The sequence below is a fragment of the Vibrio sp. 811 genome (assembly GCF_033339195.1).
The window spans coordinates 113521-168324 of record NZ_JAWOUB010000009.1 but is presented as its reverse complement, the minus strand read 5'-3'; the positions used below and the strand labels follow the sequence as shown (position 1 = coordinate 168324).

The 54804-nt window shown below is 46.8% G+C and carries 47 protein-coding genes (1 of these 47 only partly in view); 22 read left to right on the top strand and 25 right to left on the bottom strand.

Going from position 1 to position 54804, the window contains the following annotated elements; all coding sequences use genetic code 11:
• Positions 1–107 precede the first annotated feature (107 nt).
• Positions 108–2858: a M16 family metallopeptidase gene (locus R7Q46_RS15305; RefSeq protein WP_151515257.1), complete on the bottom strand. Its 2751-nt coding sequence runs from the start codon at positions 2856–2858 to the stop codon at positions 108–110.
• 364 nt (positions 2859–3222) lie between these two features.
• Here R7Q46_RS15305 and R7Q46_RS15300 point away from each other — a divergent pair, with 364 nt between their 5' ends.
• Complete coding sequence (locus tag R7Q46_RS15300) at positions 3223–5109, top strand: methyl-accepting chemotaxis protein (protein WP_054576558.1); 1887 nt, start codon at positions 3223–3225, stop codon at positions 5107–5109.
• Between the two features lie 117 nt (positions 5110–5226).
• Here R7Q46_RS15300 and fecE read toward each other — a convergent pair whose 3' ends face one another.
• The 6 genes from fecE to R7Q46_RS15270 all read right to left on the bottom strand — a co-directional run bounded on the left by fecE (position 5227) and on the right by R7Q46_RS15270 (position 13316).
• Positions 5227–5991: a Fe(3+) dicitrate ABC transporter ATP-binding protein FecE gene (fecE, locus tag R7Q46_RS15295; RefSeq protein WP_054575393.1), complete on the bottom strand. Its 765-nt coding sequence runs from the start codon at positions 5989–5991 to the stop codon at positions 5227–5229.
• A 2-nt stretch (positions 5992–5993) separates the two neighbouring features.
• On the bottom strand, positions 5994–6965 hold the full coding sequence (locus tag R7Q46_RS15290; protein WP_005383459.1) for a FecCD family ABC transporter permease: 972 nt from the start codon (positions 6963–6965) through the stop codon (positions 5994–5996).
• On the bottom strand, positions 6962–7921 hold the full coding sequence (locus R7Q46_RS15285) for a FecCD family ABC transporter permease (protein WP_373417501.1): 960 nt from the start codon (positions 7919–7921) through the stop codon (positions 6962–6964). The genes R7Q46_RS15290 and R7Q46_RS15285 overlap by 4 nt, the downstream gene beginning before the upstream one ends.
• A 74-nt stretch (positions 7922–7995) precedes the next feature.
• On the bottom strand, positions 7996–8919 hold the full coding sequence (locus R7Q46_RS15280) for a Fe(3+) dicitrate ABC transporter substrate-binding protein FecB (RefSeq protein WP_262647315.1): 924 nt from the start codon (positions 8917–8919) through the stop codon (positions 7996–7998).
• 101 nt (positions 8920–9020) lie between these two features.
• Complete coding sequence (pvuA, locus tag R7Q46_RS15275) at positions 9021–11159, bottom strand: TonB-dependent siderophore vibrioferrin receptor PvuA (protein WP_053350165.1); 2139 nt, start codon at positions 11157–11159, stop codon at positions 9021–9023.
• Positions 11160–11279: 120 nt separating this feature from the next.
• Positions 11280–13316: a TonB-dependent receptor gene (locus R7Q46_RS15270; protein ID WP_025768678.1), complete on the bottom strand. Its 2037-nt coding sequence runs from the start codon at positions 13314–13316 to the stop codon at positions 11280–11282.
• 250 nt (positions 13317–13566) lie between these two features.
• On the opposite strand from R7Q46_RS15270, the gene R7Q46_RS15265 reads away from it, so the two are divergent.
• The 5 genes from R7Q46_RS15265 to R7Q46_RS15245 are packed head-to-tail and all read left to right on the top strand — an operon-like array spanning position 13567 to position 20815.
• A complete protein-coding gene (locus tag R7Q46_RS15265; RefSeq protein WP_062730892.1) occupies positions 13567–14778 on the top strand; it encodes an ATP-grasp domain-containing protein in 1212 nt (403 codons plus the stop codon).
• Entirely contained in the window at positions 14775–16607 is a 1833-nt protein-coding gene (locus tag R7Q46_RS15260) for an IucA/IucC family protein (protein ID WP_318077594.1), read from the top strand. The genes R7Q46_RS15265 and R7Q46_RS15260 overlap by 4 nt, the downstream gene beginning before the upstream one ends.
• 6 nt (positions 16608–16613) lie before the next feature.
• On the top strand, positions 16614–17819 hold the full coding sequence (locus tag R7Q46_RS15255) for an MFS transporter (protein ID WP_318077593.1): 1206 nt from the start codon (positions 16614–16616) through the stop codon (positions 17817–17819).
• A complete protein-coding gene (locus tag R7Q46_RS15250) occupies positions 17791–19620 on the top strand; it encodes an IucA/IucC family protein (RefSeq protein WP_318077592.1) in 1830 nt (609 codons plus the stop codon). Before R7Q46_RS15255 ends, R7Q46_RS15250 begins: the two co-directional genes overlap by 29 nt.
• Entirely contained in the window at positions 19613–20815 is a 1203-nt protein-coding gene (locus tag R7Q46_RS15245; RefSeq protein ID WP_318077591.1) for a type III PLP-dependent enzyme, read from the top strand. The genes R7Q46_RS15250 and R7Q46_RS15245 overlap by 8 nt, the downstream gene beginning before the upstream one ends.
• Before the next feature lie 73 nt (positions 20816–20888).
• Here R7Q46_RS15245 and R7Q46_RS15240 read toward each other — a convergent pair whose 3' ends face one another.
• Genes R7Q46_RS15240 through R7Q46_RS15230 form a run of 3 tightly spaced genes read right to left on the bottom strand, consistent with a single transcriptional unit; the run spans position 20889 to position 24263 of the window.
• A complete protein-coding gene (locus tag R7Q46_RS15240; protein WP_318077590.1) occupies positions 20889–22133 on the bottom strand; it encodes an ABC transporter substrate-binding protein in 1245 nt (414 codons plus the stop codon).
• A 2-nt stretch (positions 22134–22135) separates the two neighbouring features.
• Positions 22136–23566 carry a HAMP domain-containing sensor histidine kinase gene (locus tag R7Q46_RS15235; RefSeq protein ID WP_318077589.1) on the bottom strand — a complete coding sequence of 477 codons (1431 nt, stop codon included), beginning with the start codon at positions 23564–23566 and terminating at the stop codon, positions 22136–22138.
• Entirely contained in the window at positions 23556–24263 is a 708-nt protein-coding gene (locus tag R7Q46_RS15230) for a response regulator (protein ID WP_005383484.1), read from the bottom strand. The genes R7Q46_RS15235 and R7Q46_RS15230 overlap by 11 nt, the downstream gene beginning before the upstream one ends.
• A 265-nt stretch (positions 24264–24528) precedes the next feature.
• On the opposite strand from R7Q46_RS15230, the gene ptsG reads away from it, so the two are divergent.
• Positions 24529–25971, top strand: a complete 1443-nt coding sequence (ptsG, locus tag R7Q46_RS15225) for a glucose-specific PTS transporter subunit IIBC (protein WP_012842409.1) — start codon at positions 24529–24531, stop codon at positions 25969–25971.
• 96 nt (positions 25972–26067) lie between these two features.
• On the opposite strand, the gene R7Q46_RS15220 is transcribed toward ptsG, so the two are convergent.
• Positions 26068–26514 (bottom strand): DUF302 domain-containing protein, encoded by a 447-nt coding sequence (locus R7Q46_RS15220; RefSeq protein WP_005383492.1) that lies wholly within the window; start codon positions 26512–26514, stop codon positions 26068–26070.
• Between the two features lie 227 nt (positions 26515–26741).
• Between R7Q46_RS15220 and R7Q46_RS15215 the strand changes: the two genes are divergently transcribed.
• On the top strand, positions 26742–28733 hold the full coding sequence (locus tag R7Q46_RS15215; RefSeq protein ID WP_318077588.1) for a U32 family peptidase: 1992 nt from the start codon (positions 26742–26744) through the stop codon (positions 28731–28733).
• Between the two features lie 29 nt (positions 28734–28762).
• On the opposite strand, the gene R7Q46_RS15210 is transcribed toward R7Q46_RS15215, so the two are convergent.
• The 5 genes from R7Q46_RS15210 to R7Q46_RS15190 are packed head-to-tail and all read right to left on the bottom strand — an operon-like array spanning position 28763 to position 33634.
• Positions 28763–30412, bottom strand: coding sequence for a glycosyltransferase family 39 protein (locus tag R7Q46_RS15210; protein WP_213901546.1), 1650 nt, complete (start codon positions 30410–30412; stop codon positions 28763–28765).
• Positions 30409–31125 (bottom strand): class I SAM-dependent methyltransferase, encoded by a 717-nt coding sequence (locus R7Q46_RS15205; protein ID WP_005383495.1) that lies wholly within the window; start codon positions 31123–31125, stop codon positions 30409–30411. The genes R7Q46_RS15210 and R7Q46_RS15205 overlap by 4 nt, the downstream gene beginning before the upstream one ends.
• A gap of 13 nt (positions 31126–31138) precedes the next feature.
• Positions 31139–31516: a GtrA family protein gene (locus R7Q46_RS15200; RefSeq protein ID WP_025520528.1), complete on the bottom strand. Its 378-nt coding sequence runs from the start codon at positions 31514–31516 to the stop codon at positions 31139–31141.
• Positions 31503–32453 carry a glycosyltransferase family 2 protein gene (locus R7Q46_RS15195; protein ID WP_318077587.1) on the bottom strand — a complete coding sequence of 317 codons (951 nt, stop codon included), beginning with the start codon at positions 32451–32453 and terminating at the stop codon, positions 31503–31505. Before R7Q46_RS15195 ends, R7Q46_RS15200 begins: the two co-directional genes overlap by 14 nt.
• Before the next feature lie 8 nt (positions 32454–32461).
• On the bottom strand, positions 32462–33634 hold the full coding sequence (locus R7Q46_RS15190) for a glycosyltransferase (RefSeq protein WP_318077586.1): 1173 nt from the start codon (positions 33632–33634) through the stop codon (positions 32462–32464).
• Positions 33635–33900: 266 nt separating this feature from the next.
• Here R7Q46_RS15190 and R7Q46_RS15185 point away from each other — a divergent pair, with 266 nt between their 5' ends.
• The 5 genes from R7Q46_RS15185 to R7Q46_RS15165 all read left to right on the top strand — a co-directional run bounded on the left by R7Q46_RS15185 (position 33901) and on the right by R7Q46_RS15165 (position 39320).
• A complete protein-coding gene (locus tag R7Q46_RS15185) occupies positions 33901–34146 on the top strand; it encodes a DUF3297 family protein (protein ID WP_005374689.1) in 246 nt (81 codons plus the stop codon).
• A gap of 487 nt (positions 34147–34633) precedes the next feature.
• Positions 34634–35344, top strand: coding sequence for an ABC transporter ATP-binding protein (locus tag R7Q46_RS15180; RefSeq protein ID WP_167415811.1), 711 nt, complete (start codon positions 34634–34636; stop codon positions 35342–35344).
• Complete coding sequence (locus R7Q46_RS15175; RefSeq protein ID WP_318077585.1) at positions 35331–37841, top strand: ABC transporter permease; 2511 nt, start codon at positions 35331–35333, stop codon at positions 37839–37841. Before R7Q46_RS15180 ends, R7Q46_RS15175 begins: the two co-directional genes overlap by 14 nt.
• Positions 37841–38950, top strand: coding sequence for a lipocalin-like domain-containing protein (locus R7Q46_RS15170; RefSeq protein ID WP_318077584.1), 1110 nt, complete (start codon positions 37841–37843; stop codon positions 38948–38950). Before R7Q46_RS15175 ends, R7Q46_RS15170 begins: the two co-directional genes overlap by 1 nt.
• 103 nt (positions 38951–39053) lie before the next feature.
• Complete coding sequence (locus tag R7Q46_RS15165) at positions 39054–39320, top strand: DUF2999 family protein (RefSeq protein ID WP_004746427.1); 267 nt, start codon at positions 39054–39056, stop codon at positions 39318–39320.
• 95 nt (positions 39321–39415) lie between these two features.
• Here R7Q46_RS15165 and R7Q46_RS15160 read toward each other — a convergent pair whose 3' ends face one another.
• Together R7Q46_RS15160 and R7Q46_RS15155 are read right to left on the bottom strand one after the other, a co-directional pair.
• Positions 39416–40003, bottom strand: coding sequence for a GNAT family protein (locus R7Q46_RS15160; RefSeq protein ID WP_318077583.1), 588 nt, complete (start codon positions 40001–40003; stop codon positions 39416–39418).
• Between the two features lie 91 nt (positions 40004–40094).
• A complete protein-coding gene (locus tag R7Q46_RS15155; RefSeq protein ID WP_318077582.1) occupies positions 40095–40958 on the bottom strand; it encodes a helix-turn-helix transcriptional regulator in 864 nt (287 codons plus the stop codon).
• A gap of 184 nt (positions 40959–41142) precedes the next feature.
• Between R7Q46_RS15155 and R7Q46_RS15150 the strand changes: the two genes are divergently transcribed.
• Entirely contained in the window at positions 41143–42042 is a 900-nt protein-coding gene (locus tag R7Q46_RS15150; protein WP_020195560.1) for an AraC family transcriptional regulator, read from the top strand.
• A 56-nt stretch (positions 42043–42098) separates the two neighbouring features.
• Here R7Q46_RS15150 and R7Q46_RS15145 read toward each other — a convergent pair whose 3' ends face one another.
• The gene (locus R7Q46_RS15145; RefSeq protein ID WP_046875669.1) at positions 42099–42521 is read right to left on the bottom strand and encodes an organic hydroperoxide resistance protein; all 423 of its coding nucleotides are present in this window, start codon (positions 42519–42521) and stop codon (positions 42099–42101) included.
• A 137-nt stretch (positions 42522–42658) separates the two neighbouring features.
• Between R7Q46_RS15145 and R7Q46_RS15140 the strand changes: the two genes are divergently transcribed.
• The 3 genes from R7Q46_RS15140 to ahpF all read left to right on the top strand — a co-directional run bounded on the left by R7Q46_RS15140 (position 42659) and on the right by ahpF (position 45883).
• Complete coding sequence (locus R7Q46_RS15140) at positions 42659–43117, top strand: MarR family transcriptional regulator (protein ID WP_318077581.1); 459 nt, start codon at positions 42659–42661, stop codon at positions 43115–43117.
• 305 nt (positions 43118–43422) lie between these two features.
• Positions 43423–43980: an alkyl hydroperoxide reductase subunit C gene (gene ahpC / locus R7Q46_RS15135; RefSeq protein ID WP_005374632.1), complete on the top strand. Its 558-nt coding sequence runs from the start codon at positions 43423–43425 to the stop codon at positions 43978–43980.
• Positions 43981–44314: 334 nt separating this feature from the next.
• On the top strand, positions 44315–45883 hold the full coding sequence (ahpF, locus tag R7Q46_RS15130) for an alkyl hydroperoxide reductase subunit F (RefSeq protein ID WP_262647293.1): 1569 nt from the start codon (positions 44315–44317) through the stop codon (positions 45881–45883).
• 249 nt (positions 45884–46132) lie between these two features.
• Here the strand turns inward: ahpF and R7Q46_RS15125 are convergent, their stop codons facing one another.
• Entirely contained in the window at positions 46133–46702 is a 570-nt protein-coding gene (locus R7Q46_RS15125) for an imm11 family protein (RefSeq protein ID WP_053350147.1), read from the bottom strand.
• 229 nt (positions 46703–46931) lie between these two features.
• On the opposite strand from R7Q46_RS15125, the gene R7Q46_RS15120 reads away from it, so the two are divergent.
• A complete protein-coding gene (locus R7Q46_RS15120; protein WP_005374615.1) occupies positions 46932–47351 on the top strand; it encodes a VOC family protein in 420 nt (139 codons plus the stop codon).
• 77 nt (positions 47352–47428) lie between these two features.
• Here the strand turns inward: R7Q46_RS15120 and R7Q46_RS15115 are convergent, their stop codons facing one another.
• Both R7Q46_RS15115 and R7Q46_RS15110 read right to left on the bottom strand, forming a co-directional pair.
• A complete protein-coding gene (locus R7Q46_RS15115) occupies positions 47429–47968 on the bottom strand; it encodes a CAP domain-containing protein (RefSeq protein WP_318077580.1) in 540 nt (179 codons plus the stop codon).
• Positions 47969–48095: 127 nt separating this feature from the next.
• Positions 48096–49052, bottom strand: coding sequence for a LysR family transcriptional regulator (locus R7Q46_RS15110; protein ID WP_042522258.1), 957 nt, complete (start codon positions 49050–49052; stop codon positions 48096–48098).
• A gap of 126 nt (positions 49053–49178) precedes the next feature.
• Between R7Q46_RS15110 and R7Q46_RS15105 the strand changes: the two genes are divergently transcribed.
• The 3 genes from R7Q46_RS15105 to R7Q46_RS15095 all read left to right on the top strand — a co-directional run bounded on the left by R7Q46_RS15105 (position 49179) and on the right by R7Q46_RS15095 (position 51378).
• Positions 49179–49865 (top strand): DJ-1/PfpI family protein, encoded by a 687-nt coding sequence (locus tag R7Q46_RS15105; protein WP_005383525.1) that lies wholly within the window; start codon positions 49179–49181, stop codon positions 49863–49865.
• Between the two features lie 120 nt (positions 49866–49985).
• The gene (locus R7Q46_RS15100; RefSeq protein WP_262647350.1) at positions 49986–50516 is read left to right on the top strand and encodes a sigma-70 family RNA polymerase sigma factor; all 531 of its coding nucleotides are present in this window, start codon (positions 49986–49988) and stop codon (positions 50514–50516) included.
• 166 nt (positions 50517–50682) lie between these two features.
• Positions 50683–51378, top strand: coding sequence for a VC0807 family protein (locus R7Q46_RS15095; protein ID WP_262647292.1), 696 nt, complete (start codon positions 50683–50685; stop codon positions 51376–51378).
• Positions 51379–51451: 73 nt separating this feature from the next.
• On the opposite strand, the gene R7Q46_RS15090 is transcribed toward R7Q46_RS15095, so the two are convergent.
• Both R7Q46_RS15090 and R7Q46_RS15085 read right to left on the bottom strand, forming a co-directional pair.
• The gene (locus R7Q46_RS15090; protein ID WP_262647291.1) at positions 51452–52444 is read right to left on the bottom strand and encodes a zinc-dependent alcohol dehydrogenase family protein; all 993 of its coding nucleotides are present in this window, start codon (positions 52442–52444) and stop codon (positions 51452–51454) included.
• An 88-nt stretch (positions 52445–52532) separates the two neighbouring features.
• Positions 52533–53348 carry an AraC family transcriptional regulator gene (locus tag R7Q46_RS15085; RefSeq protein ID WP_025768697.1) on the bottom strand — a complete coding sequence of 272 codons (816 nt, stop codon included), beginning with the start codon at positions 53346–53348 and terminating at the stop codon, positions 52533–52535.
• A 111-nt stretch (positions 53349–53459) separates the two neighbouring features.
• Here R7Q46_RS15085 and R7Q46_RS15080 point away from each other — a divergent pair, with 111 nt between their 5' ends.
• Positions 53460–54152, top strand: a complete 693-nt coding sequence (locus R7Q46_RS15080) for an MOSC domain-containing protein (RefSeq protein ID WP_005383543.1) — start codon at positions 53460–53462, stop codon at positions 54150–54152.
• A 66-nt stretch (positions 54153–54218) separates the two neighbouring features.
• Here R7Q46_RS15080 and R7Q46_RS15075 read toward each other — a convergent pair whose 3' ends face one another.
• Positions 54219–54804: the end of a DEAD/DEAH box helicase gene (locus R7Q46_RS15075; RefSeq protein WP_031780833.1), read on the bottom strand. 653 nt of this gene lie beyond the right edge of the window; the window shows 586 of its 1239 coding nt (coding positions 654–1239); its start codon lies beyond the right edge, outside the window; it ends in the stop codon at positions 54219–54221.

Sequence of the window (54804 nt, the reverse complement as noted above, 5' to 3'; positions counted from 1 at the left end):
CTTTAAAATACAAAACGCCCGATGAAGTACATCGAGCGTTTTAGTTAAAAAGTGTCAACCCATATCAGGACGGGTCATTGCCACGATTTTCGTCAGAAACTACGTGATTATTCGGCCGGATTTAAAACCATCACCGAGCGTTTTGCTTGTGGACCAAAAGCTGATTTTGCATGCGCTTTCACTTCATCTAACGTCACACTCTTAGCCACTTTCTCAACGTCAAGCAACACATCGACGCCGTAATCATGCACCAAATAACGAGTATATGCCCATGATCTCTGTGCTGGGTTGTCATCCAATCCTTGCATCGCGACTGCCAGTTGTTTCGCGGCCGTATCCACTTCTTTTTGGGTAATATTTGACGCTAAACCATCAAACACTTTGCCCAGTTTACTCTCTAAAAGTGCCACGTCTTCGGGCTCAACTTGAGACTCCAAGAGCCAATCAGAGATGGGTTCGCGATCTTGTGTCATGGTGTAAATGCTCGGGCTGTAATCAAGGCTAGACTCTTCTCGCACAATATCCAAAACACGTGCATTACTAATACGTTGCAAAATATCTTCGATAACCGTGTCTCTTGCCGTACGTTGGTAATCGCTCGTATTAGTCAAACGCATTACATACAACGATGAAGGTTCATGCCCATCCGCAACCACAGTTCGCTCCGGCACTTCCGGGTTAAACGCAACGTGATAATCAATCGAACGACTCGGTTTCATTTCGATAGAGGCCACATACTTACGCAAAAGTGGTGTAATTTCTTCCGGCTCTACGTTTGCAACAATAACCATCTTAAAACCATCATTGGTTTTGAAAAGTTGCTCATGCACCGCTAGTACCTGCTCGGAAGTCACTTGTTCAACATCATCACTGGACACTATACGATGACGACTCCCCGGCAAATAAGAATTGCCGTTTGCTTTTTGAATCAGTTTTCCCATCGGTGATTCAAAAAAAGCGCCGCTCTGCTGTTTAAACTCTTGCTTCGCTGCTGCCATCTGGCGCTCGTCGACTTTAATCTCCGTCGCTAGGTTGTATAGTCCATTCAAAGCATCAGTTAGGTGCGTATTTGGCGCCGTAATTTGAGCTCCGTGACTGGTCGCATCAAGCATCGCGCCAAGCGCAATGTTGTTTTTGCGTAAGTAGCTATCTAGCTCTGAACCAGAAAATGCCCCTAACCCACTGCGTATTGCCGTTGTTGCTGCGATTTCATAAGCGGCATACAACGTCGGATCAACAGCGGCTTTACCACCTTGGCTCGCATAGTAAATATACGCTCGACCACCCGCTTTAGTATCTTTTTGGAACCACACTTCGATACCGTTTGATAACGTATAGACTTGAAAACCACCCGCTTCCTGACGCATGCTCGTGATGCTGCCTTCCTGGGTAGGCTTTAAGAATCCATCCACTTTGTCATACATCTCTAGCGGTTTTTCGCCAGTTTGAAGATAGGCACTGTTTAGAGCGGCAAATACACCGTTGAACTGCTCTGACGTTTCGCTTTTCCCCAAACCAATAAAAAAGCTTGGCTGCTGAGATAATAAAGCCGTCAATTGTGTGTTAATGCTCTCTAAATTCTCGTTGTTGATGAATTCTGCCAAACTCTGGGCGTAATTCTCTTTTGATTGGCTGACACTGTCTTGTCCAATTTGAAAAACACGTGCTTCTGCGTAACTGTTTGGCTTGCGCTGACTCCAATCTGAATCAATATTTGCAAGTTCACCTTGCCAATTTGACATAACGCTATCTAACTCGGATTGAGTCGCACCATAATCTCTTAACGACGCCAAGGTACGAATGAAAGTCTGGTGCATTTGTTCGCGGCGATCTGGTGCAAACGAAATACCTGCCGACATCATACGCTGATAGTTAGAGTAATAGGGCTCTGCATAAGCGTATTGAAAAGGTTCAGCGGCATCACTGAGTACACGGATCAAACGCTGTTGAATGAGTTGTGTTGCGACTTCATCGCGCCACACTTCATGTTGTTGCTCAATCGTCGCGCTGCCACTTAGACCACGCTCAATCACTAAATGAAGACTTGGTGATTCCATCGTGTTACTTGGCAAGATTCTGTTTTCGTTGTTCACTCGAATATCACGGCGCTTCTCTATTACCGTATCCGAGGTACTTTCCCAGTTCGAGAACTTGCTTTTGATAATCTTGGACAGTGAATCTACGTCGATATTACCAGTCACAATCAACTCGGCATTTTGTGGCTGGTACCATTTGTCGTAAAACGCCTTTAACTTACTTGAGGAAGCATTTTGAATCGCTTCGCGAGTACCAATTGGGTCATGCTCACCATACATAGTGCCTTCAATCGAGGCTTGGTAAGCATGCATAGAAAAGGACTTATCATCCGGATTGGCACGTCGCCATTCCCCGAGAATCACCCCTTTTTCTTTCTCTACTTGCTCAGGAGCAAACTCAAGTCCGTTACCGATATCTCTCATCCACTTCAGGGCATCTTCTAGCTTCGTATTATTCGCAAGGTCAAGTTGGTAAGACGTTTGCTGATAACTGGTAAAAGCGTTGATATCAGCGCCAAAGCTACCACCAGATTGCTCAAAAAGTTTGACAACGTCGTTACCGGTAAAATGCTCACTACCATTAAACGCCATATGCTCAACAAAGTGAGCGTAACCCTTTTGAGAAGATGTTTCTTGGAATGAGCCGATATTCATCACCAAACGGACCGAGACTTCTTGGTCTTCTGTTGGATAGAGATGGTATTTCATACCGTTCGATAACTGGTCCACGTGCCAGTTGGCGTCAGGTTGAATCGGCGTCGACTGTTGTATCAGAGCACACCCTGACACTAATAACGCGGGGACTAACAATATACTGCGCATAACGATTGCCCATAACAATGATTAAGCTAATCAATATATATCCGGTGCTATAACCTTCACATTTTTAATGGATTATCAGACACGCAAATGTGATAAAGATCACCATTTATTGAAATCAATTCTCATTTACAAAAATCGACAAATCCTTACTTTACAAATACATAAATAATATCGTTCCAAATCCTTTTGCTTATTTGGTGTAAAACTCAAATTCGCGACATGGAGTCAGCATTTATTTTGAGCAATAAAATATAATTATTGAACAGATTCGAATCTGACTTTCTGCTGCATATTCAACAGCGCAGAGAGCACTGATGAGAATAAAAACACAACAACTATCATTCAAAGATCTATTATTCGCTTTATGTTCAAAAATCTATCATTAAAAAACAAACTGGCAATCTCTGCCAGTGCCGCCATCATTCTAGGGGGAGTGCTGGTAGAGGGGCTGTCTTTTCGAGATTCATTAAATAGGCTCGATGTCGAAGTCGCACAGCGACTAGAAAGCACTAGCGCATCTTACAATCAATACGTAAAGGACTGGCTACTCTCTAAAGAGCGCGCACTAACTTCACTCTCTTCTGATTCAGAGAAACGTTCTCTGGTTACGCATTTGAAACAAGTCCGAGACTCTGGCGCGTTCGATAACGTTTTCCTCGCTTACCCGGACGGGTCACAAGACAACGCTAATGGGGTGGTTTTGCCACCAGGTAATAACGATCCTCGTAAGTGGGGCTGGTACACCAATGCAATCGCCAACCCATCGAAAGTCTTTATGGATAACCCGACCGTCGCAGCTGCCACGGGGGCTAACGTCGTGTCGCTCGGTAAAGCCCTGCAATTGCATGGTCAAACCGTCGTTCTGGGTGCTGACGTAGAGATCGGTGATATCCTGAACAGTCTCAACCAAGTGATCCTACCGGGTGAAGGTTATATGTTTATTGCCAATGAACAGGGCAATATTTTCACTCATAACAACGGTAAACTGCTGAATCAACCGGTTAGCAAGCTGGGCCTCAACAACAACGACATTACGTCTGCCGCACGTTCAGGTACAGAGCGTCGCGTCTCTATTAACGGCACCGAATATGTGATTTACGCGCGCCACATAGAGGGTACCAAACTCACAACGGTCACAGTGTTAGATCAAAACTCGTTGGTTGCCCCACTTTACGATGCAGTTTGGGATCAAATCATCGCAACCACTATCGTCGTCGTTATCTGTGTGGCTTTGTTTAACCTGCTATGTAACATCTTGTTCCGTCCGCTCTACAATGTTTCGAATGCGCTTGCGCAAATCGCCAACGGTAGCGGCGATCTGACTCAACGCATCAAAGTAGAAAACCGTGACGAAGTTGGTGAGCTGGCTGAAAACTTCAACCAGTTCGTTGAAAGTTTGCAGCAACTTATTGGTCACATTCGTCACCAAGCGGAAGAACTGAGCCAACAATCGGAGCTGAGCACGAATCGCGCGAATCAATCGGTTTCCGATCTGAACCATCAGCAACAAGAAATCACTATGGTGGCGACCGCTGTGACTGAAATGGCATCAGCAACGCAAGAGATTGCAGCACATGCAGAGCAGACGGCTAAAGCCGCTCAAGACTCTTCAGCAAGCACACAAAACGGTCATGAGTTGGTGATCAACTCCAAATCGTCCATCAATAATTTGTCTTCTGAAGTCAACCAAGCGAGCGTTGTCATCGGTGAGCTCAACCAGCACGCGCAAGACATCTCAACCGTGCTATCAACGATTCGAGACATCGCAGAGCAAACCAACTTACTGGCTCTGAATGCGGCGATTGAAGCGGCGCGTGCAGGTGAACAAGGTCGCGGTTTTGCCGTTGTTGCAGACGAGGTTCGCGTGCTATCACAACGCACACACACCTCAACCGAAGAGATTCGCTCGACGATCGAGACCTTGCAGCAAACCACACAACGCGCAGTGGCCATCATGGATACAAGCTCTCAGCTCGCGCAAGGTTCGGTGGAAGATGCTGATCGCGCAGCACTGGCTCTGGATGAAATCAACGCGGCCGTTGCGCTGATCAGCGATATGGCAACGCAAATCGCGACCGCCGCCGAAGAGCAAACGCACGTAACCAATGAAATCACGCAAAACGTCACGTCCATTAAAGATGTGACCGATCATTTGGTAGTTGGTGCCGAAGAATCGATGAATCAATCTGCTGAGCTGAAATCGCAAGCTGAGGATCTCAACTCGAAAGTAGCAACATTTAAACTGGCTTAAACGCCACATTAAGGACGCTCTTAAAAACAACAAACCCCGCTAGCGACTTTGTTACTAGCGGGGTTTGTTTTTATGGATCGACGTTTTTATTGCAGATAGCTTTCGAAAGACGTAAACCTACACCGCCACACACATCGGCGTGCCTGAGATTGGGTCGTTAAATACTCTCGCTTGTAAATCAAACACCGATGCCAACATACCTTCTGTCAGTACCTCTTGCGGTGTTCCCTGCGTGACTAACTGACCTTTTTCCAACACCACCAAATGATCGCAGTAACGGCACGCTTGGTTTAGATCGTGCAGCACTACGACCACTGTTTTGCCTTTGTCGTTCATCTGCCTCATGAGTTTCATCAGCTCAACTTGGTGAGAGAGATCCAAGTAAGTGGTTGGCTCATCAAGCATCACTACGTCGGTATCTTGCGCCATTACCATCGCAATCCACGCCCTTTGCCTTTGACCGCCAGACAGCGATTCAACTGGCTTGTCAGCAAACTCAATCACGCCAGTATCTTGCATTGCTTGCTCGACTAAGGTCTTGTCTTGTTGACTTAACCGGCCCCAATGAGAGAGATAAGGCGAGCGGCCATATTCGACCAGTTTTCTGACGGTAATACCTTCAGGACTGACAAGAATCTGCGGCAGCAAAGACAACGAACGCGCCAAGCGTTTATCACCGTAGCTGCTTAGTGGTTTGTCGTCATACAACACTTGGCCAGAAGCGGGTTTATTGATGCGTACCAAGGTTTTTAATAGTGTCGATTTACCGCAACCATTTGGACCAACTAGTGCGGTAATTTTACCTTGAGGAATCGACAAAGAGAGATCTGGAATGATGGTCTGTTTGCCGTACGCGACGGATAAGTTCTGCGTTCGTAACATGCTTACCAACCTCTATAACGATACAAAAGAAAAATGAAATATGGTGCGCCAATAACAGATGTCAGCACTCCCGCTGGTAGCTCAATTGGTGGCTGTAAGCCTCTCGCTAAACCATCGGCGCAAATCACCAACAAAGCGCCAAGGGTTGCAGCGGCTGGAATCAACAACTTGTGGTTGTGGCCAAACAGCAAACGCGCAAGATGCGGCGCAAGCAGGCCAACAAAGCTGATCGTGCCTGCCACAGACACACTGATACTCGCCAATAGCACGGCAGCAATCAACGCAAGAATTTGGATCTGTCTTGGTTTCGTGCCAAGTGTAGTGGCACTTTCTTCTCCCAGTCCCATAACATCTAGCCGCCAAGCCAGCCAAAACGCCAATGGTAGTAGCAGCAATAGAGCACTCCAAATAAACGGCACTTGTTGCCAATTTCGTCCCCACAAACTGCCGGTTAGCCATACCATCGCTGTGTTGATTTCGATAGGGTGCACAATCAGAAGAAAGTCGATACCGCTGGCTAAAAACGCGCTGACAGCAACGCCAATCAGCGCCAAGCGCGCAGGCGTTGGCTTCGACCAATAAGCCAACACTGCAATAAAGCCTGCGGCAAGCAAGCCTCCCGCCATAGCGACCATCGGCAACATTGCCACCGGCGCATTTGGATACAGCACCAAACAAGCGGTAGCCGCCAGTCCTGCTCCAGCGCTTATCCCCATTAAATCTGGTGAGGCAAGTGGATTACGGATGACGCCTTGCACTAAAACGCCTGACAGCCCCAACCCAGCGCCCACGCCAATGGCGAGCAACATTCTCGGCAATCGATATTGGTGAATCACAAAGTCCGAATCAGAGAAAGAAAACAGCAATGCAAAAACCTGTTGAGCCGACATGTTCGCCGCGCCAACAAACAGCGTGAGAGAAGACGCAATCAGCAACAATCCAACTAATGCAAACAGTTTGGTTTGATTCATCATGATGATTTCCTCATTGCAATCGCGATAAAGCAAGGTGTGCCCAACAGCGCAGTAATCACGCCCACTGGCGTTTCAGCCGGAAAGGCAATCGATCGTGATAAAGCATCTGACCACGTCACCAGTGCCGCGCCACACAAGGCGGAAACCGGAATGAGAATGTGATAGTTGTGACCAACAATCGGGCGTACCAAGTGCGGCACTAACAACCCGACAAAGCCAATTGGCCCTGCAATAGCTACGCTAGTACCTGCCAACTGCACAACCGCTAAACCACTGATTAATCGCGTAAGACGAATGTTACCACCTAGCCCAACAGCGACTTCGTCCCCCAACGCGAGTAAATTTAAGTTTCGCGCTAAGCCCATGGCGAGCACCAAACCTAAAGTCGCAAAAGGCCACAGTTGCTGCCACTGCTCAGAATCTACCGCAGAGAGTGAACCCGTTAACCAATGCAACACGCTGTAAGCCATGTCATCCGCCAAAATTACCGACGCACGAGTTAACCCTATCAGCAGTGCACTGATGGCAATGCCCGCTAGCACTAAACGCAATGGGTGAGAACGCGCGGAGAAAAAACCGCCCAACAACATGACCGCACCACCACTTAGTAGCGCGCCGAGTACTGCGTTGATGATTGGATTCAATTGACTAAAGAATGGTACGCCGATGGACGCCAAGGCCATAAAACAAGCCGCACCAGCATTAATGCCGAGAATGGATGGCGACGCCAAAGGGTTACGAGTTAATCCTTGCATCAGCACTCCGGATACCGCAAGCGAAGCGCCAATTAATAACCCAGCATAGGCACGAGGCGCACGCAGCGTCGCGAGGATTTGATGCAGCATATTGCCCTCATCAAACGCAAACCAATAGCTTGTCAGATCATTAACGCTCAAAGAAAAGTTGGACCAGCCAATCATTGAGGCTGCATAGCCTGAGAGCGTACACAACGCCATAGCACAGACAAACAAGCTCGCTTTCCAATGCGATTTGCTAACCGAAGACGCGCTTTCCGAGCTTATCGCCGCACTCATGAGCGCTCCAATAACGCTTCAAGATTGCGGGCAATTTCTTCCGCAGCCAACATGCCGCGATTTAACGACCACAGTTCAGGAGGAACCTCAACAAGTTGCTGTTTTTTCGCAGCAGTTAGCAACTTAAACAATGGATTTTTGCGCCACTCATCCACAATATTTGGTTGAGAGTAAAGTCCAACTAACAACCAATCAGGGTTGGTTTTTAGTAAAAGTTCGAAACTGGTTGGGATATACGCTTTTTGCTCAGATGGAGCCAGCGGGCTTTGGATGCCCAGCATACTCAAAACGCCCCCAGCGTAAGAAACCGGGCTATGCAACCACATCCCTTTGTCAGAAACCACACCAAACTGAATGGTTTCTTGTGTTGCAAAATGCTGTTTGAACTCCGCCATTGTCTGTTTGTGCTGCTCAATTCGTTGTGTCATTTTCGCTTGTTTGCCAATTGCCACGCCGATTTTGTGTGCGGATTCGAGATTTTCTTGATATGTCTCACCACGGCTTTTTAACAGCAAAGTTGGCGCAATTCGCTGCAAATCTTGATAAATCGCGCGATGACGTTCTGCATCAGCAATGATCAAATCCGGCTTGAGCACCGCAATCGCCTCTAAACTCGGTTGCGAGCGCATGCCGACCGATTGCCAAGGACCAACCTTGGCACGAACAGCAGGAATGACTCGTGTGACATCGTTGTCATCGGCGACGCCTACAGGTGAGACATCGACTGCCGCTAATGCATCGACAAACGAAAATTCTAAAACCACAATACGTTGAGGTATCGCTTCTAGCTCAAAAGTGCCTTGCTCATCTTGCACGCTGCGCGCCTGAGAAAATGCGCTAAATGACATCAAAGCTGAGCTCAACAGCATCAGCAAAACGGTTGAAAAGTGTTTGATCGTAAATTGTTTTTTATTTTTCATCTTGCTTTTTTCCAGTGCTAAGAGTTTTCCATTACCTAAGATCGGCAAAGTCGCCAAGGTAAATTGGCGACTTTTCTTTTCAAACTCGGTGAACGAAACGCTTAAAACTGATAGTTCAGATCCAGTGTGTAAGAGCGTCCCGGAGCTGGGTACCGACCAACTGGGCTTGTATCAATCCCGCGGAAGTAATACTCCTCGTCAAACAAGTTGTTCACCGCAACATTCATGCGTAACTTGCCTTTGTCGTCTTTGTATAAATCCGTCCCCAAGTTGAAGTTCCACACCATGTAAGATGGTACTTTACCCGTTGCGCCTGTTGCATCTTCGGCACTGGTGTTGGCGTTATCGGTATACGAATCACTGAAGTAGAAGCCCGATAGCGTGGTGTCCATGCCGTAAAATGCGTAAGTTGCATCCCAACCAAGCTGATGCTTAGAGGTGTAAGGCAGTTGATTACCTTTATTCGCGCCTTCTTCTTCAAGCGTAGCGTCTAGATAGTTGTAGCTTGCGCCTAAACTCAGTGCAGGTAGAACTTCAGGCACATAACGAGCAGAAAGCTCTATGCCTTGGTGAAGTGTTTTTCCGATGTTATCGAAAGTCTGCGTTGAGCTTTGCCATTGCAATTGATCTTCAAAGTCGATGCGATAAAGTGCAGCGTTAAAGCTGGTCGCATCTTGGGTGTAACGCGCGCCGACTTCGTAGTTCCAAGCCAGTTCGCTACCTTCTTCACCCAAGCCTCGGATGTAGGCAATTTGTGGCGCACGAAGTGATTTTTGCGCGTTCGCATACGTCACCCACTGATCAGTTAAGTTGTATGCCACCGTCAAACCTGGCAACCATTCCGTCACGGTGTTGTCTGCTGTTTGTTTTTTACCACGATCGGTAAACGTCATTCGAACCGACTCAACACGCAACCCAGGCGTTACCTTCAATGTATCATTGAACAAACCAATTTCGTTGCTAACGTATCCAGCAAACGCGTCCGTATCTAAATGCCAATCACGCGGAACGCTGGTTGCACCACCGGCGATTGGAGTCTGAGTGAGTTTGTAGTCGATGTCTTCGTTAACATAACGGGTACCCACGATCCAGTTTTGAGTAACGGATTTACCTTCGCCAAAGTACATCGCCATTTTTGGCTCTATACCATACACGGTAAATTCACGTGGAGAGGTACGAACGTCCGTCGCTGGCAAAGCCGGATCAGCCCAATGGCCACCCGCGCTGTTAAAGCCCCACTTGAAAAGACGCTCTGACTTATGGCCAAACGTTAGCACTTCTAGCTCGGCACTGTCGGCAAATGGCAAATCGTGGATGTACTTAACACTCCAGCGCGTCGACTTACCTTCATAATCATCGTAAGGACGTTTCGATTGGTGACGATCTTGCTCGTAATCTTGTGGCGAAAGTGCGCCCGGCATTTGCGTTTCAGCATCGTAACGTTGCAGGAATGCTTGAATCTCTTGAGTGTCACTCAGTAGCCACTGTGCTTTGGCTTGGAAGTTCTTCACGTCCGTATCGGAATGTTCACGGAAGCTTTCACCTTTTAGGAAGTTACCTTCCAACTGTAGTGCAAATGTGTCGCTTAACCAGCCGCCCGTGCGTAGGTAAAAATCATTCAGCGGCGCATCACCGCCATCAAACACGGTAAGGCGGTTACTGATTTCAGTTTGCCACGTGTGTGGAATCGGTTTGGTCACTAAGTTGATCACACCACCGACGTTGTTTGGGCCGTACTGTACTGCGGCACCACCGCGTACAATGTCAATACGATCAAGCATCGACAATGTTGCTGGGAAGATAGACTGACCAGTGTGACCATATGGCGCAAGTGTTAGCGGTACACCATCCATCAAGAACTGAGCATGACCACTACGGCTTGCTTTCAAACCACGTACGGAAATGTTAGGCAATACGCCCGTTCCGCTTTCATCCTGAACTTTAATACCCGGCACGCGCTGTAGCGCGTTATCAATCGAGCCTGCGGCGGTTTTCTCGATTTGATCGCGGGTAATGACGGTACGAGCACCTGGGTACTCTTTGACGTCTTCAATTTCAGAGTTACCAATCACACTACCAGTGACAACGACAGTTTCCATCGCGGTAGTTTGTTCTTTTTTAGCAGGAGCGGCAACCGCGCTCATGGATGTGGCAGAAGCGATTGCAATCGCAAGCACACTGTAAGTGGTAGACAAACCAGCACGTACACGCACTTTACCATCCAAATTCTGGTAAGACATTAAGATCTCCTTTGCGAGAAATTGAGCCTCGGGCAGAATACATCCCGTAGGCTCTCGGGGCTAAACATCCTCAATATGAGGAAAAAATCGGCTAACAGGCGCTAACTACGCACAAAAAGCCTAGAACTGATATCCGTAGCTGAGCATGAACTCGGCTGGTGCGCCGTAGCCAATCTGGTTTAAGCCAGACGTGCCGTTTGTTGCGCCAAGAATGTATTTCTCATCCAAAATGTTGTAAGCGTTCGCTTGGATTTTGTGACGACCAGTGGTGTACGCCGCCATCAAATCCACCGTTGTGTAATCGCCAAGTGCGACGGCTTCGTCGTTACCTGCGTAACGGTCGCCCACGTACTTCACACCACCGCCTAAACGCCAGTTGTCATCCAATTGGTAAGTGCTCCAAAGAGAGAACAAGTGGTCTGATACATCGTTAGGCTTTTTGCCTGTGGCTTTGTCTTCCGCATCTAAGTAGCTGTAACCAACAGAGATGTCCCACTGTTTGGTGATTTGGCCGCGAGCCTCTAATTCAATGCCTTGGTGACGCACTTCAATTTTATCGATCACATCGCCGTCCACGTTAGTTTGTGGTTGCTCTTGATCAATCTGGAACAGTGCCGCATTCAACATTAATGCGTTATCCAAAAGGTACGCTTTCGCACCCACCTCTTTTAAGTCGGTGTGGAAGAATTCCGCCAATTTTGGATTGATGTAGATACCAGCGTACGGTAACTGCCAAGAGCGCGCTAAACTGGCGTATACGGATGTGTCGGAATTGATGCGGTATACCAAACCAGCACGGTAGCTGACTTTGTCATCATCCAATTTTTCCTTATCTGAGCCCGCTTTTTGTTGTTCGAGTTCCATCGAGTCGTAACGCACGTTACCGATCAAAGAAAGGTCACCCCACGTATAGACGTCTTGCACATACAAACCTGTCGTGGTGGTGGTATTGTCACGAAATGGCTTAAAGCCCGGATCAGGCGTTGGACCAACGACTGGGTCGTAGATATTTTGCGGAGGAAGCGTTTTGTCACTTGCCAACGTTAGGTCGATATCGATCTGGTTGAAATCTGCACCCACCATCAATTGATTGTCCCTGGTTTCCCAAACCAACTCAGATTGTAAAGTGGTCGTAGTACGTGGATCGTAACCAAAGTTGTTGACGGTTTGAGACACTTCATTACCCGTCACTTTGCCCTGACGCGTGCCTTTTTGCTCAAGTTCGATATGGTTGAACGCCGCTCGGTTGTTCCATACCCATTGATCATTCAGACGCCATTCGTAATCCACCGCAATACGGAGACTGTCTGACTCCTGATAGTCGTTTGTGCCGCCAAAGTAAGTGCTTACTGGCAAATCAACTGGCTTGCCATTTTTTGATGGCACACCACGATACGGCACTAGTTCTTGATGGGCGTATTCCACGTCAATATCAATGGTGTGACCTTCCGCTGGTAACACACGAATGGTCGGTGCAATGAAGAAATCGTTTGAATCAACATGATCAACGTACGAGTCGGCTTGACGGTATTCCAAGTTAATACGCCCGTTGACCTTATCTGTAAACGCCATTGAGCTGTCGACCTGACCAACATACTGGTTGTTGCTGCCTACACTACCGTTTACGTGAGTAAAATTCTCACCGTTAGCGCGTTTCGTCACCAAGTTGATGATGCCCCCAGCCGAACCACGGCCATACAAAGCACCCGCAGGGCCTTTCACAATTTCAACGCGTTCAACGTTCGCTAAGCTGCGGTAAGACTGCAACGTACCGTCATCTCGCAAGCCATCACGGTACATATCGTTGAGTGAATCAAAACCACGTATCATGAACTGATCGCGGCTGCCTTCGCCCAAGGTGTTATTGACCCCGGCTACCCCATCTAGCGCATCCACTAAGCGCACCGCGCCTCGGTCTTGCATTTCTGTTTTCGTTACTACGGATACCGCTTGTGGCACATCAAGCCATTCCACATCGGTTTTGGTGCCTGATTGAGGCATGTGTTCAGCATAACCTTCGTACTGATGCCCGAAGACTTGAATCGTTTCAGTTGCTGATGAGGTTGAGTTCGTCTCTTCTGAAGCCACTGCGCTTGGTGCTACTAGTGAAGAACCAATCGCGACCGCCAAGGGGGTCAGGGTCAATAATTTATTCATTCCATAATTCCGTTTAGTTGTTATAAAGCCAACGGATGGAAATAAGAACAAATATTATTTCTATTTGCAATATTAATTTTATGCTCTATATTTATTTACCCTAAAAACACAACTAACAACAAAAAAAACCAAACATCATAACAATAAATACTAAAACTTCTGCCCTCCGTCTCGCGAGAGGCACATTGGAAGACGACCGTGAGCGACTTTATCAACGTTAGAAGAAAATGTTAGAAAATTAGGAAAGCTCATGAAATCTACGATGATTATCGTAAGTCATGTCGTTAACGATGCAGTCACTCACGGCTTCGTGCCTGCAGCTAAAGCGATGGACCTTCACGTCGTTCTTATCACCGACCATAAGCTCAGCCATTTAGAGCTGGCGAGTCGTGATAGTCACTTTAATCCGGATACCATTCTAGAATGTGATGTCTTCAACCCATTAGAACTCATCGAAACCATCACGGAGCATGAATTAAAGCCAGACGCTATTTTTAGCAATAGTGATCACTTACAAACTTCCACCGCCATCTGCGCGCAATTTTTTGGCCTCCCATCCAAAGATTGGTCTGTCACGTTAAAGGCCAAAAACAAACACTTAACTCGACAAGTGTTAAATGAAAAAGCCCTACCCAACACACAAAGCTGTTTGCTGCACCGCCATTCGAATGCGGCATTAGGCATGGCCTTCCCTGTCGTAGCAAAACCCAAAGAAGGCGTGGCAAGTTTAGATGTACAGCGCTGTGACTCCCAAAGCGAGCTCGATGCTTACTGCGAGGCGTTTTGGCAAAAGCACCCAAACGCCGCCATTCTGGTGGAGCAGTTTCTTCAAGGACCGTTGGTTACGCTCGAAACTTTAGGAGACGGTAACCAACTTATCGCCGTGGGCGGTTTTGATGTGTCGCTCTCTGAGCCGCCTTACTTTATCGAAACCGCCGCAGACTGGAACGGACCAAACGGCATTGCTCACCGAGAAGCTTGCTTGGCTCAACTGAAAGCGTTCGGCGTTGGTTTTGGAGTTTGCCACAGCGAATTTATCATCACGGAAAACGGCCCAGTTCTGGTGGAAATCAACTACCGCAGTATTGGAGATGGCCGCGAATTCTTGCTCAACAATCTCGCTCACTTCGGCTGGTTTAGCACGATTTTGGGTCTGCATCTGGGTCGAAGATTGGACGGCGATTACCAAATTCACGGGTCAGCGCACGTGCACTACGTAGTTGCAGAACACTGTGGTGTGATTGACGGAGGTTCGACGTCGTTCATCCAACACGATGACGATATCATCACCCAGCAACAGGTACTAAAAACCGCTGGAGAACACTTCCAACAGAGTTATTCCAATAAGGATTATCTCGCCCGAATTTCGATTGTCTCACCATCAGGGCGAAACCTCGACCAAGCGCTGCAGAACGCGCTTAGCAATTTCGATCTCGCTCCGACTCGTGAGGTGGCAGCATGAATGACAACGCTTTGTATCTAACGCAACGATTGATCGACACTTGCTTGCGCGAAGACATGTTTGGCATTTTGTCGAAGGCCAAGTTCAGTAGCGACGCGCCAAAAGGGGTAATTGTTCCTCAAGACGAGCAAGTCTGGCTGATATTTGCCAACTCTGATTTCACGTTGTATTTACCCGTTGCGCCAACGTATTACATGCAGCACTGGCGCTACGGTCACTCCAATGACGAAACACCACAAGGTTGGTGGGTGGAGAAAAATGGCCAAGTCGAGCATCAACAGCATTACAAAGAGTGGATTGCGCTACTAACGACACTGGCGCACGAGAGCTCTCACGAGTTGCTGGCGGGATACCTTCAAGAACTGGAATGTGCAGAGAAACACAAAGCGCTGTGTGACCAAGCGTTTCATCATCACGCAGACCACATTTCTCAACCAATATCCGAGCTTGGTTCTTGGCATAAAAAGCTGCTGCTAGCCGACCAGATCGCTTCTTACCTTGACCATCCGTACTATCCAACTGCGCGGGCGAAGTTTGGTCTGAGCGATGAAGACCTTGCTAAGTACGCGCCCGAGTTCGCACAAAGCTTTGCTCTGCATTGGATTGCGATTGAAAAATCACTGGTGACATTAACCAGCGGACAACCTGATTGCTGGCCAACCATGGAGCAAGTGGGGCTTCCTGCTGATTTTGCACTGAGCCACGTTCTGTTCCCTGCACATCCGCTCACCCTGCGATCTTTAGAAGCCTTACCCGAAGGTGTGATAGAAGCGCCTTTAACGTATCTAGACGTGACGCCGACGCTTTCCGTTCGTACTGTGGTCGTCAACGAGGCACCGCACATTCACATCAAGGTTCCGCTGATCATGCGATCGCTAGGCACGAAAAATATTCGCTTAATCAAGCCTTCAACACTGTATGACGGCCACTGGTTTGAACGCCTACTCAGCCACCTTGAACAAACGGACGCCGATTTAAACAGTCGCTTGTTCCATTGCAACGAAAAACACGGTGGACACATCGGCGAGGATAAAACCTTCGCGTACATCGTACGTGAGTACCCACTTACTCATTGCGAAGACAAAGCGTTAGTTCCGGTTGCAGCACTAGCAAGCCCAATGCCTGACGACCGCTTGTTCTTAGAACATTTGGCAGAACATTACTATCAACAAGATACGCTGGCGTGGTTCCAAGATTACGTCGATCTATTATGCCAAGTGCACCTCACCTTGTGGCTTCGTTATGGCATCGCATTGGAGTCCAACCAGCAAAACGCCATCATTGCATTTGATCAACAGGGCAAAATGACGCTCGCGATGAAAGACAACGACGCGGCGCGAATTTGGCCAGAGCGCTTCCACGTTGCAACAGAGCATGCTGCCCAAAAACACGGCGCAAAACTACTTCCAGTGGATTGCGATGAACTGCTCGATCAACGCATCAAAGTCGACAATGAATTGGCGCTCGGTCAGATGTTTACCACCATCACATTACAACTGGATATCGCAGCGATTGTAGAAGCCATGGCAGCGAAGGGCATTGCCTCTTCAGCATCGCTTTACGCCATCGTGGCCAAAAGCATTGCAGAGCAACTCAACCGACTAGAAAGCGGAGGGTTAGAGACAAAACTGGCACGCGAGTTACTGCAAGAAGCACCTGATTTGTACGCCAAATACTTGTTGAGCTCTGGCAGTTTGCTCTCGAAAGAAGCCTCCGGCGCGAGTGACATCAATAAGTTCTATGGTTTGTCGGCTCCGAACTTCTTGCTGCTTTCTAGCAAAGAAGCGCAACGCGCCTACTTAGAAGCCATCAAAAAAAGCGTACGTTAAACGATTATGACCAAACTCATCTACAGCGTGTTGTTGTGCCACTTTATCGCTGCGTTTGCCGCGTTAGGTATGCCGCTATTTCTACCCGTCGTGTTGCCAACGTTAGGCGCAAGCATTGATGCAGACTGGGCAGGGGTATTGTTTATCCTACCCACGTTTTGTACTGCGTTGGCGGCGCGATTTTGGGGCAACTTTGCTGATCGCTACGGTCGCCGCCGCTCACTCTTGCGCGCGCAACTTGGCCTTGCAGCAGGGTTTGCGCTGTGCGGCTTTGCAGACAACCTCGCCATGTTTGTGTTTGGTCTTATTGTTCAAGGAACCTTTGGCGGCACCATGGCCGCCTCGAACAGCTACTTATCTAGTCAAATTAAAGAAGCCAAAACACTCGGCAAGTCACTCAATAAAACCCAGCTATCTGCTCGCTTGGCGCTGATCGTTGCGCCTATTGGGCTCGGCTGGAGCTTGTCAGAGACCAACCCGCTCAACGCGTACCTTTGGTTATGCGTTTTGCCTTTGATTGCTATGGGCATCACGCTAACACTGCCAGTGGATAAACCCGCCGACCAAAACCTCGAAAAGCCAAACTCAGAACCTCAGCAAGAAAAACCGGTTGCACAGAAAAACGCAATGCATGCCATTCGTTGGATCTTCTTTGCTCAGTTCGGGTTTGCGTTTTCTATGGTGGTGACCTTTCCTTATTTCTCGCCGTTTGTGCAGCAATATGGCATCACTCACCACGCATGGATCGGTTTTTTGTACGCACTGCCGCATGGTGTCTATCTGTTGCTGGCAGGCAAAATCCACGTGTTGTCAGATGGGCTGAATCGCCATCAACCGCTGCGCACGTTGTGGCTTGGGTTTGCATTGCTTGCCGTGAGCTCTGCCTTGCATTTGATTGCATCCGAAACCGCACTCATTGCTGCGAGAATTATCTTCGGCATCGCGATGGTGTGTTGTTATCACGGATTGCATCAGCATCTTGCGAGCAATCTGGATCGCAAACTCAGTGGCAAAGTATTTTCTCGCTTTGATGCCATGTCCAAATGGGGGGGCGTGGCAGCGGGATTTTGCGCTTCTTTCATTTCTAGCTTGGGGCTACTTGAGGTTCCTTTCCTACTTTCTGCGATAGTCAGCGTAATCACCTTGATCGCGCTGGTTCTCCATTCAAAATTTGGAAATCAACATGTTACAAACTCAATCCTCTCAGACTAGCGAGTTGCGCGCGCATGATGTGCAGCTCAATCGGGAGAAGGCCCAACTCAACACGATAATGGGTGTTCTTAATTGTTACTTACGTGAATTTGCGCTACCGAATCAACAAGTGGAATGGCACTACCAATCGACATCGCTACCCCAAACGTTAAAACGCAACTATTCCGCCAAGCAGCGGGTAGCCGTTCATCTTTCTCAACAAAATGGCGTGCTGGTTTTGCCGATTCACTACGCGAGCAAACTGGGCAAAATCAAATTGGCAGAACTGCCGTGGGCGAAAATGCCGGGATCTGGTTGGGCGAAATTGGATGCCACGCAAACTCTTACGCTTTTGCTTAACTATCTCAAGCAGGTGTTGGCGATCCCGTTTAACCATGAGCTGATCGAACAACTAGAAAATAGCGTGCTGGTTACCGAGCAGTTTCTCAACGTCGCGCCCAAATCGCATCACAACGAGTTTATCGCTTCGGAACAGTCTCTGATTTGGGGGCATACTTTCCATCCGACCCCGAAAAGTCGTTCGGGCGTCACCATGGATGATCTCTTGGCGTTTTCTCCAGAAGTCGGCGCGCAAGTCCCGTTGTACTGGTTTGAAGTGGATACGTCCTTACTTGATGTGCTGAGTTCCGACGGAGAAGCTAACCCTGCTCAGCACATGCTACAACAGCTCGCGCCACAACACGCCACCAGCAATGGGAAGACCCTCTACCCTTGCCATCCTTGGGAAAGCTACACCATTTTGAGCAACCCAAGCGTGAAGCGTGCCATTGAACAAGGCAAGATCACGCCACTGGGTTTAGGTGGTGAAAAGATGCAGCCGACCTCTTCAGTTCGTACCCTCTACCACCCAGATATGGATTGGTTTGCGAAATTCTCCATCAACGTACGATTAACCAATTGCGTGCGCAAAAACGCGTGGTACGAACTCGACAGCGCCGTGCAGCTCACGTCGATTCTTAAACCAATTCGAGAAAACGAACAGCTGCACAACCCCGTATTTAAAGTGATGACAGAGCCATACGCCACCACATTGAATCTAGAAAGTGTCGCTGAGCGTAATTGGGATGACAACACCAAAGCGCGCGAATCGTTTGGGATTTTGTATCGCGAAAATTTCTCGTTGAGCGAAGTCGATATCTTAAAACCAACCCTCGCTGGCGCTCTGTTTGCTTACGACAAAAACGGCAACAGTTGCATTGCTCAACGCCTTAAAAACAAAGCGCGTACAACGCAAAATCGCTATTCCGACATCGCGACACTGTGGTTTGAACGCTATTTGCATTGCCTAATTCCAGGTGTGTTTAACTACTACTTCAAACACGGGGTGGCGTTTGAGCCGCATTTGCAAAACACCTTGATTGGCTTTGAACAAGAGATGCCGTGTTGTGTTTGGATTCGTGATTTGGAAGGCACTAAATTACTGCCGGAGTTCTGGCCAGCAGAAACATTAACTGACTTGTCTGAACGCGCACGACAATCGGTTTACTACAGTCGCGAACAAGGCTGGAATCGCATCGGATACTGCACCTTTATCAACAACATCAGCGAAGCGATTTTCTTCATCGCAGAAGGTGATGAGCCACTAGAGCAAACGCTGTGGAATGCGGTGCAAAGTGCCATTGTGCATTGGCAATCAGTGAATGGAAAACAGCCGGAACTAGAAACGTTGCTAAATGGCGGTCACTTCCCAAGCAAAAATAATTTCACCACGCGTTTGATGCAAAAAGCCGATAAGGAGTCGGGCTATACCCAAGTCGCCGCGCCTTGGCAGCAACACGAAAAAGGAGCGCAACATGTCTAATTCACTCTCTCTACCGACACGCGTTAGCCAGCAAGTTCACACGCTCGCACAGCAGCAAAATCAACCCTTGTGCGCGTACGTGTATGACCTAAACGCCTTAGAAGAACACATCAAACAACTGCGTCACGTTTTGCCGAAAAATGTCGAGCTATTTTACGCAGCCAAAGCCAATCCATCAGGCCCTGTTCTCAAAACGCTCGCGCCGTATGTCGATGGTTTTGAAGCGGCATCTGGCGGGGAACTGGCACACCTCCACCAGCAACAACTCGATAAGCCATTGATCTTCGGTGGCCCAGGAAAAATGCCAAGTGAATTGCAACAAGCGATTGAGCTTGATGTTGATGCAATTCATGTCGAAAGCCTCACCGAGCTACAACGCATTGGAGCACTAACCGAGCGCCTCAACCGCCCTGCTTCGATCTTTTTGCGTATGAACATTAATATCGGCGACATCACGCTCAGCAAGTTGGCGATGGGCGGCAAGCCGACCCCTTTTGGTTTTGACGAGTCCGAGCTGAGCAATACTTTGATGTTGCTGCGCGATTTCCCGCAAGTGTCACTCAAAGGATTCCATTTTCACTTGATGTCGCATCAGCTCGATGTTGAACGTCACTTAGCGTTAATGCAGCGCTATTTCCAAGTCGTGAAAGCGTGGCAACAAGAGTTTGAACTCGGTGAGCTGATGATCAACTTGGGTGGAGGCATGGGGATTAACTACCAAAACCCTGAGCAACACTTTCCGTGGATGGAGTTTTGCGACAAGTTGGAATTCCTCATCGCCAAAGAGCAAGTGCAAGATTGGACACTGCGTTTTGAATGCGGACGGTTCATCACGGCGGCATGCGGTTATTACGTGATGGAAGTGCTCGATATTAAGCAAAATCTTGGCGAAAACTTTGTCATCGCACGCGGGGGAACTCACCACTTCCGCACGCCAGCAGCGCAGAGTCATGACCATCCATTCGTCATCCTGAAAAGCGAGCAACACCATGAGATTTCTCACCCAATTCAGCATGCACAAGCGACCTTTGTCGGCCAGCTTTGTACGCCCAAAGATGTGCTGGCACGCAATCAACACGTCGCCCACGTCGATATTGGTGATTATGTTGTGTTTACCTTAGCGGGCGCCTATGCGTGGAACATCTCCCATCAAAACTTCTTGATGCATGAACCGCCGATCTTCCACTATTTCTAAACGGCATACTTCGCTTCATTCAAGCCCCAATCATTGGGGCTTTTTTATTCCACTCGGCACAAATTCATTGCCATTAACCGCTTTGCGAAATAGCAATAATGCGTTTTATCAGCTCGTCGGGTTCCATCTTGGGATTGCGGTAAAAACGGAAGATTTCCGAGTTTATCGCTTGCTGGGCAACCGGATTGACCGCCATCGAATCAATCATACTCGGCACAGCGAGGTTGTGTTTAACGCCGTAGTGAAAGTCTTGATATGACTGGATCTGACACGGATTAAAATCGCTGATGTCGATATCAGTGCGTACCGGAATCGAGCCTTTTACCTTATTGAACTTAGCTTGAAACTCGACGTCTGCCAGCGCGCTTGCGGTTTGCTGAGCCGCCTCGGCAGAAAACGACTTGCTCGACATAAACACCAAACTGTCCATGTTGTAGAGGAATACACCATCGCTGTCAGGCGTTGGGTAACAGCCGACCTCTTGCGGAACCGAGACTTGATTGGCGAGCAGCTCACCCAAAATCCAATCACCGCCGATTTGAAACAGCGCTTGACCGTCGGCTAACGCTTGGGTAGCGGTATCCCACTTACTGTCGGGTAATTGGTTGTCGATCAACAAACTGAGGCGACGAAATTGCGTCAACGCTTGGCGCAGGGTGTCGCTGTCGATGCTGTCGCGTTCTAGTTTGACCATCGCATTGGTGTAGAACTCAACGCTGCCAGTGGAGATCACTAAGTTCTCGAAAAGTTGGGCGACTTGCCACGGCTGCTCACCGACCGCGATCGGTACAATGCCATTTTGCTTCGCAAGCTCCATGGCGGCGAACATCTCTTGCCAGTTTTTCGGCGCGGATAGATTCAGTTGTTTAAGCAGCTTGTGGTTGACCCACAGCCAGTTCAAACGGTGCAGCGTAAGTGGCAGGGCGATGTAGCCGTTTTGTGTTTTGTTGATTTCAATAGATAGCGGGTAGAGCACCTCGTCCCAGCGCTGCTCATCGGCAACTGCGTTGACGTTGTGCAAAATACCGATGGCATCCCATGCTTTAATACTTGGCCCTTCGATTTGCGCGAAGCTTGGTGGATTGCCCGCCAGCGCGCGAGCTTGCAGTACCGTCATCGCACTGTCTCCACCACCGCCTAACACCGGGCTTTGCAGCAGCTCTATATCGTGCTGTTTTAGCTGAGCTTTAAGTGTTTGCAGCGCTTGCTGCTCGCCGTCAGAAGTCCACCAATGTAAAAACTCTACCCCTTGTGGCGACTCAGCGCGAGCGACGCAAGGGGCGAGCAACAGTGGGAACAAGAATGCCAGTTTGTTCATAGTCAGTCTCTCGGGAAAGTCAGTGTGGCGCAGAGGCCGCCAAACTGAGAATGGCTCAGCAACAAGTTGCCGCCATGAGCCTTTGCAATACTCTGTGAAATGGTTAACCCCAGCCCGCTGCCTTCTTTATCGTTGCTAGCGCGGAAGTATGGCTGGCAGAGCTTTTCAAGTAATAAATCGTCAACACCGTCACCGTGATCTTCAATTTCAATCTGGATCGACTCTGGGCTTTCACTCAGCGTAATGTCCGCTTGATGGCCGTATTTGAGCGCGTTATCGACCAGATTCTGAATGCAGCGCTTAATCGCTAACGGTTTACCAGCAAAGTGGGTGCGGATTTCACCGTGGATGCGAATTGTGTCCGGCGCATCGGCGATATTGGAGGAAATGTGCTGAATCAGTTGGGTGAAATTGATCGGCTCGATTTCCTCGTGGATATCGGTCTCTTTAATGCATTGCAATGCGCCTTTGACCATCAAATCTAGGTCGTTACTCAGGCGGATAAAGCGTTCTCGGTCGGCGTCGTCATCCAGCATTTCCGCCCGCAGTTTTAGGCAGGCTATTGGCGTTTTCAGATCGTGGGAGATGGCGCTGAACAGCATCTCGCGGTCTTTAATGTGGCTGTCGATGCGTCGATTCATTTTGTTAAACGCACGGACCGCCGCTTTCAGCTCGTTACTGCCTCGCTCAGAGACTTCGGGCACGTCTAATCGGCTCGACATCAGGGTTGCGGCTTTTGCCAGCTCTCGAATTGGTTGAATTTCTTTGCGAACGATAAACCAGGTACACAGCAACAGCATTAGCGCGGACACCAATAGCGTCAGCCATTGGCGCAGCTCAAAATAGTTAGTCTCTAGGTTGATGTAAGGCGCGGGTAGCACCGCCGCGAGATAAAACCATTCGTTCTGTGCGACTTCGACCTGCATCACCAGAATAGGCGGATTGAGGTCACCAAACGAAAGCGAATAATGCGCCCACAATAGCGGCAGTTCGTCGATAGGTAGCTCGTTGTTGAACACTTTGAGTTTGTCGCGCTGGGTGAATTCCACCTCGATATTAGGAATGCCGCTCAGCTCGCTTTCTAATACTTCACGAACTTGGTTGATGACCAACGTTTTGCGCTCGCTCTCTGGCAGCGGGTCGACGTCAATCTGGTGATTGTTGAGTGAGACGAAAAAGCGCGTACCACCTATGTTGCGTAGCTGATTGAGCACCAAGTGGCGATATTCAGAAGGGAGGGTTTGAAAGAAAGCAATGGTGGAAGAAGCGCTCAATGCTAAGCTTTTGACTGTGGTGGTCAGGCCCTCTTTATCGCGTTCGCTGGCGTGTTGATACCAGATAATCCCGGATAATACCTGCGCCAGAATGATCACCAGCAACAGGAACACACTGGTGCGAACGACCAGTGATCCCGTCCAGCGCTTAATTCTCATAATGCACGTCCGTGGTCAGCATGTAGCCTTTGTTGCGCACCGTTAGGATCAGCGAACGGTCTTTATCTTCAAGGTGATGACGCAAGCGGCTGATCTGCACGTCGATGCCGCGTTCAAACGGGTCGGCATCACGTCCCCAGATCTCGCGCGCAATGTCATCGCGAGACAATATTGATTGCGCGTGGTTGACGAACAAACCGAGCAGCGACAAATCCGCGCCACTCAGTTGCTTAACTTCGCGGCTGGCGACGTGGGTCAGTTGCCGGGTTACGGTATCTAATAACCAATCGTCAAAACGCACTTTACGCGTCAGTTTGCTATTGGCGGTCGATTGGCTGCGTCTCAGAATCGTTTTGATGCGCGCGAGCAGTTCACGCGGACTGAATGATTTGGTGATGTAGTCGTCAGCGCCCATTTCTAGCCCTGCGACTCGGTCGGCTTCTTCAGTGACGGCGGTCAGCATGATGATCGGGATATCGGAATTTTTGCGCAGTTTCTGGCACAGGGTAAAGCCGTCTTCACCGGGCATCATAATATCGAGGATGATTAAATCAGGATGGTGATCGTTGAGCAGTTGCCACATCACGCCGCCGTTTTCCGCGCAAAGCACTTCAAACCCTGCGCGACCAAGGTAATCTGACAATGCTTCGCGAAGGTCGAGGTTGTCATCGACGACCAGTATCTGCTTGTTTTCCATCCTACTTTCCCTGTGTCCGTCCCTGTGCCTGCCCCTGAGTTTGGCGCTGGCCAATATGATGCATTCTTAAACGCACATTCACAATCGAGCCGATTACAATTTTCACTTCTCGGTGTAAGAGATTTGTAAGCGGTCACTTACAAACTGATTGCCTTTTGTAACCTTAGGCGCCGCCTTGCTCGCTATGATCATCCTGACCTTACGTGAAACAACATGACCTGAAGGAATCAGGTCCTACAACACTGGCATTCGTCAGGAGGAAACCATGTTTGCAAGTATATTTGGACAACTACAAAAAATAGGGCGGTCGTTGATGCTGCCTGTGGCGGTGTTACCAGTGGCCGGCTTGATGCTGGGTATTGGTAACGCGGGCTTTGCGTTTATTCCAGACGCGGTCAACAAAGTGATGCTCGCCGCCGGTGAAGGCGTGTTCGGCAACATGCAGTTGATGTTTGCGGTCGGTGTGGCGCTCGGGTTATCAAAAGGCAATGACGGTGCCGCTGCGCTCGCTGGCTTAGTTGGCCTAATTATTATGAACGCATCGCTCGGTATCGTGACTGGTCTGCGCGGCCTAGAAACTGACGCCACCATCATGGGCGTTGAGACGCTACAAACCGGGGTGTTTGGCGGCATCTTTATCGGTGCGGTCGCGGCAATCATGTACAACCGCTTCTACAACATCAAACTGCCGGAATATTTGGGCTTCTTCGCGGGTAAGCGATTTGTGCCCATTGTCACCGGTTTATCGGCGATCGTCGTTGGTGCGATTCTCGCGTTTGCATGGCCACCTGTCGGACAACTTCTTGATGCATTCTCTCATTGGGCAGCGTACCAAAACCCTGTACTTGCGTGGGCGGTTTACGGCGCGGGCGAACGTTCTTTACTCCCGGTTGGTTTGCACCACATCTGGAATGCGCCGTTCTTCTTTGAAGTCGGCAGCTATGTAGACCCAGAAACAGGCAAAGAGTTTACCGGTGAGCTCACTCGCTTCTTCGCAGGCGATAAAACCGCAGGTTATCTGTCTGGTGGCTTTATGTACTCCATGTGGGCGCTACCCGCAGCGGCACTGGCGATTTACCACTGCGCGTCTCCAGAGCGTAAGAAAATCGTCGGCGGTTTGATGATGTCTGCGGCGTTGACCTCTTGGTTGACTGGTATCACAGAGCCAATCGAATTTACCTTCTTATTCGTCGCGCCAGTGCTGTACGTGATCCATATTTTCCTCACCGGTATTGCGTTTGCGATCACCGCATTTTTGGAAATCAAACACAGTACGGACTTTGCGCACGGCGCGATCCAGTTCTTCCTTTACTACCCAATGTCGACCAACGCGTGGATGTTCATCATCATCGGTCCAATCTGGGCGACGTTGTACTATGGCTTGTTCCGCTTCCTAATTGTGAAGTTGGATCTGAAAACGCCGGGCCGTGAAACCGACATTGCAGAAGTGAAGATTGCCGGACAACCTGATGAAATTGCTGTGGATGTAGTAGCTGCATTGGGCGGCAAAGCCAATATCAAGTCAGTCGATGCGTGTATCACTCGTCTACGTGTCTCGGTGAAAGACATCGCTAACGTTGATGTTGCTAAGCTAAAAGCACTTGGCGCGCGAGATGTGTTAGTGATTGGCGACAGTTTACAAGCGATTTTCGGTACGCAGTCTGACTCAATTAAGTCAGAAGTGCACAGCGTACTCGCTGCCTCCTGATCTTATTTACCCCCAGTTTAGGTAAGATTTGCCAACCTCCTTGTGAGGTTGGCTTTTTCGTTTTCGGAGTAAAAAAAGCGAAGCCAATAACCAGCCCTACTTCGCCGCCGCGTTGGTTAAATTGCCCAGCACCCCGCTGATTTTGTTCAATACCTCGTCACAGCCTTCAATATGATGGCGCTGCTTTAAATACATAGGATCGTTATAAGCTAACCACGTTTTGCCTTCAGCATCTTCATACACCAACACTTTTTGGGGTAAATCGAGCGCCACTTCCTGCGCACAGATCATCAGTGGCGTGCCCACTTTAGGGTTTCCAAACACGATAACTTCGGTTGGTCGCAACGTCATATCGACTTTCGTGGCATTCTCTTGATGGTTAATGCGCGCAAAGACGTTCAACCCTTTTTCTTGCGCGATAGCGACAAATTTATCCGCCGTATCTTTTGCTGAATGCGTGCTCGCAACGGTTACCACACCCTCACCAGCCAACGCACTCAATGACGTCAACGCCACGACCAACCCGATGATTACTTTTTTCATTTGTCGTCCCTTCCTCTCTCTGAGTCGAAAACTAGATATAGAAAAACCAAGTGTAGGAAAACTATAGAAGTCAGATCCCACTATCGCGAATTGCACTCTACCCACTCAAGAGTCGACCGTGTAACACGGATTAATTGATTCAGATTAATAAAGCATTAACTAGCCGAGCATCAAAAGCGTGAAATACGTAACATTTGCAGCCTATTTTAGTAAGAAAGAGAAAAGTAGTGACACGCGATCAATTTGAGTTATTAGCACCCGGTGGTGATTTAGATTCCATCAAAGCCGCCATTGCCGCTGGCGCCGATGCAATTTACTGTGGGCTCGACCGCTTCAATGCTCGTAACCGAGCGACCAACCTCACCTTAGATAACTTAAATGGCGTGTTAACGTTAGCCCATCAGCACAGCTGTAAGATTTTCCTAACGTTGAATGTGCTGATTTTAGAAAGTGAAATTCCAGCGATTGTTCGCTTACTCAGCCAACTGAACACCACCAAAATCGATGGCGTGATCGTGCAAGATCTCGGTCTGGCCTACATTCTCAAACATCACTTTCCCGATTTGGATGTGCACGCTTCAACACAACTGAACACGCATAACGAAGGCCAGATCCTCTTTCTCAACCAGCTCACCGCAAGCCGAGTAAATCTATCTCGCGAACTTAACATCAATGAGATCAAACATCTGGCGCAATTTGGTCGCGAGCACAACGTAATGATGGAAGTGTTTGTCCACGGCTCATACTGCATCGGATTCTCCGGAATTTGCTATATCAGTTCCGCTCGCAATGGTGCATCAGGTAACCGTGGACGCTGCAGCCAACCTTGTCGCGAACAGTACGAAACGACCAAAACGGGCAACAACTACCCACTCAATATGAAAGACAACTCCGCCTTTGGGGACTTGAAAGCGCTTGCCGATGCTGGCGTGTATTCATTAAAAGTGGAAGGGCGAATCAAGAAATCGCACTACGTCTATACAGTGGTCGACAATTGGCGTCAGCAAATCGATCGCTTGTGCGAGGGTTTGGAACTCTCTGAAGACACCACCGAGTTATACACGGTGTTCAACCGCGATTTCTCTAACGCATTTTTGCAAGGTGATTTCGGCAAGGCGATGTACATCGACAACCCGCGCGACCACGCTGTAAAGCATTTTTCGAAGGTTTATCAATGCCAGTCTGCTGATGATGTGCAAGCGGTGAAAAAGAAACTGTACGATGACAAAACCGCGATCATTGAGAAAGTGGCAGAGCAAACCAAGTCGTTCGATGTCACTTCAACACAAGTATCCGGCAACAGCTTGAAAGGGTCGATTGATGTGCCAACTCTGCCAGCGTTACCTCAACCAGAACCTCGCCAAGGTGCGCCAAAATTATCGGTTCTGATCTCGTCAGCACAAGAAGCCATGCTGTGCGAATACCGCGACATTGATGTTTACTATCAGTTGCCAATGGGATTGTCTGGTGAACTGAGCGCGATGATTGAATTGTTCCAAGCCAACCCAATGCTCAAACCTTGGTTCCCTGCCATTTTGATTGGCGAAGACTACCAAGCCGCGCGCGTATTTTTGGAAACCATCCAACCTGAGTTGTCGATCACCAACAACTCAGGCGTCAGCATGATCGCAAAAGAGCTCGGCTTAGGCTGGGTGGCAGGCCTACAAATGAACACGGTGAACTCATACGCGTTTAAATGCCTTCAAGACGAGTTCGCAGCAAGTGGCGCGTTTGTTTCTAACGAGCTGAATATGAAGCAGATACGCCATATCAAGCGTCCGAAAAACATGCGCAGCTTCTACAGCATTTATCATCCAAATACCCTACTCACGAGCCGCCAATGTTTGTTCCAACAAACCGAAGGATGCCGTAAGGTGAAGGTCAACAAAGGTTGTTTGAAACGCTGTGATAAACGCACGTCTATCATCAACTTAAAAGACAATCCTTACGTGGTACAAAAACAAAAAGGCAGCCACAATTCAATCTACAGCGAGCACAACGTATTGAACCTGCAAGTGCTGCACGATCTGCCGCAATTGTTTACCGATGTGTTGATCGATCTGCGTGATATCCAGACCGAAACGAAAGTCTCAGCAAGCAAACCTGAGTTGATTGACGCGTTCTTAGCTCTACTTGAAGATCACAGTGAACAAGCCGTCCAAACGCTGAATGCCATGATTCAACCAACAGCCAACGCGCAGTATTTAAAGGGGTTATAGGGGAACAAAACTAGGTTCTACAACTTTTGCTAAGGGCCAAACAAATAGGGGGAACTCTCAGGATTGCTTTGCCTGAGCGCCTCAATGCCAAGATGAGAAAAATACCAATGAAGAGTACAAGTACCATCTTGGGACATCAGTGTATACGCTCCGGAGTTGAGCCATATCTTCTCTCCGACAGACACACCAACACCATCAATAAAGCAACGGTTCAAGCGATCACTCTCAAGCACGTACCAACCCGAGCGCAGTAAATCGCCTCGAACACTAGATTGTGTTTTTAACCCAAGAGCCAGAATAAACGGAGCAATAGATACATAGTGTTGCCGAAGAGCATCACGGTCCTCCTCTAATAACCAATCAGGAATTCGATAACTTTCGACGATGAGTATCGGCTTTACTGCACGAATTTCCTGCCAAACGTCATACTGACCCCGATAGTAGTTGTTTATCTTGATGGCAGATGTTCGCCAATGATAAGTCGATGGACGAAAAAGACCTATTCCTTCATAGGCAAAGACCGCCTCGTCAACTTGCGTGTGCCTTTCTATGAATGTGTGTAGTGCGATTTGGTGCTGATTATTATGCTGTACCGGATAGTGGATGATACGAGCAATCACAATCAAGAATAGTACGATACAAGTGGCAACCGTTCCTTTCGACCACTCCCGAGTAGATGAAACAACGTACTGGATTGAAAACGCAACAAATATCGCAAGCAAAGGGTAAAGTGTGACCAAGTTATATGCGTGATAGTGGGGGTTAGCCAAAACCGACAACACAGCTAATATAACCAAAGCTATCAAAAACTGAGTTTGCTTAAACGACAGTACTTTCCACTTACCGACACATATTCCCACTCCTATGAGAGCAAACAGCCAATAAACAATATCATGTAAAAAGTACTGTATCAGTACATCAACCTTCAGAGAGTTTGCATCACTAACATGCGATGTCGAATACAGAAATAAATCAAACGTCGTGTACAAAAACAGTTCAAGTGAAGAGATTCCAACGGTCGCAACAAACAAAGCTACGCAAGAGATAATGCCTAACAAAAGCGCACTGACATCCAAGACAAAGTCACGTACGGAGCGCTTTTGAATTAGCCGAATAAGCCCGAAGAGCCCAATCACTACGCCAATCAAAATCGCCTTAAATTTAAAGAGTATCGCAAGCCCGAATAATAACCCCACCCAAAACAATTTATGAGCATCACTTCCTGGGCACACATACAACACAATGATTATTTGTAACCAAAGAAAAAGAATAACGAGGTCAGGACGAAGGTCAATGCCACGCATCACCATCGCAGAAGAGGCAAAGAGCAATAACAACGTAGTGAGTGCAATATTGACTGTAAATATTTGGCGAAGAAGCACATAGACTTGCCAACCTATCGCCAACAAAAACAAAACAAAAAACGAACGAAAAACGTAAATAAGCTCGAATCGTTCGCCAAAGAAAAAGTAAACTGGCGTCATCCAATCAAAAAGCAAAGTATAGCTATCAACATTGAAGTCAAGATTCGGCCGTTTCCCAACGCTCATTAACCATGTGGTATAAAGCGCCATGTAATCATCATTAACGAGCGCGAGATTGAATATGATGTAAACATAAAAACCGAATAACAGACTTAAGTTAATCCCAAGTAGCCATCTAACTCTTGCTTCACTCATCGCTTCTTAAGTATCCAAACTTGTTTCGTTTTGAGCAAACTCGGCCAAATTGACTCAAGCCATATCAACGGGCGCATTAAAATGCCTGGAATAAAGTTATAGACAAAGCTAGGAAAGAGCAGAATCACTTGAGAGTCTATAACCTCGAAACCGTGTGCATCTGCCAGCTTGTAAATACTAGATGTGCTATTGGTGTAAACATCTCCTCCTAGCTGTTCCGAAAAAAGTCGGGTCCAAGTTCGCGGAGACCACCTTAGGCTATCAAAAATAAGATATCCTTCTGGTGCAATTAACCGTTCAAACTCTGCAAACAACCGATCTTGATCATCGCAATGAAACAGAAAACGACTAGATAATACTACTGAAAACTGCTGCTCCGGATATGTCGTTGAATAGATGTCTTGTTTAGAAAAATGTGTTTTTTGGAGCAAAGGGTTCTCGTAACAAACTGCGAGCATCTCATCAGAGTAATCTGCCGCATAAACCTGTTGAAAGCCAGACGCCGTAATAGTTGGAAGCATTCTTCCCGTGCCACAGGGTACATCTAGAATTGACTCTCGCAAGGAGCAGATATTAAGAAACTGTGAAAACAAAGACACTTCAGACTGATGTACAAATTGTCCACCAACATTTGAAAAACGTAGATCTTCATACTTTTTCACCGTTTCAGAATCACTGTAGAAATCTTGTTTTTCTTGCCGATTCGTTTTCATAAGTCACCTCTTTTCAGCGCTGAAACAAATGAGCTTGATTAAAGACGATGCGTTTCATTAATAGATATACAATTGGGAAACGAATCAACACGACCAAAATCTGCGAAATGAGAACATGAATGCCTACAATACTTTTAAAGATATAAAGCAGTAAAACACTCAAGAACAATGATCCTGCCGTTATGGTGATGAATTTAAAAAAGCTTCTTACATTTGCACAAACAGAAAACGTATATCTTGAGTTCATGATGTAACTAAAGGCAGAACCCACTAAAAAAGACAAAACAGAAGATGTCAAATAATAGACATCAAAATAAATAAGCACACAAAAAACGAGGTAACTGACCAGAGTATTCATGATACCCACTGAACCAAACTTAACTATCTTCATCGCTACTCTTTATATTCCTTGTGTAACGAATAATGTAATCGGGTCGGTCTTGACCTTGCTCGAAAATTCGCCCGACATAAGAACCGATTAAGGCAATAAAGAACAATAAAATCCCTGAGAAAAAGACTTGGAAAAAGATGATTGATGTCCAACCATCGACAGTTGTGCCAAAAACGAACTTACTTACTAGTGCTTTGGTGAGATATAACAAGCCAAGTGACCACATCAATGTTGAGATAACAAACATCAGTTGAATAGGAAAGCGGGAAAAATTAAGTACCGCGTCTGACGCTAAAGCAAACATCTTAGTAAGTGAATACTTCGTTTCTCCTGCATGTCTACCATCACGTTCATATTGAATAATGGTTTGATTAAATCCGATAATGGCAAAAATACCCCTCAAGTATTTGTGTTTCTCTCGGTAACATGAAATGGCCTCTCTAACTGGCTTCGTAAATGCTCGAAAATCACCGCAATCTTCAATTAAATTAGCGGGAGAAGTAAGGGATAAAAAGCGGTAAAACAATTTTGCACTAATTAGCTTAAAAGCGGTTTCATTTCGTCTCGACAAGCGTTGGGCATGGACGATATCAAAGCCTTTATCGATCTCTTCCAAGAACTGTGTAATAACTTCTGGGGGATCTTGAAGATCAATATCAATGGTAATATTAATATCTCCAGTTGCAGCTTCGATTCCAGCAAACAAAGCGGTTTGCTGCCCAACATTCGCAGCAAGATGCACGATCACTAATCGTTCATCCGCCATAGCCAGCTTGTCTAAAATTACTGCACTTTTATCAACACTAGAATCATTAACTACAACAAACTCAAACAAATACTGATCGTATTGCTTAGCAATTTCGCACAAACGCGAGTAATACTCCTCGATGACAGACTCTTCATTAAAACACGGAGCGATAAAGCTAATTTTATCCATACTCCCTCCTACCCAAGGCCGAGTGTTCGCGCATAGCCAGACACAAAACTTTCTAACGTAAAACGAATTTTAAACTGCTCTATTTGATTTCTAGACATCTGGTCAAGTTGACCTAACTTAAAACCGTTCTCTATCGCACTTGCACTCGCTTCTAAATCATCCAGATCAATTTCAATGGCATTAGAACCAAATTGAATGACATCCGATAATTGCTCGAAATCAGGAATCGCAATCGGTAATCCGCAAGATACCGCCTCCACGATTAGGTTAGGTGTTAGGCTCGTTCCGACACATGTCCTTAGTGGTAAAATCAACAAATCTGCACTCGCCATCTCAACTGAAATATCAATGCTCTCTTTAAATTCTATTTGGTGATGTAGCTCATGTTTAGAAACAAGTTTCTCTATATTTGCTTGGTCGCCGAAGCCACTGAGACAGAGCGTTAGATCAAAATCGATACATTCTCGCTTCTTTAGTATTGCAGCCAATTCAATTAAAGCGTCAACGCCTTTTGATGGCTTAGAATGCCCGATATAAAGTAAAGACATTCTTTGTGTCTTCTCTGCAGGGTTAGGTCGCGAAAAGTGCTCAGAAAAAACCCCATTTTGAATGAAATAGACTGGCAAATGAGACAGAGAAGATAACTGAAATTTCTGGTAGTTACTGTGCACAATCGCTTGACAAAAATTGTCTAACAAACTCTTGTATAAAGGCGCACTGATAAACGAATTAAATAGAAGTAAATGTAAATACTTAAACCAATTCCGAAAAAAATAATGCTTGTTATTACGGACCTCGTCTAAGGTCAAATATGACTGCCAAATGGATAAAGTCGTCTGCTTTTGATATCGAGATTTTAAAAAGAAAAAAACCACCAATAGTTCTACAGGCGTAGCAATGTGTAGGTTAACCTTCGCACTGTTGGTTTTCTCGAGCAGCCTGTTGAGCTCTCTACATAAGTAAATTAGATTCATCAGCCCCTCAAACAGAGATTCATATCGACTCTCATTACGAAAGGTATGTTGTTCAACCTTAATATGAGAACGAAACTCAGTCGGAGAAACAGTGACAACATGATGTCCATTCTCAGTTAAGCACTGCGCTAAATTGACGAAGTTTTTACTCATTGCTTCTTTTTGATCACTTCGAAATCTAGCGATAGCTAAGATCATAAGTTCCATTTGTTTTCCTAATACTTATCGCACCTAATAACCATAGTATAAACAACGAGAACCTGAGAAACTGTTTACTAGTAAGAGAATCAAAATGATAAAAAGATAATGATTGAATTAGTTTTAAAAGGGCTCACCGAAAGAGCAAAAGGAGATAGATAAAAATCAGGGCTTTATTGCAGTTCGGTCCATTAAAACCAGTCACAATCCTTGAACACTCGCCTTGCACTGACTACAATGACGCACTTTTTTTAATGACTTCAAGGTCAAACAAAATGACAGATACAGCTAAACCAGCTCTACCAGATCGCCTAGCGGGTAACCCACGTAGCCCATTCTTCATCAAAGAATGCTTCGAGCACCAAATCGGTATTCGTATCAACGGCCAAGAGCGTACTGACGTAGAAGAATACTGCATCAGCGAAGGTTGGGTAAAAATTGCTTCTCCTAAAGCAAAAGACCGTTTCGGTAACCCAATGCTAATCAAGCTTAAAGGCGAAGTTGAAGCGTACTACGTGTAAGCTGACCACGCTGAATATATTTGAAAGCTCGAGTTTGACTCGGGCTTTTTTAATGCCTGTCATATCCCTTCCTCATTTAATCTCTTCCCTCTTCTTTTCAGTACAAAGTAGGGTCTGTTTATCTTTCGAGATTAAGTTTTGTTCGAGATAAAATCGTTTTAGGCGAGGCAAGGAGTGTGTAGCCTAGCATTCTAAGTAAATACTCCTTAACAAAGCATAGAACGATTTTAGCCGAACCCTTTGGACAGCGTTTGTTGGTCATTTCTACTGCGTTATCAGCTTTTTTATGTAGGCTAACTACACATCAAAGCTTCTGCCTTGCACAAATACCCAACAATTCGCTGCAAAAATCAGCTCGAAAGGTCAACAGACCCTAAACTCGATGTAAATCGCTGTTTTTATCTGATTGTTGTCTAAAGTTTCTAAAGAACGAACAGCAATAGCGATTGCCAAAAGAAACGACACCTTTTGAATACAGGGAGAGGAAATGGAAAGCCCACTTGTCACACTCAAACACGCCAGCAAAAGCTTTGTCGATGGCAAAGAGACACATCGCGTGTTGGAAGGCGTCGACTTTACGTTGAACACAGGAGCGAGCGTTGCGCTGACGGGTGCAAGTGGTAGCGGCAAAAGTACCTTACTCAATGTCATCGCTGGCTTTGAGCCGCTTTCCGATGGTGAGTTGTGGTTAGATGGCGATAACACGGCGGCTTGGAAAGACCCACAATGGAGCCGATTTCGACATAAAAAACTCGGTGTTATCTTTCAGCAATTTAATCTATTAACGCCACTCAACGTGCAGCAAAACATCGCCTTCCCTCTGCATTTGAATCAACAAAAATGGAACGACTGGTGCGATTATTTGGTCGAGACTCTAGGCATCAGCCAACTGCTCGACAGGCATGTTTCTGCCCTTTCCGGTGGCCAACAACAACGAGTCGCTATTGCGCGCGCATTGGCACACAAACCTAAACTGCTACTTGCTGATGAACCCACAGGAAACCTTGACCAAAAAGCAGGGTTAGAAGTGATGAAACTGCTCAGTGAAATCACCACCCAAGGCAATACCGCCGTGCTCTTGGTGACCCACAGCCATGAATGCGCTGAATTTATGAAAGCACGGCTGCGATTGGATAACAGTCAGCTACAGAACAGCCATCAAGTAAACAAACATGAGCTTCACCATGAAGCAAACTAAGCCATCAAACACCAGATTCACTCATACTCGACTCGCCCTGAATCTGTTTGCAGCGCACTATCGGCAGGCGCCACTGCAAGCCGCCGCAATTCTGATCGGTATCGTGCTGGCCGTGACCTTGTTTGTTGCGGTGCAAGCCATCAACCTCAATGCCAAGCGCAGTTATGCTGAGTCTACCGAGCAGCTCAGCGCACAAGCTCAGAACTTAATTATTCCACCAGCAGGGCAAAACTACCTGCCTGAATCGCTCTACTTCACCCTTAGACAAAACGGACTCAGTGCAGCGCTACCTGTAATCGAAGGGCGAGTGAGAGACGAACAAGGTCGACGCTGGTCAGTACAAGGTAGCGAGTTGATTGCCGCTATCTCTTCACGTTCTCGCTATTCATCAGATAGTGAACAGAACGTCTCTTTGTTCGATAGTGCTTTACCTTTGCCTGAGCTTTTAGCCGGCAAGCCAATCGTGATGATGAGCCAATCTCAACATCAAAACTTAGGAGAGGTAGAAACCCTAACTCTGGACGACATTCCAACCCAAGTGGTGGTGCTACCTGACGAATGGCAGTTAGGTAGCCGAATGTTGATGGACATTGGCTTTGCCCAGCAACTGCTCAATAAACAAGGACAGCTCAGTTACATTGCGGTTTTCCATTCGGGTGATAAAGGGAATAAAGACACGCAAGCAAATTGGCAGAACCTTATTGGTGAGCAAGGACAATGGATTGCCAATAATCAAAGTACCGACCTTGGTTCGCTGACCGACAGCTTTCACCTCAATCTCACCGCAATGAGCTTACTTGCGTTTTTAGTCGGGCTGTTCATCGCTTACAACGGCGTAAAGTACAGCTTGCTTAAACGCAATCGGCTGTTAGTGCAAATTCAACAAGCGGGTGTTGCGCCGAGCATTGTGTTCTCTGCGCTGTTAGTTGAACTCACTATTCTCGTTACCATCGGCGCTTCCCTCGGTTTTGTATTGGGCACGCAGCTTAGCCACTGGTTACATCCGACCGTGGCACTGACTCTAGAACAACTTTATGGCGCGACACTGCTGCCCGGCACTTGGCAGTGGCAATGGTGGGCGCAAGCCCTGCTACTCACGTTAACCGCAACCCTATTGGCATGTTGGCAGCACTTTAAACAGCGAGTGCGCCAGCCGCTTTCCTCTCATGGCGGATTTTATCAAGCGCCGGAAGCCTCTAACGAAAACCAATTGTTCGTGATAGGTGCTGCGTTGACGACTCTCGCACTCGCAGGGTTATGGCTGAGTGAGCATCACCGCTTCACCATGGCGTGGCTCGGCGTGCTTGTAGTGTCGATTCCTTTGTACCTACCCAAAACACTCAGCGTCTTAGCCAATTGGTGCGAAAAGCGCACCACTTCCGGTTTGATGCAGTATCTGTTTGCTGAGCTGCGCGAGCTGATTTCTCCGCTTTCTCTCGCCATGATGGCACTACTACTCGCCGTTACAGCCAATATGGGCATGAACACGCTAGTTGGTAGCTTTGAATCCACCCTAAAACAGTGGTTAGAACAAAGGCTACACGCCGACATTTACGTTAGCCCCGCACAGGGTGAAATCGCTAATGTGGAGCGCGCGTTAGGGCAGTTCGACAAAGTTGAGACCGTCTACAAGCAATACTACGTCGAAGATAACCTGCAAGGATTACCCATTTTACTCGGCACCAAAGACAAAGACACCTTAGAACAAACCATGGTGTTCAAATCGCATTTGGAGAACTTCTGGTCACGCTTTTACCAAGGTGAGTTGGTCGCTATCAGTGAACCAACCGCGGTCAAACTGGGTTTATCTCTGGGTAGCGAGCTCACGCTTGATGCCGTTCCAAATAAGAACCTACTTGTGGGTGCGGTATTCCATGATTACGGCTCACCTAACGGTGAAGTCTTATTAGCACCAAAGTTATGGCAAGAGAGTGGCTTTACCGACCTGCCAACAAGCCTTGGCATTAAAGTCTCAGGGGACCCACAAATCGTATACGACCAACTGCGCGAGCAATTGAATCTGCATCCGAGTCAACTCTACGACCAGGCGCAAATCAAATCCATCGCGTTGGATATTTTCTCGCAGACCTTCGCCATTACACGCGCACTCAACGGCGTGACGTTGATGGTCGCGGTGATTGGTTTGTTCAGTGCTTGTTTTATGTTGCTCGACGCGCGCAAAGCCGCCATTGCAAGGCTGTATGCACTTGGCGTCAGCCGTCGTAAATTAATGACCATGGTGGTCGGACAGATCGTCGCTTTGGTCAGTTTTACCCTTGTTATCGCCCTACCTTTAGGAGCCATGGTGGGTTACGTGCTGACAGACATCGTCACCTTACGCGCTTTTGGTTGGAGCTTAAATTATCTGTGGAATTGGAGTGATGCGCTCAGTATTGCGGCGATCACCATCTTGGTGGCAGTGATCGCAACCTTGATTCCGCTGTGGCGATTGGTCAGCAAGCCTGTCGTATCCAGTTTGCAAAGCGAGGTGTTGTGATGGTTCGATTAGCAAGCACACTTACTCTATTCATGAGCAGTCTGTTCCTGTTCGGTTGTGAAGATCCCCAACAACAAAATATGGGCACGTTGCTGGGCAGTGGAGATATGCAAAGCGAGAGCAACCTATTCACACCCGTAGAAAAAGGGGTTGAACTCACCTTTCCTACCGATCATCAAGCACACCCGGATTTTCGTCATGAATGGTGGTACTTAACCGCTAACTTAATCGATGCAAACGGCAACCCACTTGGCGTCCAGTGGACACAATTTCGCTTTGCTGCTGCGCCGCCAAAGGACGAAGATGACGTGAAGAAAACCGAGTGGCAAGCTCAACAAATCTACATGGCGCACAGCGCAGTCACGACCGCGGACAAACACTACGCCGATGAAAAATGGTCCCGCGATCAAGCGTCCTTAGCTGGCGTTGATGACTCTCCATTTCGTGTTTACCTCGATGATTGGCAGTGGACGTCTTCAACCAACGACCTCTTCCCTGCAACATTGAAGGCGAACTCCGAACAGTTTGGCTATTCGCTGACGCTTACCAGCAGCGCACCTTATCAAAAGCAAGGCGAGCAAGGTTACAGCACCAAAAGTGCCGATGGACAGGTGGCTTCGTATTACTACAGCCAACCATTTATTGATGTTTCCGGTGAAGTCACTATCGACGGCGAAATCCATCAAGTGTCGGGCAAAGGTTGGATAGATCGAGAGTGGAGCTCGCAATTCTTACTCGACTCACAACAAGGCTGGGACTGGTTTGCCCTAAGGTTGAGTGACGACACCAGCTTGGTGGTGTTCCAATTGCGAGATTCCAAAACCAGACAAGCCAGTTACTCCAGCGCAAGGCTGATGCAGCAAGATGGTTCTGGCATTGCTATCCCACAGAAAGACATTCAGCTAGAGGCGACTAAGCAAACAGAAATCCAAGGGCGAAAGTATCCAACCCAGTGGCAAGTGTCGATTCCTAAGCAGCAAATCGAGCTTACGGTTTCTGCACTCAACCCGAACGCGAAAATGCCGCTTTCAGTGCCTTATTGGGAAGGCCCTGTGCGCATTAAGGACTCTCATTCTGGGACAGGTTATATGGAACTAACGGGGTATTGAAAAGTTGAGTGATTACCCCAATTATTCAGCTAGTACAAACACAGGTAACCGAGTGATACACTGCACCTCAGTGTCATCCAATGAATGATTGAAAGGAAATATGATGAACCCAATTATCGCCTTGCTGAAAGAGAACAATATCAGCGACGAACAAATCAACGAGATTTTTCAGACTCTGACGCAAAACCCTCTAGCGGCAATGGCAACAATCAGCCAACTAGGTTTGCCACAAGACAAGCTACAAATGCTGATGGCGCAAGTGATGCAAAACCCTGCGCTAATCAAAGAAGCCGTAGACGAGTTGGGATTGGATTTCTCAAAGGTTGAAGAAGCAAAAGAGAAGCTTCAAAGCCAAAACCAAGGCAACTAAGTCTTAGCCATTTAGCGCTGAATATAGAAAAGGCCGTTAACCCGAGCATGTGGGTTAACGGCCTTTTTTGTTCGCTACTTTTTGTCAGCTAATTATTAGCGATTTAAAGACGCGAATTGTTCTGCGGTCATACCGTAGTAAAGCTTGTCGTCAAAGCCTTGCTCTAGTTTGTAGTAGTCTTTCTGACGGCCTTCTTGAGTAAAACCGTTTTTCTCTAACGTCTTGTAAGAGCCAGCATTAAAAGCGTAGCAATCCGCACTGACTTTATGGGCGTTTAGCTCAGTAAATCCAATCTCGGTCATCATTTGGCAAGCGCGAGTCGCAACGCCTTTACCCCATGCACAAGTTGGTAATTGATAACCTAATTCGTAGTTGCCAGTTAAGAACATCACTGCGGTCACTGCACACATTCCCATGTACTGGCCTTGTTGGTCACGAATCACGAACGTTGGGCTATCTGGCCAAACACTGTCTTTAATCGCTTGTGCCGTATTTTCAATAATAGGGCCAAAGAAACCCTCATATAGGCTGTTGTCAGCAGGTGCGAAGAACAGATACTGATTGACCTTATCATCGTTCAACATCTCGATAATATCTTGTAGATCAGAGCCTTGAATCAGTTGGATAGTCAACGATTCGTTAAATGGGATGGCTTCGCCTTGTTTTAGTTTTTGATATGACATGTGTTACCTCGTTATCTGCTGAAAATAGTAGCTCAGCGGATAAGAGAAAAATTGGATTTTTGCGACAACTTTCGGGCTGATTAGCAATGAATTACGACTCAAAGTCGCCATAGATATCGATGGTTAAGTCGCGCTTTTTCAAGTATTTGCTCGGCGTTTTTCTTAGCTGCTGTTTGAGGGTACGAATCAAATGCGATTGGTCACTGAAACCAAATTGCTGTGAGAAGCTCGCCCAATCAATCGCTTCTTGTTGCTTGTAGAGAGTCAAAATCATCTGCTCCAGACGTGCCATTTGTTGATACTGCTTAACGCTCAACCCCACCACTTGCTTGAAACTGCGCTCAAGCGTTCTTCGAGAACAGGCGCACTGTTTGGCTATCTCATCAATATCCATCGCTAGTTCAGGTGAGCGTAGTGCTTGAGCGTCCATCACGGATACCGCTTTTTGCGATGCCAAAAACGGTTTGGTACGGCAAGGTTCGATATCTAACGCATCTAAATGTTGTTTGATGTAGCTCAGCAAACATTGCGGTGAATCTTGCAACTCTAGCTGCCATAGACCCAGTTGAAAGCGCTCGTCAAACGCCACGTTAAGCCACTCAAACCATTCGCATTGGTTAATTGCACTAACTTGGGATGCATCATTAAAAAGTGACTCAATGGCATACAAACCCTCTGGGCGAAAGGTGATACCGATACGCTTGATGGGAGCCGTATCTTCCAACAACAGTAAATGTTCGTTAGCCGTTAATAAGTGGCAGCCTTTGCCAGCAAGCGTTGTGTCTCCCGTGTCGTAGCTGTAGCCTTGCTCTGATGGCGTAAAGAGTAAATGAGCACGCGGGTTTGGAATAAGGTGCGGCTTGGGGTCAATGACTTCACCCTCTGGCACTTCCAAGTACCAAATTTGATGAATGAGCCATTCGTACTCTGGCAGAGACTGTTTCCAAGCTATCATGATTGTCCTAGCGGTTAGTAAAGATAATAAGCGCAACGTTTTTGCTTAAACATCTGCTCGTTGAGTGTGACTGATTGACGCTCATCTCGCCACGCATTTCTCACCCTGCTCCCTTGCAAGCTTGTTGGATTGCGGTAGGCTTTGAGCAGAGAATACAAGCTGAACAGAACAAGGAAATCCCCCGATGCGCGTCGACTACCACCAACGACTGGTTCCTGTGATTCGTTATTTAGAACAACACTTTAATGAACCGCTCAACCTACCAGAAGTGGCCGCGCTGGCGAACCTTTCCCCTTATCACTTTCATCGCACCTTCAAAGCCGTGCAAGGCGAAACATTGGCCGATTTCATTCGACGTTTACGTCTAGAAGCCGCTGCCGATGACTTATTCAAATCCAAGCAACCAGTATTGAACATTGCCCTAGAGTACGGATTTTCTAGCTCACAGAGCTTAGCCAAAGCCTTCAAGCAACATTATGGCGTTACACCCACGGCCTTTCGTGACTGCGAAAACTATCAGCAGTTTTCTGAATTAGCACGAAACAGCAAGATTGGACACACGTTGCGCAAGAATGGAAACGAAGTGACACCAAGCGATTCATATACTGGCTCTGAACTCACCAAATGGAGCACGACAATGGAAACGCAAAACTTTGAAAAAGCAAAACTGGCTTACATTCGTGTAAACGGCCCTTACGGCCAAGGCTATGAAGAGCCATCAGGTCGCCTGTATCAATGGGCAGGAATGAAAGGTTTGGCAGGCAATACCTGCATCTTCATCTACCATGACAACCCAGAAATCACGCCAGACGAGAAGTGCCGTACTGACATCTGTCTAATGGTGCCGGAAGATACCGAAGTTCCGAAAGGCATTGAGCTGCAAGATTTTCCTGGAGGTCAATATGCGGTGATGCGCCAGCACATTACTGACCCTAGCCAATACTCAAAAGCGTGGGATGATGTCATGAGCAAAGTGATTGAATCCGGTATTGAGAACGACGACCGTCCTTGCTTCGAGCTTTACCACAGCTTCGACCCACAAACGCACCATGCAGACGTTAGCTTCTGCACCGCCATCAAATAAACCAAAAGCCTGCGCACTTGCAGGCTTTCTTGTCTTTGTAACGTGGTAAGAACCGCTTAAATTGCTTCACCGTTTACCGTTACTGCCACATCAATGTTGCCACGAACTGCGTTTGAATATGGGCAAACTTGGTGTGCAATGCGCGTTAGCTCTAGCGCTTGTTCTTGTGGCATGTCTAGCTCTACCGCTAGGCTCACTGTTAGTACAAAGCCGCCGTTGTCGTTCGGACCGATGCCCACTTCTGCTGTTACGGGTGCACTTTTCAGGTTTACTTTACCTTCACGTGCTACGTGCAAAATCGCGTTAGAAAAACACGCTGAATAACCCGCTGCAAAAAGCTGTTCTGGGTTAGTTGCTGCGCCTGTGCCGCCCATTTCCTTCGGGTATGACAGCTCTAGATCGAGAAGACCGTCATCAGTTTTTACTTGACCATTACGACCAGCCAAAGCGGTAGCTTGAGTTTTGTATAGAGTAGTCATGCGAGTGTCCTTCTTAATTTAAGTTGCGCACAATTTAATTGCTTGCAATCTTATATCGAAGTAAAGATAGTTTGCAACTATATTGTGCACAATTTATTTTATAACTCTCTTTCTCTATGAGCAGGTAGGCAACACCAATGAGCCAGTGTTACACCGACAACACCATGACCGACGACAATAAACTCTTACTCGAAAACCAAGTTTGCTTCCCGCTCTACAGCGCAGCAAATGCAGTGATCCGAGCGTACCGCCCGTTGTTGGACGAGCTTGATCTGACTTATTCGCAGTACTTAGTGATGATGGTGCTGTGGGAGAAAGATGGTGCCAGCGTGAAAGAGTTGGGGTCTCAACTGCATTTGGACTCAGGCACACTCACGCCGCTGCTTAAACGCTTAGAAGCAAAAGGCTATGTAGAGCGCGGCCGAAGTGAAACCGATGAACGCGTTCGCGTACTCAATCTAACCGAGCAAGGTTGTGATCTTAAAGAACAAGCCAAGTCAGTGCCAAACGCCATGATGTGTAAAATCACCTTAGAGCTAGATGAAATGATCATGCTGAAGAAGCTATGTGGCAAAGTGCTCGACAATCTGGGCTGACAAAATAGACGCATCAGCGTACCCACTTCCTATTAGAAAGAGCCTGCCGAGATGCAGGCTCTTTCGATCTTAGCCAGACGATCTACTTCAGGGCATCATTGATATTCTCTATTGCTACTCTGCCTTCATCTTCAATAAAACCTATCAAAGCAAACTCACTTACATCGGATTTCCCTATCAAGTGAAATAGGAAATGGCTATCAATAGGATAGTTACAAGCGATTTTCCTTAAACACACTCCGATGAGAATATACTTTCCGAAAGCAACAACAGCTCAGCTTAAAACATTCAAAGGAAAGTAAATTATGATTAATACTCAAATCAAACCATTTGCAGCTACAGCGTACAAAAACGGCGAATTCGTTGAAGTAACAGAACAAGACGTTCTAGGTAAATGGGCAGTATTCTTCTTCTACCCAGCAGACTTTACGTTTGTATGTCCAACAGAACTGGGCGACCTAGCAGACCACTACGAAGAGCTACAAAAACGTGGCGTAGAAGTTTACTCAGTATCAACTGACACACACTTCACTCACAAAGCATGGCACGACAGCTCAGACACAATCGGTAAGATTCAGTACTACATGCTTGGCGACCAAACAGGCAACATCACAAACAACTTCGGTGTGATGCGTGAAGGTCAAGGTCTTGCAGACCGTGCAACGTTCCTAATCGACCCAGAAGGTACTATCCAAGCAATGGAAATCACTGCTGAAGGTATCGGTCGTGACGCAGAAGACCTACTACGCAAAGTGAAAGCAGCTCAATACGTAGCAGCGCACCCAGGCGAAGTTTGCCCAGCTAAATGGAAAGAAGGTGAAGAGACTCTAGCTCCATCACTAGACCTAGTTGGCAAAATCTAAGCCACTGAAATTTAAGTTCTAATCAGTTCCTATTTCCTTTTTCTGATTAGAACTGAATTAGAGAGCACTTCAGGTTAGATACCTTGACGACCTTCTGCCTGATTTGCTCTCTCCCCCTCAGGTTTTATCTACAGTAACCACTTTTTATTACCTATCTGAATAAGTAGGTGTGCAGTAATTGCGTAGAAAAAATCGTTTAGAACCAGGCATAGATTTTCGATAGCTAGTTACTCTAACTACAAAATCTATAACGCAGTTATCAACGATTTTAGCTAGCAAGAATGAACAAATACTTGTTTTGATTGGTAACTATTTAATTAAGGTAGTAACAACTATGTTAGACCAAGCGATCCAACAACAACTCAAACAATATCTGGCTAATGTAAAAGAAGAAGTTCGTTTAGTGGTTAGTCTAGATGAAAGCAAAGCATCGAATGACATTTTGTCTCTAGCGAACCAAATCGCAGAGATGAGCGACCTAATCACCGTTGAACGTGACGACAACGCAAGCGCACGTAAACCAGTGATGGCGGTAACTAACCCAGCAAAAGGCACAGCACTACTCTTTGCAGGCTTGCCAATGGGTCACGAATTTACCTCTCTAGTATTGGCACTGCTTCACTCTGGCGGCCACCCAATCAAACTAGAACCAGAAGTGATTGAGCAAATCGCAGCACTAGACAAAGATCTAGACGTAGAAATCTTCATTTCACTGTCCTGTCAAAACTGTCCGGACGTGGTTCAAGCGTTCAACATGATGGCGGCGATCAACCCGAAAATAAAAGCAACCATGATCGACGGTGGTTTGTTCCAAGATGAAGTGAAACAACGCGACATCATGGCCGTACCAAGCGTATTCGTGAACGGTGAGCTATTCGGTCAAGGCCGTATGTCTCTGACAGAAATCCTAAACAAAGTGGATGACGGCGCAAGCGAGAAAGCCGCGAAAGCACTGAGCGAAAAAGACCCATACGACGTACTTGTTGTCGGCGGTGGCCCTGGTGGTAGCGCTGCTGCTCTATACGCTGCTCGTAAAGGTATTCGTACTGGCGTTGTCGCTAAGCGCTTTGGTGGTCAGGTTATGGACACCATGGCAATCGAGAACTTCATTTCGGTAAAACGTACTGAAGGTCCAAAACTGGCAACTGACCTAGCAGAACACCTAAAAGAATACGACGTAGACGTCGTGACTGAGCAACAAGCTGAGAAGCTAATGGGCGCAGCACACACAGAAGATGGTTTGATTCACATCCAACTTGAAAGCGGCGCAACGCTGAAGAGTAAGAGTGTAATCCTTAGCCCTGGTGCACGCTGGCGTGAAATGAACGTTCCGGGTGAACAGGAGTACCGCAACAAAGGTGTCGCGTACTGCCCACACTGTGACGGTCCACTGTTCAAAGGCAAGAAAACTGCGGTTATCGGTGGTGGTAACTCAGGTATCGAAGCAGCTATCGACCTTGCTGGTATCGTCGAACACGTAACGGTTCTTGAATTCGCAGACGTACTTCGTGCAGACCAAGTGCTTATCGACAAAGCGAACTCACTACCAAACGTAGACATCATCACGATGGCGCAAACAACAGAAGTAGTGGGCGACGGTACTCGCGTAACAAGCTTGAAGTACAAAGACCGCAACACAGATGAAATCAAAGAGATTGAATTATCAGGTATCTTTGTTCAAATCGGTCTAGTACCAAACACAGAATGGCTAAAAGATTCAGAAGTAGCCCTGTCTGAGCGCGGCGAGATTGAAGTCGGTAGCCGTGGCGATACTAGCTTAGAAGGTGTGTTCGCAGCGGGTGACGCAACAACCGTTCCTTACAAACAGATCATCATTGCGATGGGTGAAGGTGCAAAAGCAAGCTTAGGCGCATTTGACTACCTAATCCGTAAGCAAGGTTAATCTCCAATTTCTTGAGCACAAAGCGCACGGTGCTGTGTTTTCTTCCCCGGAAAACCAATCGGGGCACCGTGACAGCGATGAGTAACAAGAAATAAAATCAAAAAACCTAGAAGCCCAAAGACTTTGCCAGCAGGTACTAACTGCTGGCTTTTTTGGTTTTTTTTTGGGGGGGGGGAAACAAATTATTGCTAGAAATAACAGAGTAAAATAAAGCTGCCGAAATACACTTAGGGTGAAACATTGCGGGCTTTAACTCGTTTCTACTGCTTCAAATATCAGACCTTTTAGCTGACAACGATGGTAAATTTCATACAAACCACCTAATTCATCATTGCAGTAAACACCGCTTCCGTTATTTTCAATCCTGAACAAGCCTCCGGATTTGATTGATTTACTACTCAACACTAATTTTTTAAACCGCTTTACACGACTTGGCTTACCATTAGCTCTTACATTTAACACAGTGCGATCCTTATCAATGGCATCGCAAGTTTTGAGTATGTTTATAGCATACCAACGCTCGCCAGCGACGCGTAATGGCAAAAACTCACAACTGGAATCAAGAGCTTCGTTTATTTGATTATATGCGGACTCAGAACAAGCAAACTCGCCTGCACGCCAGATTGCAAAATCAGGTTTTGTTGTAAGCATGTGGTTATCACTCACCCACTCCAAATCAATAATCATCCAAGTATCAGCGACACGCTCACCACATAACTCCCGCAAATCGCCATCCGAGTATTGTATAGAAATCTCTAGTTGAGTTTCTTGTAAAAAAGGGAAATTCTCAACATCATGATTAAGTGTAAAAACCTTCATCTCTTGCTTACTTAAATCAAACGGTTAACTGGAAGTCCCCATCATGTAACATCTTTCCAATCTTGCACAAGGTTTCAATGATTTCTGTGTGAGCCAACTCTTCAGTGTCAGCGGCCTGACCTTTATACATGGCGTCTACAAATAAAATCAAAAAAGCCCTTTACCTCAACTTTACTTGAGGTTTTAGCATATTCATCGTTGGCTAGAAAATGACAAAAAGGAGCACCTCATGATCCAACTAGAACATATTAACTTAGTCGTGAAAGATATCCCTGAAATGCTGAAGTTTTACCAAACTGCATTTCCACATTGGTACGTGCGTGATGAAGGTAAAGGCGAATGGAGTGGCAAACCAAGAAACTGGCTACATTTTGGCGACGAGTATCAATACATAGCCATGAGTGACCATGGCGAAGGTGAAAACCGCGAGTTGAGCGGGCACCAAGTTGGGCTAGCGCATTTTGCTTATGTGACCAACAACGTCGATGCAATCATCAAAAGACTAACCGATGCAGGTTATCCGATTGCCCAACCTGGTGCTGATGAACCATACCGCAAAAATGTGTATTTTGTTGACCCTGCCGGTTTTGAGATTGAATTTGTTGAATACCTGGCGGATGACCCAAAACTTCGTAACCTGACAAGCTAAAAGAGATGTAAATAATAAAACGCCAGCAGATAGTGACTGCTGGCGTTTTATTTTATCTATCAGGCTTCTTTATCGCATTAGCGCTGTTTGGCAAAAACCTGAGTCCAGTAATATCCGTAGCGTGCAGAGTGATTTTCGACAAGCGACGCGCCCATCTGATCAAAATCCGCACTCATGATATTAAGGCAGTGACCTTCACTCGATAACCAAGCATTAATGGCGGCGTTAATGCTGCTTTGCCCTACGGCGACATTCTCACCAATGGCGCTCCAAGCATAACCCGTTGCGTTAACTCGATCTGACATTTTGCTGCCATCAGAGCCTGTGTGGCTCATGAAATCGCTGTTCGCCATATCGCTTGAATGTCGATAAGCGGCGCTTTCCAAATCGTAGCTCCAAGTCAGAGCCCCAACAGGTGGCATGGTGGTTGCGCCACACTGTTGTGTAGTAGAGCGGGCGCTGTTGACCGCTGCAAGCATATGCTCGGCAAATGTGCCTTGTGACGATGTGGAACCTGTGTTTTGTGAGCCGCTTTCTGCTGGGGCTGACGACTCCCCGTCGCCGCCACATGCGCTGAGAAGTAGGGCCAAAGCAGGCACTAAGATCTTAGTTGGCATTGTCTTTCCTTTATGAGTGACGAAGAGCAAACTGCGCTTTTCGATAATAACGCCCAATAAACTAACAAAAACCAATAAAAGCGCCATTTAGCTTAGGGGGTTTTAACCAAAGACTCACATGAAGTTTTCAATCGCCTTGGTTCGGTCGATAAATCGGCAACGTTTCAGCCCAAGTATGGAATGGCGTTTCATCCATATCCTGTATTGCTTGAGTGATAAAATCGATGAACACCCTAACTCGTGCAGGCACATATTCCCGGTTGGCATAGAGAAGATACACGCCATTTCCTGCTTGGCGCATGCTCGGAAATATCGGCACTAAACGCCCCGATTTAAGCCAGTCTCTCGCGATAAAATGAGGGATCTGAGTTAATCCTAAGCCTTCTGCGCAAAGCTCTGCCATGGATTCACCGTCATTTACAATATAGTTTCTTTCGGGGTCATATTCACTCGCACCGTCTGGTTCTGGCATCCGAATCGGCAACAGTTTCCCCGTTTGTTTAAAACGAAAACGAACCCAAGAATGGTCATTGAATACATCCGGGCCACTCGGAACACCATGGCGCGCTAAGTAATCCTGACTGGCACAAATGATAAAATCGATAGGGCTCAGCTGGCGCACAATCAATTGACTATCGTGAACGACACCAGAGCGAATCGACACATCAATACCTTGCTCAATAATATCAACGTAGGCGTCATCGTAATGAATATCGATAGTGATGTTAGGGTAGCGGCGACAAAACTCTTTTAATAAAGGACGAATATAGAGGCGACCGTACGAGACTGGCACATTAATCTTAAGCTGCCCTGAAAGCGCATCATTGTGACTTTTTAATGAATCCTCACATGCCGCCAGCTCCTCCAGTACAAACCTAGCAGTATTTGCGTACCTACGACCAGCTTCTGTCAGGCGGCTCTGTCGCGTAGAACGTTGAAAAAGCTGTATACCCAAATCGCTTTCAAGACGATGTATGGCTTTACTCACGGTCGAAGGGTCAGTGCCATACACTTTGGCAGCCGCAGCAAAACTACCGCCATCTAAAGTGGCAATAAAAAATCGTAGGGACCGTATCTTATCCATATAACCAATGAACTCTATTCATGAATTTTATTCACTTTAGTAAAGACCAAGTGGCTCTTCAATCACTAATTAGCCTAAATATAATGAACCTCAATAACTTGATGCTCTGTTAACGAGGAAAAAACCATGGGTAAAAACGGATTGAAGAATGCACTACAACTATTGATAGCGACACTAGTCCTATTCTTTGGGATGCTTCAAACAGCACATGCCGCAGATAAACGAATTGGTATTCTGGTTTACGATGGCGTACTGACCTCTGATGTTACTGCGCCTTTAGAGGTTTTTGGCGTCGCAAGTCGTCTCACTTGGTTTAGTGATTATGACGTGCTCACCATTTCCGTCTCAGATCAGAAAACCATCACCACTGAAGAAGGATTAAAAATTGGTGTGGATGCTTGGATTGGTGATCTGCCGGAACTCGACGTATTGGTTTTAACATCCAGCTATGACATGGATGCACTAATCGAAAATAAAGATCTCATTCACTTTATTAAAACGACATCAAAGGCGGCAGATTGGATGGCAAGTAATTGCTCTGGCGCGTATTTGTTAGCCGAAGCTGGCCTTTTAAACGGCAAAAAAGCAACAACTTGGGCCGGAGGTGAAAACGGCTTTCAAAGAGATTACCCAGCAGTCAAAGTACAAGTCGACCAGAATTTTGTCATTGATGATGGCGTTATCACTTCGAACGGTAGCCTAGTTAGCTATCAAGCTGCTCTTAAGCTACTTCACCTTATGACTTCAGAGTCTAAAGCTCAGGAAGTCGCAGATGCCATCCAGTACTCACGCTTTTCCAACCAACCATTTTAAGCGTGTAAGAAAGAAATCAGAGTCACCCTTCGATATTTGGAAGGTTAACTCTTCGAATTTGTCTTCCTAATCGAACAACCCTTTTTATCACTGTAAAAGCGATAAAAAGGGTTGTCGTTCATCTGGCAGACACAACGTGCTCTCCAAACTTTTTATCTTAATGCTATGGAAAAACATAAACGTTACGAAGCACTGACGAAAGATCGATACCAAGAGATTTACCGTCTCGCGTATTGGTTATGCAAAGATCACCACCTTGCTCAAGATTTAGCGCAAGAAACCTTTCTGAAAGCGTGGCAATTCTTTGATAAATTAAATGACCCCAACGCCGCGAAGTCTTGGCTCATTACTATTTTGCGTCGTGAGAATGCTCGGCGCTTTGATAGAAAACAGTACGATTTTGTCGACATTGATGAGTGTGCAATACAGACAAAAACCTACCCTGGCAGTGACTACGACATGGCCCAAGATTGGCTTCAAAAACAAATGATGATTCTCGAACCCAAATACCGAGAGCCGTTGCTCTTGAGCTTAGTGGCTGGGTTGAATCATGATGAAATTGCCCAAGCCTTGAGGCTCAACCACAACACAGTGGCGACTCGATTATTCAGAGCGCGTAATCAGATCATCGCACAGAAGGAGAGTCATTAAGACACAAAAAGTAGTCAATCATGTAAACTAACTGGCTATGCTCCGGTCTATTTTATAAGTCGTTACACAACTCGACGCTTTAACGCTTTACATCAAGCGCGACTAGATGAACACTTCTTGTCAAAGTACAATAACAGCCGACATAGAGTAGAGTCAGTAAAACATTATGAGTAACACGACGGCGAAAAAGCCGAATCCCTTATTTGAAATCCTTTTCAACGTATTTATCCCTTCCTTCATTTTGATGAAGTTTAGTGGCGATGAGCATCTAGGGACAGCAGTGGCGCTGGTTGTCGCTTTGCTATTTCCTATCATTTATGGCGGTATGGACCTTGTCCGTAACAAGAAATTTAACTTTATTTCTGCTCTAGGCTTTATCAGTGTTCTACTAACTGGTGGCATCGGCTTGTTAGAGCTTGATACACGCTGGTTAGCACTAAAAGAAGCCCTGATTCCTGGCCTGATCGGTTTAGCGGTTTTGGGTTCAACGTTTACCCGCTACCCACTGATGCAGAAGTTAGTACTGAATGACACAGTGTTGAATCTCGCGTTGATTAACCAACGTTTAAAAGAAAATGGTAAAACTGATGCGTTCGAACGTTGCCTTATGTCTTCTAACTACCTGTTTGCAAGTACTTTTGCGTTCTCATCTGCAATGAACTACTTCCTTGCGACTTGGATTGTGACTAGCCCTTCTGGTACTGCTGCCTTTAACGAAGAGTTAGGGAAAATGACGCTGTACAGTTACCCAATGATTGCCATCCCAAGTATGTTGATGATGTTCGGTATTTTTTATTACATTTGGCGTCAAGTACGTGCGATGACATCGCTCGAAACAGAGCAAATCTTCCATCTAAAATAGCCCTATCATTACAAATAAACCCATAAAAAAGGGAGGATTTTATCCTCCCTTTTCTCAACAGGCCCACTGTAATTCACAGCGTCAAAATGATTTTTCCTGGCACTGCTGACGAGCGTCGCTCAACCATTTCAATCGCTGTTTGAAAGTCCTCTAACGACAGATCATATGCAACGTTTAACTTTATGTCGCTGCTAATAAAGTGTTCTAACATTTCAGCGAACACCGTCTTTCTCCCGCCTTTACCTACCGATTCTTCCCAATACCGCAAAAAGAATGTACTAAAGTCGATGTTGTTGGCCTTCATCGATTCAAAAAACTCAGGCGTATAAGGCGTTAACGACAATGTTCCATAGTTGATGTATTGGCCGTTTTCTTTCAAGGTACGAATGAGATCCGTGCCAGCCTCACCGCCTATCGCATCCAAAGCGACCGTTGGTTGTGGCAGTTGGCGCGTTTGCAGCTGCGCGTGTAAGTCTTGTTTTGCGTCCAACACTGGAATCGTATCGTACGGATACTTTTCTGGCTTTGAAGTCACAGCAATCAGTGTAAAACCCAGTGAGTGAGCAAGCTGGGCGAATATCTTACCGATCGCTGACCCTGCCGCATTGATGATCACCACATAGCCTTTGTTCAACTTCGCCACTTTAGTGGTGATAACCCACGCGGTTAGCGCGTTGATGTACAATTGGCAGGCATAGCCGTTCTCCAAACTCTCAGGTAGCGGAAAAAGATTCTCAGGCGAGGCATCTATGTAGTATTGCCAAGTACCACTCATCGCCACCAACACCTTTTGCCCAACTTGAAGGCCAGTTTGACCAACTGCACTGACTTCCACCACACGCCCAACCGCTTCAAATCCCGGCACGCGAGGTGGTACGTGAACGCGGCGGTATTGCCCAACACCATGAATGGAAAGCAAGTCACTTGGGTTAATATTGGTGGCTTCCAGTCGCACCCGAACCTTGCCCTGAGCAAGCGGTTTGAGGGGCTCTTTTTCCAACGACAGCGACGTTTTGGGTTGACCAAAACAGAATTGATTCACTCGAGTATTTATCGTTGGTGCCATTGTTATTCATACCATGTAATTGAAATTCAAAAAGGAAGTTTCGCGACTTCTACTCAAAAGCATTAAGTGAAGTCGAAGCTCTGTATTTCTACCTGCGCGATGCGCCGTTCACTCTAAACTGTTGTGGCGTCATATCAAAATAGGCTTTAAATGCTTTGATGTAGGATGAGTCATTTTGATAACCCACTAGGTCTGCAATGGCTTGGATTGGCAACGATTCATCTAACAAAGAAAGCGAGTAAATTAGCCGAATTTGTTGCCGCCAAAGTAGAAATGAAGTGTTGAATTCCTTGGCGAACAGCCGTGATAAAGTACGCTCAGACGCCCCAATTTTCTCCCCCCACTCTTTTAGCGAACAGCTCAACGCTGGCTCGTCAGTCAGTCGCTCGAAAATCAGTTTTAGTCGTCTGTCTTGTGGCAGCAATAACTGAAATGTCTGCACGTTGCGTTTCAAAATTTGATCATGCAGCACCGCCAGTAAATGCAACACTTCTTCGTGGCTTGTCTCACCTTCACACAGTCTGCGGATCTCTTGTAAAAGCTCATTTAAAAACGACGTTAAAGCAATGGTTCTCACTTGTGGCTCGTACGTCGCACCAAACTCAGGGTTGAGGTAAATGCCAACAAATATCGTATTGCTTAGAGCAATCGACTCGTGTTGAACACCCGCAGGAACAAATAACGCAGAGGTGTGTGGAACCAAGTGCTGATAATGCTCCGTTTGTGTTTGCAATAACCCTTTGATAGGAAAGATGATTTGATGCCAAGTGTGTTGATGCAGCGCATCAATGTAACCTTTTGGCATGTCGATGGTTTTCACTAAAACAGGAGAATGGGGATTCGCGGCCATCATCTCATTGGAGGTGACGACGCCTGACTTCGAATCAATTTGGCGAGTTAGCATTGTTAGTTGTCTTTTCATCCCTACACCGACACACGTTTACTAGGCTATCATGCTCCGCATCGCGAATGAAGGTAAACACTTTATCTCTCATTCAAATAATAAGGAGGTTATATGAAGAAAATCGGCGTCGTAAAAGCTGTGCTAGCAGGGAAAACCGTCCCTTATGCTCATGGAGTGCAAAGCGCAATCAACAAACAAGTGCTACCTGAGCGCCAGCACGCAACAGAGCTTGGCTTTACCAGTGATGAGCAAGGTGATCCGCGCTTTCATGGTGGCATTCAAAAAGCGCTTCATATTTACCCAAGCGAGCACTACCCAATCTGGCAACAAGAATTAGGCAAAAGACCAATTTTCCAATCCGCCGGCGGCTTTGGCGAAAACATCAGCTCCGAAGGCGTCACCGAATCCACGATTTGCTTGAAAGATAAAATTCGCATCGGCTCAACACTACTGGAAGTGTCGCAAGGTCGCATGCCTTGTTGGAAACTTAACGTACGTTTTGACCAACACGACATGGCGAGAAGACTGCAAGATACGCTTCGAACAGGCTGGTATTTCCGAGTGTTGGAAGAAGGCGATATCGGTGCAGGTGACGAGATTATTCTGTGCGAAAGACCTTATCCAGAATGGCCACTGGCTCGCATCATGGGCGCGGTTTTCACTGGCTGTTTAGATAGAAAAGAACTCACTAAGCTGTCTGAGCTGCCGTTAGTCGAGTCTTGGGGCAAGTTGGTCGAGCGCCGCCTAGAAACTGGCGAAGTTGAAGATTGGGAAATGCGCTTGGTTGGCCCAACTGTGGGTTAACACCCCAAAGTAAAATTTAAGCCACGCTCTGAACCGACTATGCCGTCAGAGCGTGTTTTTTTTGGTTTACTTCGCACTCGGGGCTGGGCGTTTCGACTTACCTTGGAACTGCTTAATGCTCTTCTTAGCATTAGTTCGGCGGTTGGCTTTTTTATCGCGTGGCGCGCGTTTGCTCTCGCCAGTTGATGGCTTATCCGTTACTGGAAAACCTGCCAGATCTTGCACTGGTAATGCACGTTGAGTCAGGTGACGAATCGCGCTTAGTGCGTCCATTTCACCATGACAAACCAATGACATCGCGACACCTTGTTCGCCTGCGCGAGCGGTACGTCCTACTCGGTGAACATAGGTTTCTGCATACATTGGCAGTTCAAAGTTGATCACTACAGGTAATTGCTCAATGTGAATGCCACGCGCTAGTAGATCGGTGGCAATCAACACCTGAATTTGCCCAGATTTAAACTGCGCCAGTGCTTCTTCTCGCTCATCTTGACTCTTATTGCCATGCAACGCATTGGTTGAGATGCCCGCTTTATTCAGCTTCTTCGCTAAGCCATCGGCGTTCTCTTTCGCACCAATAAAGACTAATGCCTTAGTCCACGCGTTTTTTTGAATCAGTTCAATCAATGCCTTGGTTTTACTGCCTTTGTTG

What these genes read in the sequence shown, in the direction of transcription:
- R7Q46_RS15305 (WP_151515257.1), bottom strand. Translation starts at nt 2,858, where the DNA reads ATGCGCAGTATATTGTTAGTCCCCGCGTTATTAGTGTCAGGGTGTGCT.
- R7Q46_RS15300 (WP_054576558.1), top strand. Translation starts at nt 3,223, where the DNA reads ATGTTCAAAAATCTATCATTAAAAAACAAACTGGCAATCTCTGCCAGT.
- fecE (WP_054575393.1), bottom strand. Translation starts at nt 5,991, where the DNA reads ATGTTACGAACGCAGAACTTATCCGTCGCGTACGGCAAACAGACCATC.
- R7Q46_RS15290 (WP_005383459.1), bottom strand. Translation starts at nt 6,965, where the DNA reads ATGATGAATCAAACCAAACTGTTTGCATTAGTTGGATTGTTGCTGATT.
- R7Q46_RS15285 (WP_373417501.1), bottom strand. Translation starts at nt 7,921, where the DNA reads ATGGCGTTGTGTACGCTCTCAGGCTATGCAGCCTCAATGATTGGCTGG.
- R7Q46_RS15280 (WP_262647315.1), bottom strand. Translation starts at nt 8,919, where the DNA reads ATGAAAAATAAAAAACAATTTACGATCAAACACTTTTCAACCGTTTTG.
- pvuA (WP_053350165.1), bottom strand. Translation starts at nt 11,159, where the DNA reads ATGTCTTACCAGAATTTGGATGGTAAAGTGCGTGTACGTGCTGGTTTG.
- R7Q46_RS15270 (WP_025768678.1), bottom strand. Translation starts at nt 13,316, where the DNA reads ATGAATAAATTATTGACCCTGACCCCCTTGGCGGTCGCGATTGGTTCT.
- R7Q46_RS15265 (WP_062730892.1), top strand. Translation starts at nt 13,567, where the DNA reads ATGAAATCTACGATGATTATCGTAAGTCATGTCGTTAACGATGCAGTC.
- R7Q46_RS15260 (WP_318077594.1), top strand. Translation starts at nt 14,775, where the DNA reads ATGAATGACAACGCTTTGTATCTAACGCAACGATTGATCGACACTTGC.
- R7Q46_RS15255 (WP_318077593.1), top strand. Translation starts at nt 16,614, where the DNA reads ATGACCAAACTCATCTACAGCGTGTTGTTGTGCCACTTTATCGCTGCG.
- R7Q46_RS15250 (WP_318077592.1), top strand. Translation starts at nt 17,791, where the DNA reads ATGTTACAAACTCAATCCTCTCAGACTAGCGAGTTGCGCGCGCATGAT.
- R7Q46_RS15245 (WP_318077591.1), top strand. Translation starts at nt 19,613, where the DNA reads ATGTCTAATTCACTCTCTCTACCGACACGCGTTAGCCAGCAAGTTCAC.
- R7Q46_RS15240 (WP_318077590.1), bottom strand. Translation starts at nt 22,133, where the DNA reads ATGAACAAACTGGCATTCTTGTTCCCACTGTTGCTCGCCCCTTGCGTC.
- R7Q46_RS15235 (WP_318077589.1), bottom strand. Translation starts at nt 23,566, where the DNA reads ATGAGAATTAAGCGCTGGACGGGATCACTGGTCGTTCGCACCAGTGTG.
- R7Q46_RS15230 (WP_005383484.1), bottom strand. Translation starts at nt 24,263, where the DNA reads ATGGAAAACAAGCAGATACTGGTCGTCGATGACAACCTCGACCTTCGC.
- ptsG (WP_012842409.1), top strand. Translation starts at nt 24,529, where the DNA reads ATGTTTGCAAGTATATTTGGACAACTACAAAAAATAGGGCGGTCGTTG.
- R7Q46_RS15220 (WP_005383492.1), bottom strand. Translation starts at nt 26,514, where the DNA reads ATGAAAAAAGTAATCATCGGGTTGGTCGTGGCGTTGACGTCATTGAGT.
- R7Q46_RS15210 (WP_213901546.1), bottom strand. Translation starts at nt 30,412, where the DNA reads ATGAGTGAAGCAAGAGTTAGATGGCTACTTGGGATTAACTTAAGTCTG.
- R7Q46_RS15205 (WP_005383495.1), bottom strand. Translation starts at nt 31,125, where the DNA reads ATGAAAACGAATCGGCAAGAAAAACAAGATTTCTACAGTGATTCTGAA.
- R7Q46_RS15200 (WP_025520528.1), bottom strand. Translation starts at nt 31,516, where the DNA reads ATGAAGATAGTTAAGTTTGGTTCAGTGGGTATCATGAATACTCTGGTC.
- R7Q46_RS15195 (WP_318077587.1), bottom strand. Translation starts at nt 32,453, where the DNA reads ATGGATAAAATTAGCTTTATCGCTCCGTGTTTTAATGAAGAGTCTGTC.
- R7Q46_RS15190 (WP_318077586.1), bottom strand. Translation starts at nt 33,634, where the DNA reads ATGGAACTTATGATCTTAGCTATCGCTAGATTTCGAAGTGATCAAAAA.
- R7Q46_RS15185 (WP_005374689.1), top strand. Translation starts at nt 33,901, where the DNA reads ATGACAGATACAGCTAAACCAGCTCTACCAGATCGCCTAGCGGGTAAC.
- R7Q46_RS15180 (WP_167415811.1), top strand. Translation starts at nt 34,634, where the DNA reads ATGGAAAGCCCACTTGTCACACTCAAACACGCCAGCAAAAGCTTTGTC.
- R7Q46_RS15175 (WP_318077585.1), top strand. Translation starts at nt 35,331, where the DNA reads ATGAAGCAAACTAAGCCATCAAACACCAGATTCACTCATACTCGACTC.
- R7Q46_RS15170 (WP_318077584.1), top strand. Translation starts at nt 37,841, where the DNA reads ATGGTTCGATTAGCAAGCACACTTACTCTATTCATGAGCAGTCTGTTC.
- R7Q46_RS15165 (WP_004746427.1), top strand. Translation starts at nt 39,054, where the DNA reads ATGAACCCAATTATCGCCTTGCTGAAAGAGAACAATATCAGCGACGAA.
- R7Q46_RS15160 (WP_318077583.1), bottom strand. Translation starts at nt 40,003, where the DNA reads ATGTCATATCAAAAACTAAAACAAGGCGAAGCCATCCCATTTAACGAA.
- R7Q46_RS15155 (WP_318077582.1), bottom strand. Translation starts at nt 40,958, where the DNA reads ATGATAGCTTGGAAACAGTCTCTGCCAGAGTACGAATGGCTCATTCAT.
- R7Q46_RS15150 (WP_020195560.1), top strand. Translation starts at nt 41,143, where the DNA reads ATGCGCGTCGACTACCACCAACGACTGGTTCCTGTGATTCGTTATTTA.
- R7Q46_RS15145 (WP_046875669.1), bottom strand. Translation starts at nt 42,521, where the DNA reads ATGACTACTCTATACAAAACTCAAGCTACCGCTTTGGCTGGTCGTAAT.
- R7Q46_RS15140 (WP_318077581.1), top strand. Translation starts at nt 42,659, where the DNA reads ATGAGCCAGTGTTACACCGACAACACCATGACCGACGACAATAAACTC.
- ahpC (WP_005374632.1), top strand. Translation starts at nt 43,423, where the DNA reads ATGATTAATACTCAAATCAAACCATTTGCAGCTACAGCGTACAAAAAC.
- ahpF (WP_262647293.1), top strand. Translation starts at nt 44,315, where the DNA reads ATGTTAGACCAAGCGATCCAACAACAACTCAAACAATATCTGGCTAAT.
- R7Q46_RS15125 (WP_053350147.1), bottom strand. Translation starts at nt 46,702, where the DNA reads ATGAAGGTTTTTACACTTAATCATGATGTTGAGAATTTCCCTTTTTTA.
- R7Q46_RS15120 (WP_005374615.1), top strand. Translation starts at nt 46,932, where the DNA reads ATGATCCAACTAGAACATATTAACTTAGTCGTGAAAGATATCCCTGAA.
- R7Q46_RS15115 (WP_318077580.1), bottom strand. Translation starts at nt 47,968, where the DNA reads ATGCCAACTAAGATCTTAGTGCCTGCTTTGGCCCTACTTCTCAGCGCA.
- R7Q46_RS15110 (WP_042522258.1), bottom strand. Translation starts at nt 49,052, where the DNA reads ATGGATAAGATACGGTCCCTACGATTTTTTATTGCCACTTTAGATGGC.
- R7Q46_RS15105 (WP_005383525.1), top strand. Translation starts at nt 49,179, where the DNA reads ATGGGTAAAAACGGATTGAAGAATGCACTACAACTATTGATAGCGACA.
- R7Q46_RS15095 (WP_262647292.1), top strand. Translation starts at nt 50,683, where the DNA reads ATGAGTAACACGACGGCGAAAAAGCCGAATCCCTTATTTGAAATCCTT.
- R7Q46_RS15090 (WP_262647291.1), bottom strand. Translation starts at nt 52,444, where the DNA reads ATGGCACCAACGATAAATACTCGAGTGAATCAATTCTGTTTTGGTCAA.
- R7Q46_RS15085 (WP_025768697.1), bottom strand. Translation starts at nt 53,348, where the DNA reads ATGCTAACTCGCCAAATTGATTCGAAGTCAGGCGTCGTCACCTCCAAT.
- R7Q46_RS15080 (WP_005383543.1), top strand. Translation starts at nt 53,460, where the DNA reads ATGAAGAAAATCGGCGTCGTAAAAGCTGTGCTAGCAGGGAAAACCGTC.